This window comes from Canibacter oris (assembly GCF_014197205.1).
GTDB classification, from domain to species: Bacteria; Actinomycetota; Actinomycetes; order Actinomycetales; family Microbacteriaceae; genus Canibacter; species Canibacter oris.
Map to the genome: position 1 here is coordinate 1 of NZ_JACIFD010000013.1, position 52468 is coordinate 52468.

Annotated in this window: 53 protein-coding genes; 20 read left to right on the top strand and 33 right to left on the bottom strand. The window is 57.7% G+C overall.

Annotation, left to right across the window (positions count from 1 at the left end; all coding sequences use genetic code 11):
• The 3 genes from F5897_RS06345 to F5897_RS06355 form a co-directional block, all read right to left on the bottom strand.
• A partial coding sequence (locus F5897_RS06345; protein ID WP_183304902.1) for an AAA family ATPase occupies positions 1-2465 on the bottom strand: 2465 nt, incomplete at its 3' end.
• 117 nt (positions 2466-2582) lie between these two features.
• Complete coding sequence (gene pcp / locus F5897_RS06350) at positions 2583-3224, bottom strand: pyroglutamyl-peptidase I (protein WP_183304903.1); 642 nt, start codon at positions 3222-3224, stop codon at positions 2583-2585.
• Positions 3221-3739: a GNAT family N-acetyltransferase gene (locus tag F5897_RS06355; RefSeq protein WP_158608090.1), complete on the bottom strand. Its 519-nt coding sequence runs from the start codon at positions 3737-3739 to the stop codon at positions 3221-3223. The genes pcp and F5897_RS06355 overlap by 4 nt, the downstream gene beginning before the upstream one ends.
• Before the next feature lie 73 nt (positions 3740-3812).
• Here F5897_RS06355 and F5897_RS06360 point away from each other — a divergent pair, with 73 nt between their 5' ends.
• Entirely contained in the window at positions 3813-4328 is a 516-nt protein-coding gene (locus F5897_RS06360; RefSeq protein ID WP_183304904.1) for a DUF2087 domain-containing protein, read from the top strand.
• 103 nt (positions 4329-4431) lie between these two features.
• Here the strand turns inward: F5897_RS06360 and F5897_RS06365 are convergent, their stop codons facing one another.
• Positions 4432-4641 carry a PLDc N-terminal domain-containing protein gene (locus F5897_RS06365; protein WP_183304906.1) on the bottom strand — a complete coding sequence of 70 codons (210 nt, stop codon included), beginning with the start codon at positions 4639-4641 and terminating at the stop codon, positions 4432-4434.
• Between the two features lie 122 nt (positions 4642-4763).
• Positions 4764-5258 carry a low molecular weight protein-tyrosine-phosphatase gene (locus tag F5897_RS06370; protein ID WP_246332274.1) on the bottom strand — a complete coding sequence of 165 codons (495 nt, stop codon included), beginning with the start codon at positions 5256-5258 and terminating at the stop codon, positions 4764-4766.
• Between the two features lie 364 nt (positions 5259-5622).
• On the opposite strand from F5897_RS06370, the gene F5897_RS06375 reads away from it, so the two are divergent.
• Both F5897_RS06375 and F5897_RS06380 read left to right on the top strand, forming a co-directional pair.
• Complete coding sequence (locus F5897_RS06375; RefSeq protein WP_124825028.1) at positions 5623-6069, top strand: hypothetical protein; 447 nt, start codon at positions 5623-5625, stop codon at positions 6067-6069.
• Between the two features lie 21 nt (positions 6070-6090).
• Entirely contained in the window at positions 6091-6300 is a 210-nt protein-coding gene (locus F5897_RS06380; RefSeq protein WP_425485653.1) for a helix-turn-helix transcriptional regulator, read from the top strand.
• On the opposite strand, the gene F5897_RS06385 is transcribed toward F5897_RS06380, so the two are convergent.
• The 3 genes from F5897_RS06385 to F5897_RS06395 all read right to left on the bottom strand — a co-directional run bounded on the left by F5897_RS06385 (position 6284) and on the right by F5897_RS06395 (position 9553).
• Entirely contained in the window at positions 6284-6712 is a 429-nt protein-coding gene (locus F5897_RS06385; protein WP_183304907.1) for an SdpI family protein, read from the bottom strand. The two genes, F5897_RS06380 and F5897_RS06385, sit on opposite strands and share 17 nt — an antisense overlap.
• A 118-nt stretch (positions 6713-6830) precedes the next feature.
• Positions 6831-7904, bottom strand: a complete 1074-nt coding sequence (ychF, locus tag F5897_RS06390) for a redox-regulated ATPase YchF (protein WP_183304909.1) — start codon at positions 7902-7904, stop codon at positions 6831-6833.
• A 191-nt stretch (positions 7905-8095) separates the two neighbouring features.
• On the bottom strand, positions 8096-9553 hold the full coding sequence (locus F5897_RS06395; protein WP_183304910.1) for an APC family permease: 1458 nt from the start codon (positions 9551-9553) through the stop codon (positions 8096-8098).
• Between the two features lie 197 nt (positions 9554-9750).
• On the opposite strand from F5897_RS06395, the gene F5897_RS06400 reads away from it, so the two are divergent.
• Complete coding sequence (locus tag F5897_RS06400) at positions 9751-11016, top strand: DNA recombination protein RmuC (RefSeq protein ID WP_183304911.1); 1266 nt, start codon at positions 9751-9753, stop codon at positions 11014-11016.
• Here F5897_RS06400 and F5897_RS06405 read toward each other — a convergent pair whose 3' ends face one another.
• Positions 11017-11949 carry a DUF6264 family protein gene (locus tag F5897_RS06405; RefSeq protein ID WP_183304912.1) on the bottom strand — a complete coding sequence of 311 codons (933 nt, stop codon included), beginning with the start codon at positions 11947-11949 and terminating at the stop codon, positions 11017-11019.
• The gene (gene fbaA / locus F5897_RS06410; RefSeq protein WP_124825021.1) at positions 11949-12977 is read right to left on the bottom strand and encodes a class II fructose-bisphosphate aldolase; all 1029 of its coding nucleotides are present in this window, start codon (positions 12975-12977) and stop codon (positions 11949-11951) included. Before fbaA ends, F5897_RS06405 begins: the two co-directional genes overlap by 1 nt.
• 242 nt (positions 12978-13219) lie before the next feature.
• Between fbaA and glpX the strand changes: the two genes are divergently transcribed.
• The gene (gene glpX / locus F5897_RS06415) at positions 13220-14206 is read left to right on the top strand and encodes a class II fructose-bisphosphatase (RefSeq protein WP_124825020.1); all 987 of its coding nucleotides are present in this window, start codon (positions 13220-13222) and stop codon (positions 14204-14206) included.
• A 51-nt stretch (positions 14207-14257) separates the two neighbouring features.
• Here glpX and F5897_RS06420 read toward each other — a convergent pair whose 3' ends face one another.
• A complete protein-coding gene (locus F5897_RS06420) occupies positions 14258-15214 on the bottom strand; it encodes a type I 3-dehydroquinate dehydratase (RefSeq protein WP_183304914.1) in 957 nt (318 codons plus the stop codon).
• A 216-nt stretch (positions 15215-15430) separates the two neighbouring features.
• Here F5897_RS06420 and xseA point away from each other — a divergent pair, with 216 nt between their 5' ends.
• The 4 genes from xseA (at position 15431) to F5897_RS06440 (ending at position 19321) form a co-directional block, all read left to right on the top strand.
• On the top strand, positions 15431-16588 hold the full coding sequence (xseA, locus tag F5897_RS06425; RefSeq protein ID WP_343048843.1) for an exodeoxyribonuclease VII large subunit: 1158 nt from the start codon (positions 15431-15433) through the stop codon (positions 16586-16588).
• Between the two features lie 68 nt (positions 16589-16656).
• Positions 16657-17850, top strand: a complete 1194-nt coding sequence (locus F5897_RS06430) for an ABC transporter permease (RefSeq protein ID WP_183304916.1) — start codon at positions 16657-16659, stop codon at positions 17848-17850.
• Positions 17847-18761, top strand: a complete 915-nt coding sequence (locus tag F5897_RS06435) for an ABC transporter permease (protein WP_124825016.1) — start codon at positions 17847-17849, stop codon at positions 18759-18761. The genes F5897_RS06430 and F5897_RS06435 overlap by 4 nt, the downstream gene beginning before the upstream one ends.
• Positions 18761-19321 carry a cupin domain-containing protein gene (locus tag F5897_RS06440; protein ID WP_183304917.1) on the top strand — a complete coding sequence of 187 codons (561 nt, stop codon included), beginning with the start codon at positions 18761-18763 and terminating at the stop codon, positions 19319-19321. The genes F5897_RS06435 and F5897_RS06440 overlap by 1 nt, the downstream gene beginning before the upstream one ends.
• A gap of 79 nt (positions 19322-19400) precedes the next feature.
• Here the strand turns inward: F5897_RS06440 and F5897_RS06445 are convergent, their stop codons facing one another.
• The 3 genes from F5897_RS06445 to uppS form a co-directional block, all read right to left on the bottom strand.
• Entirely contained in the window at positions 19401-20753 is a 1353-nt protein-coding gene (locus F5897_RS06445) for an amidohydrolase family protein (RefSeq protein ID WP_183304918.1), read from the bottom strand.
• A gap of 115 nt (positions 20754-20868) precedes the next feature.
• A complete protein-coding gene (locus F5897_RS06450) occupies positions 20869-21690 on the bottom strand; it encodes an SDR family NAD(P)-dependent oxidoreductase (protein ID WP_183304919.1) in 822 nt (273 codons plus the stop codon).
• Between the two features lie 92 nt (positions 21691-21782).
• Positions 21783-22571, bottom strand: coding sequence for a polyprenyl diphosphate synthase (gene uppS, locus F5897_RS06455; RefSeq protein ID WP_233574379.1), 789 nt, complete (start codon positions 22569-22571; stop codon positions 21783-21785).
• A gap of 84 nt (positions 22572-22655) precedes the next feature.
• Here uppS and trhA point away from each other — a divergent pair, with 84 nt between their 5' ends.
• Positions 22656-23447 (top strand): PAQR family membrane homeostasis protein TrhA, encoded by a 792-nt coding sequence (gene trhA, locus F5897_RS06460; protein ID WP_183304920.1) that lies wholly within the window; start codon positions 22656-22658, stop codon positions 23445-23447.
• A 47-nt stretch (positions 23448-23494) separates the two neighbouring features.
• Here trhA and F5897_RS06465 read toward each other — a convergent pair whose 3' ends face one another.
• Positions 23495-23848 (bottom strand): hypothetical protein, encoded by a 354-nt coding sequence (locus F5897_RS06465; RefSeq protein WP_183304922.1) that lies wholly within the window; start codon positions 23846-23848, stop codon positions 23495-23497.
• A 27-nt stretch (positions 23849-23875) separates the two neighbouring features.
• Positions 23876-24844 carry a mycothiol conjugate amidase Mca gene (gene mca / locus F5897_RS06470; RefSeq protein ID WP_183304923.1) on the bottom strand — a complete coding sequence of 323 codons (969 nt, stop codon included), beginning with the start codon at positions 24842-24844 and terminating at the stop codon, positions 23876-23878.
• Between the two features lie 86 nt (positions 24845-24930).
• On the opposite strand from mca, the gene F5897_RS06475 reads away from it, so the two are divergent.
• From F5897_RS06475 to F5897_RS06490, 4 genes are all read left to right on the top strand, one after another.
• Complete coding sequence (locus F5897_RS06475) at positions 24931-25401, top strand: DUF4307 domain-containing protein (protein ID WP_124825010.1); 471 nt, start codon at positions 24931-24933, stop codon at positions 25399-25401.
• Positions 25402-25504: 103 nt separating this feature from the next.
• A complete protein-coding gene (greA, locus tag F5897_RS06480) occupies positions 25505-25987 on the top strand; it encodes a transcription elongation factor GreA (RefSeq protein ID WP_124825009.1) in 483 nt (160 codons plus the stop codon).
• A gap of 135 nt (positions 25988-26122) precedes the next feature.
• Positions 26123-27973, top strand: a complete 1851-nt coding sequence (locus tag F5897_RS06485) for an HSP90 family protein (RefSeq protein WP_124825008.1) — start codon at positions 26123-26125, stop codon at positions 27971-27973.
• Between the two features lie 12 nt (positions 27974-27985).
• Positions 27986-29110: a hypothetical protein gene (locus F5897_RS06490; protein WP_183304924.1), complete on the top strand. Its 1125-nt coding sequence runs from the start codon at positions 27986-27988 to the stop codon at positions 29108-29110.
• Between the two features lie 63 nt (positions 29111-29173).
• On the opposite strand, the gene F5897_RS06495 is transcribed toward F5897_RS06490, so the two are convergent.
• From F5897_RS06495 to typA, 6 genes are all read right to left on the bottom strand, one after another.
• Complete coding sequence (locus tag F5897_RS06495; protein WP_124825006.1) at positions 29174-29608, bottom strand: DUF4870 domain-containing protein; 435 nt, start codon at positions 29606-29608, stop codon at positions 29174-29176.
• A gap of 100 nt (positions 29609-29708) precedes the next feature.
• Positions 29709-31178 (bottom strand): sugar porter family MFS transporter, encoded by a 1470-nt coding sequence (locus F5897_RS06500; RefSeq protein WP_183304925.1) that lies wholly within the window; start codon positions 31176-31178, stop codon positions 29709-29711.
• A gap of 225 nt (positions 31179-31403) precedes the next feature.
• Positions 31404-32912 (bottom strand): CoA-acylating methylmalonate-semialdehyde dehydrogenase, encoded by a 1509-nt coding sequence (locus F5897_RS06505; RefSeq protein ID WP_124825004.1) that lies wholly within the window; start codon positions 32910-32912, stop codon positions 31404-31406.
• Positions 32913-33061: 149 nt separating this feature from the next.
• Positions 33062-34495, bottom strand: a complete 1434-nt coding sequence (gene argH, locus F5897_RS06510) for an argininosuccinate lyase (RefSeq protein ID WP_183304926.1) — start codon at positions 34493-34495, stop codon at positions 33062-33064.
• Between the two features lie 13 nt (positions 34496-34508).
• A complete protein-coding gene (gene argF / locus F5897_RS06515; RefSeq protein ID WP_183304927.1) occupies positions 34509-35441 on the bottom strand; it encodes an ornithine carbamoyltransferase in 933 nt (310 codons plus the stop codon).
• A 24-nt stretch (positions 35442-35465) separates the two neighbouring features.
• Positions 35466-37370, bottom strand: coding sequence for a translational GTPase TypA (gene typA / locus F5897_RS06520; protein ID WP_124825001.1), 1905 nt, complete (start codon positions 37368-37370; stop codon positions 35466-35468).
• A gap of 139 nt (positions 37371-37509) precedes the next feature.
• On the opposite strand from typA, the gene F5897_RS06525 reads away from it, so the two are divergent.
• Both F5897_RS06525 and F5897_RS06530 read left to right on the top strand, forming a co-directional pair.
• Positions 37510-38889, top strand: coding sequence for a M20/M25/M40 family metallo-hydrolase (locus F5897_RS06525; RefSeq protein ID WP_183304928.1), 1380 nt, complete (start codon positions 37510-37512; stop codon positions 38887-38889).
• A gap of 19 nt (positions 38890-38908) precedes the next feature.
• Positions 38909-40348 carry an MFS transporter gene (locus F5897_RS06530; RefSeq protein WP_246332275.1) on the top strand — a complete coding sequence of 480 codons (1440 nt, stop codon included), beginning with the start codon at positions 38909-38911 and terminating at the stop codon, positions 40346-40348.
• A gap of 76 nt (positions 40349-40424) precedes the next feature.
• Here F5897_RS06530 and F5897_RS06535 read toward each other — a convergent pair whose 3' ends face one another.
• The 6 genes from F5897_RS06535 to F5897_RS06560 form a co-directional block, all read right to left on the bottom strand.
• A complete protein-coding gene (locus F5897_RS06535) occupies positions 40425-40973 on the bottom strand; it encodes a hypothetical protein (protein WP_183304929.1) in 549 nt (182 codons plus the stop codon).
• 145 nt (positions 40974-41118) lie between these two features.
• Entirely contained in the window at positions 41119-41616 is a 498-nt protein-coding gene (gene tpx, locus F5897_RS06540; protein ID WP_124824998.1) for a thiol peroxidase, read from the bottom strand.
• A 125-nt stretch (positions 41617-41741) separates the two neighbouring features.
• Complete coding sequence (rplA, locus tag F5897_RS06545; RefSeq protein WP_124824997.1) at positions 41742-42431, bottom strand: 50S ribosomal protein L1; 690 nt, start codon at positions 42429-42431, stop codon at positions 41742-41744.
• 15 nt (positions 42432-42446) lie between these two features.
• A complete protein-coding gene (rplK, locus tag F5897_RS06550; RefSeq protein ID WP_124824996.1) occupies positions 42447-42872 on the bottom strand; it encodes a 50S ribosomal protein L11 in 426 nt (141 codons plus the stop codon).
• A gap of 316 nt (positions 42873-43188) precedes the next feature.
• Complete coding sequence (locus F5897_RS06555) at positions 43189-43902, bottom strand: NlpC/P60 family protein (protein ID WP_183304930.1); 714 nt, start codon at positions 43900-43902, stop codon at positions 43189-43191.
• A gap of 95 nt (positions 43903-43997) precedes the next feature.
• Positions 43998-44693 (bottom strand): iron-dependent transcriptional repressor DtxR, encoded by a 696-nt coding sequence (locus F5897_RS06560; protein ID WP_124824994.1) that lies wholly within the window; start codon positions 44691-44693, stop codon positions 43998-44000.
• A 97-nt stretch (positions 44694-44790) separates the two neighbouring features.
• Between F5897_RS06560 and serC the strand changes: the two genes are divergently transcribed.
• Positions 44791-45906, top strand: coding sequence for a phosphoserine transaminase (gene serC / locus F5897_RS06565; protein WP_183304931.1), 1116 nt, complete (start codon positions 44791-44793; stop codon positions 45904-45906).
• Between the two features lie 122 nt (positions 45907-46028).
• Here the strand turns inward: serC and F5897_RS06570 are convergent, their stop codons facing one another.
• The gene (locus tag F5897_RS06570; protein WP_183304932.1) at positions 46029-46637 is read right to left on the bottom strand and encodes a DUF3027 domain-containing protein; all 609 of its coding nucleotides are present in this window, start codon (positions 46635-46637) and stop codon (positions 46029-46031) included.
• Positions 46638-46640: 3 nt separating this feature from the next.
• Complete coding sequence (locus F5897_RS06575) at positions 46641-47018, bottom strand: cold-shock protein (RefSeq protein ID WP_183304933.1); 378 nt, start codon at positions 47016-47018, stop codon at positions 46641-46643.
• A 164-nt stretch (positions 47019-47182) separates the two neighbouring features.
• Here F5897_RS06575 and F5897_RS06580 point away from each other — a divergent pair, with 164 nt between their 5' ends.
• The gene (locus tag F5897_RS06580) at positions 47183-47455 is read left to right on the top strand and encodes a hypothetical protein (RefSeq protein ID WP_183304934.1); all 273 of its coding nucleotides are present in this window, start codon (positions 47183-47185) and stop codon (positions 47453-47455) included.
• 83 nt (positions 47456-47538) lie between these two features.
• Here the strand turns inward: F5897_RS06580 and mtnA are convergent, their stop codons facing one another.
• Complete coding sequence (gene mtnA, locus F5897_RS06585) at positions 47539-48579, bottom strand: S-methyl-5-thioribose-1-phosphate isomerase (protein WP_343048848.1); 1041 nt, start codon at positions 48577-48579, stop codon at positions 47539-47541.
• A 137-nt stretch (positions 48580-48716) separates the two neighbouring features.
• Positions 48717-48851 (bottom strand): hypothetical protein, encoded by a 135-nt coding sequence (locus F5897_RS07950; protein WP_281375801.1) that lies wholly within the window; start codon positions 48849-48851, stop codon positions 48717-48719.
• Between the two features lie 24 nt (positions 48852-48875).
• On the opposite strand from F5897_RS07950, the gene F5897_RS06590 reads away from it, so the two are divergent.
• Both F5897_RS06590 and F5897_RS06595 read left to right on the top strand, forming a co-directional pair.
• The gene (locus F5897_RS06590; RefSeq protein ID WP_124824989.1) at positions 48876-49577 is read left to right on the top strand and encodes a response regulator transcription factor; all 702 of its coding nucleotides are present in this window, start codon (positions 48876-48878) and stop codon (positions 49575-49577) included.
• Positions 49578-49665: 88 nt separating this feature from the next.
• Positions 49666-51303, top strand: a complete 1638-nt coding sequence (locus tag F5897_RS06595; RefSeq protein ID WP_183304935.1) for a sensor histidine kinase — start codon at positions 49666-49668, stop codon at positions 51301-51303.
• A 145-nt stretch (positions 51304-51448) separates the two neighbouring features.
• Here F5897_RS06595 and F5897_RS06600 read toward each other — a convergent pair.
• Positions 51449-52468 (bottom strand): LPXTG cell wall anchor domain-containing protein (locus tag F5897_RS06600; protein WP_221221335.1); only part of this gene is annotated, 1020 nt, incomplete at its 5' end.

The window sequence follows — 52468 nt, forward strand, 5'->3', positions numbered from 1 at the left end:
TCTCGCACCCGACGGTATGCGCCTTCGGCGCTGCGAGCACGTTCCTGGGCGCGCTGCACCGTCATGCGCTGCTCCACTTCCGCGGCCCGTGCTTCTTCGTATGCTGCGGCTAGCTCATCGCGAACGGAATGTTCCACGGTTGGCCGTGGCTGCTTTTCAAACTCCGTCACCGCTGCCGCCGCAGTCGCCACTGCCGCTGCAGCCTCCGCCACTCGATTCTCGCTCTCTGCCACCGCACCCCGAGCGCGCTCCTGCTCGGCTTTCGCAGCTTCCACCTGCGCTGCGGCACGCTGCCATTTCGCAGCGAATTCAGCTCGGGCGCTGTCCGCCTGCCGCAGCTGTCGATACAGTTCCGCGGCACGAGTTTTGGCTTCCTGCACCGCCTGGCGAGCTGCCTCCCAGCGCTGTTTCGCGTCTTGCACCACGGCTGTTGCGGTGTCGAGCTGGGCCGTGACGGTGTCGTATTCCGCCCGCACTTCAAGAAGGGATTTGCTGGTGGCGGATCCACCAACCGCAGTGTGCGGGGTCACAATTTCACCGTGCGACGTGGCAATTGTGAAGTGTTCGAGGTGGCCGGAGAGGGTTGCCGCGAGCCGCTGTGCAGAGGCGAGATCGGGCGCTAAAAACGCGGTGTGCAGCAGCGCCTTGACTCCGGATGCGGCAGTAATCACTGATTCGGCGTGCACCGCGCCAACCGCGACGAGCGCCTCAGCTATCTGCGGTGAAAGCTGCGCTGCGGTCGTGGCGGAGTCTATTTCCGGGGCAGCCGTCGCCAAAACCACTTGCACGCGCCCGAGGTCCGCCTCCGCCGCGTGCTGCAAAACCCGCGTTGCAGCGGCTTCATCTGCAACCAGCAGGGCGTCGCCAAGCAGCAACCCCAGCGCAGCGGTGTGTGTTGCGTCAGCTTCTACCAGCGTCGCGACCTTACCGTGCACGCCCGGGAGCCCCGCGGCGATTACCGCGTCGCCGCCATCGTGCTGCCCCAGCTGCGCCGCAAGCGCGGTGTGTGTTGCCTGTAACGCAACCTGGTCTCGTTCGGCACGGTGCAGGGCTGCCTGCAGCTGGTCCCGCTCTGTTTCGAGCCGGGTTTGCGTCTCGCCGGCAGCGTTATATGCCTGTTCCAGATCGCTCGCTGCTGCGGTGGTGGATCCGCCCGCCTGCTCCGCGGTTTCTAGTTCTTTGAGGGCTGCTTCCGCCTGTTCGAGCCGGCTAGTCGCGGCACTGGCGGCAGTTTCGCGCCGACTGTGTTCGGCCTCGCGCTCTTGCTGTCTACGGATCGCGGCGGCGTGTTCCCCGCCAAGTTTCGTCAGCTGCATTTCGTAGGCGTTAAGCGCTGCGGCGGCAGCGGCGATCTCTTTGTCTACAGCGTCTAACGCTTCGCGTTTGTGCTGCACGGCGATGCTGGCTGCGGCGTGGGCTTCGCGCGCCTCTGGCACTAGCGCTTCGAGACGCTGCAACTCGGCGCTGACGCGATCCACATCGGCCTGCGTCACCCGGTTCGGAATCACGGTTGGTTCGTCTTGCCCCGCCAAGAATTGCAGCCGCTGCTCAGCCTGCGACTGCAAACCCTGCAGACGTGACTGTGCCGCCTCAAACTCAACCACGAGGCGACGGGCGGCGTCGAGCTGCTCAGTGTGTTCTTGCTGTTCAAGACTGGTGATGCGCTGCTGCTGCAGTTCGTATTTGTCTTGCAGAGCACCGCGCGCTGCGGCACGTTCTGCTGCGGCCCCGGCGAGGTCTGCGATTTCTGCTTGCACGGAGGTGATATCGTCAGCCAGCAAGCGGGCTTTGGCGTCACGCAGGGTGGCGGCGATGGTTTGTGCTTCGCGCGCTACTTGCGCCTGTTTGCTCAGGGGTTTAAGCTGCCGCCGCAGCTCAGTTTCGAGATCTTTGAGGCGGGTGAAATTGGTTTCCATCGCCTGCAGCTTGCGCAGGGTGCGTTCGCGCCTGCGGCGATGTTTCAGAATGCCGGCTGCTTCTTCAATAAAGCCGCGGCGTTCTTCGGGGCTGGCACGCAGCACGCTGTCAAGCTGGCCTTGCCCCACTATCACGTGCATTTCTTTGCCAAGGCCGGAGTCGCTGAGCAGCTCTTGCACGTCAAGCAGCCGGCAGGTTTCGCCGTTGATAGCGTATTCACTGGCGCCGCTGCGAAACAGGGTGCGGCTGATGGTGACCTCGGTGTATGCGATTGGCAGCGCACCGTCGCTGTTGTCGATGGTGAGTTTCACCTCGGCGCGGCCGAGCGGGCCGCGGCTGGCGGTGCCGGCGAAAATGACGTCTTCCATTTTGCCGCCGCGCAGGGTTTTTGCGCCCTGTTCGCCCATCACCCAGGCGAGCGCGTCGAGCACGTTTGATTTGCCCGAACCGTTGGGGCCGACGATTGCAGTAACTCCCGGCTCGAAACTAAACGTGGTTGCCTGTGCGAAGGATTTAAATCCTTTCAGGGTGAGGCTTTTGAGGTACACGGTTTAGCTTTCGAGTCGGTAATGGTTTGTAGTGGGTGAGCTGACAAGCGAGCGCCATTCTACGCGATGCAAGGCACAGCGCAACCGCAAGGTGTTGTCTTTAGTTTATAGTGCCAGCTAATTTATAGTGCCCTCAACGCTGCTGATATCTGTCTCGCAGGTGGCGAGCGCCGCCAGCATTGCGGTGAGCGCGGTGACAATGTCAGCAAGCGGCATGCTCGGCTCTCCGGGGTGAGCTGCGGCTTGCTCTGGCAGGTATGGCACGTGGATGAAGCCGGCGCGCACCGGTAGTTTTGTGGTCGCGATGTGGTGCAGCACACTGTACATAATGTCGTTGCACACGAAGGTGCCGGCGGTGTTTGAAAGCGACGCGGGAATACCTGCGTCACGTGCTGCTTTGGTCATGGCTTTAACCGGCAGCGTGGTGAAGTATGCGGCGGGGCCGGCTGCGGCAACAGGGGTGTCTAGGGGCTGTTCACCAGCGTTGTCTGGGATGCGCGCATCTCGCAGGTTAATGGCGACGCGTTCCGGAGTAACCGCGTTGCGGCCACCCGCCTGCCCGACGCACACCACAGCGTCAGGGTTTTCAGCGGCGATAAGCTTTGCGACTTTCTCTCCCGCAATCCCAAACACGGTGGGTACTTCGGCGGTGACGATTGTTGCTCCTGCTATTTCTGCGGGCAGTCGCTGCACGGCTAGCCCTGCAGGGTTTACGGCTTCGCCGCCGAAGGGGTCAAACGCGGTAACCAGAATCTTCATGCTTCAAGATTAGCAAGCTGCTTTTCACGCCATACGGTGTCCCGATTAGTATCACCCGAAGCGTGCGCATCGCGACGCAGCAGCTTAAAACCTTCCCGCTCATAGAAAGCGGCTGCCCGCAGGTTGCCTCCTACATGCTCGGTGAGCAAGGTTTTACTGCCCTCAGGCAAGGCGGCGATAATCTGCTGCAGCAGCTGCGCGCCCAGCCCGCGGCTGCGCAGATCCGGCGCTACATACAGGCGCCACAGCACCGGCTGCCCCTCATGAGTACCCCACTCAGCAACACCCACAATCCGTTCAGCTGTATTCGCTGCGCGGTCTTCCGCAGGGGCAACGGCGACAAACACATTTTTACCGTTAATAGCCTGATTGAAATAATTTTCAGACCACCACTCTAGAAACGCTGCTGCTGCTTTTTCACCGATAATAGGCGCATAAAAACTCGGCACATACGCTGCACCAAATTCCACAAGCGCGGGAACATCCTCGATAGTTGCAGCACGAATTTCATACATATTTAACAGTCTACAACGATAGATTGCTCTACACTAAACATATACTTTTACTTCCCCTGTTAAGGAAAACAACTTGAGCACTGAAACTAATTCACGGCGCATTGTGGCGCTGCTCGCAAACCCGCAAACCCGCAAGGTCTTTGCGCGGCTGCTGCTAGGCGAGAATTTCGCGGTGGCGGCATCTGATTTGAAAGCGAAACAGTTTGTTAAACTACAAGCAGGTTTAACTGATTCCGCAATTATAGACGCCGCAGGAGCTTTAAACGAGAGTGTTTTTGCTGAAATGCTCGCGGCAAACCCCGCTAAGAAACGTGAAGGCATCGATAAGTGGGTGCGGGAAGGGCGGATCCACCGCTATCCGATGAACCCTGCCGAGCGTCGGGAATTATTACAGTGGGTTGCTCGCCAAGTGCTAAAACCCGGCGAGGTGATTAACGAGGCAGAGATTAATCATCGGCTGCGACAGTTTGACGATGATTTTCCGGCACTTCGACGCTACCTGATTGATTTTGAACTGGTTGAACGCACCCGCACCGGCACAGAATATGCACTCGTTACGGATATCTCTGCCGCGCGTGAGTGGCACTAAAACCGCATCGATACGACAAGTGCCGGGTTCACCCAAACTTTTGAAGGGTAAACCCGGCACTTATTCGATATATATGCTGCGCTAGCCAAACGTGTTTACACAGCTAGGTGTTCTCCCCGGTCACAACAAAAGTGTTTTTAAGAGCAAACCAAACGAGGCTGCCCAACAGCGGGAAAACGATGATTACCACTACCCACAGCAGCAGATGCAGTTTATCCATTCTGCTTCTGGAGTTGTAAAGGCTTACCAGAGCAGCAATCATCAGGATGAGCAAGATTGCAATGCTTGCAATCCAAGCAAGGTTGTAATTCATAGGAAAAGTGTCTGACATCTTTGCCTCTCTTTCCGATAATTTTTAACCGGTAAGCACATCATATATCGAAAAAAAAAAGAGATTTCAATACATTTTTCATCAGGCCTTAACGGCTCTACAATTTACGCTGCCGACGCCGCACCCTGGTCTAAGACATGCGAAATAACCCCCGGTACTGCATCGCGAATCATGCGGTAGGTGATCTGGAAATCTTCCCAATCACCGTACCAAGGGTCGTAAATCCCGAAATTTTCGAACGGTTCGGCCGCAACCTGCGGGTCAAATTCTCGCATTAGACGCACTTTGGCGCTGTCATCAGCAGTCTTCGCCATGCGCTTCAGAGCGTGATAGTGCGGCAGATCCATCGCCAAAATCAAATCGTAGTGAGCGAAGTCTGCGGGCTGAAACTGTTTGGCGCGGTGGCTGCCTGAGTCAATGCCGAGCTCATCAAGAATCAACTTAGTGCGGCGATCGATTGGGTTGCCGCGCTCCTCATCAGAAATACCGGAGGATGCGACCTCAAGCTCGGCGCCCCGCTCTAGCGCCGCGACTCGCAACAAGTACTCCCCGAGCGGTGAACGGCAAATATTGCCGGTGCAAACTGTCATAATACGCATTAAGCCGTTCCTCCCTAGTTTGCGCTGCTTTTCTGCTCGCGACTTGACTCACTGACTGCCCGCGCTTTCGTGAGGCACGTAAGCACTAACAGGCTCCGCAGTCTAATTCTAGTCACTGCGCAGGCCAAGTCGCACAGAACTCCGCATTAACAGCCGCACAATCGCAACCGTGCTACCAGCGACGCAAACCGCCACTGCTAGCAACGAGCGCAGCACTGAAGCACAAAATGTAAAACACTTTTGACATTAATGTCAAGCACTCTTGACATCAATGTAAAGGATGCTGTACATTTTAGGTGTGAGTTCGCCCACCCAATGAAGTGAACCAATTACCGCTTAAAGTTTCCGTTTGAAAGGTAAAATCATGAACACTACCCACGGGCCGCAAGAATTGTCGTCGGCACTGCCGCACAGCATAAACGCTACCCAAACTGACCGCATGCACGGGGCAATGCGACGCTACTCGATGCGCCTCGGCAGCGGCATGGCGCTTTACACGGTTTCCCTCCTCGTTGCGATTGTGCTGCGGGGCGCCGGCATCGGCGACTGGCTGCCCGCCCTACTCACACTGCCGAGCGTGGTGATTATCGCGTGGGCAGTTGCCGCGCTTTACCGGGATTCAGACGAGTTCGGGAGGCGCAAACTGGCCGAGTCTTTCGTGCTCGCATTCGCGATCGGAGTGCCAATTCTGTTGACGGTTGGGCTGCTGGAGGCTTTCGGGGGCCCACATCTGAGCTGGCTGTTTGCCTTTGCAGTGATGATGGGCAGTTGGGTGGTTGGATCCACCGTCGCAATCATCCGCTACCGGTAAAGAGGGAAAATACGTAACAATATCAGAGAGCGCCGCACCGAGCTGCGCTGGTCGCAGGCAGAGCTCGGCGCCAAAGTAGACGTGTCGCGGCAAACAATTATCGCCATCGAAAGTGGCAAGTACGACCCGTCGCTGCCGCTGGCTTTTAAACTCGCTGCGGTATTCGGGGTGCAGATAGAAGACCTGTTCATCCCCGATACGTCGGCTGGCATTATCAAGCCTGAGAATTAATCGAGGCGGCGCTCCGCGCACGCTCATTAACCTCGCGCGCGGCACGGTTTGCTTTGGCGGTCGCAACCAAAACCCAAATAATCATCCAACCGCAAGACACTACGACGGCACAAGCGATGAGGTTTTCGGCCGCCACTTGCGTAACCGTGCCGAGCATAAACAACACCCCGAAGACGATTCCCGCTACCGCTCCCACAGCACCGCCAGCACCGCCAACAATCATCGATTTTGCACCTGCCCGGTGGCCGGCAATCCAAGCCTCATCAGACGCGAGCGTCTGCCGAGTGCGCAGCCCCGCGAGGTAATTGCGCGCGAGCGTGCCCCGCTCGCTCAAACGCCCCAACCACACGATCAGCAGACTGCCAGCCAGCAACACCGCCGCACCGATAAGCACTACCACAGCTTCTGTCATAGGAATATTTTACGCTTTTCTGCCCAACACCGAATTGTCACTTTTGCGAAGTTACGCGCAGAACAAAACCCGCCCAGTTACCCGGGCGGGTCTGCCATCACACTTATCTTGCCGCGAACTAGACGTTAAACCGCCACTCGCACACGTCGCCGTCTTGCATCACGTAATCTTTGCCTTCCAGCCTCGCCTTGCCGGCAGCGCGCGCAGCCGCCACTGAGCCGCACTCCACCAGGTCGTCGAAGGAGATAATCTCGCCCTTAATGAAACCCTTTTCAAAATCGGTGTGGATCACGCCGGCCGCCTGCGGCGCGGTGCAGCCCTTGCGGATAGTCCAGGCGCGCGCCTCTTTTGGCCCGGCCGTCAGATAGGTCTGCAGCCCAAGCGTGTCAAAACCGATGCGCGCCAGCTGATCCAGCCCGCTTTCTTCCTGCCCGACTGATGCGAGCAGCTCCGCTGCGTCAGCGTCGTCAAGGTCAATCAGCTCGCTCTCCAGCTTCGCGTCCAAGAAAATCGCTTTCGCCGGAGCCACCAGTGCCGCCAACTCATCATGCCGCGCCTTATCGGTGAGCACCGCCTCATCAACGTTAAACACGTACAGGAACGGTTTCGCGGTGAGCAGCCCGAGTTCTTTAATCGGCTCCAGATCAATATCGGTGGCGCTCAGCAGCTTACCCTCGTTCAGCGCTTCCTCCGCGGCTTTCGCAGCAGCCATTTTCGCCGGGTCAAGCTTGCGCGCCTTCAGCTCTTTCTCAAAACGCGCCATCGCTTTTTCCAGGGTTTGCAGGTCTGCGAGAATCAGCTCAGTGTTGATGGTTTCCATATCGCTTGCTGGATCCACCTTGCCGTCAACGTGCACCACGTCGTCGTCACTAAAGCCGCGCACCACCTGCGCAATCGCGTCTGCCTCGCGAATGTTTGCCAGGAACTGGTTGCCGAGCCCCTCGCCCTCGCTGGCGCCACGCACAATGCCCGCAATATCGACGAAGGATACCGGCGCCGGCAGGATCCGCTCACTCCCAAAAATTTCAGCGAGCTTCTCAAGCCGCTTATCAGGCAGATTCACCACCCCAATGTTTGGCTCGATGGTCGCAAACGGGTAGTTTGCGGCGAGCACCTCGTTGCGGGTGAGCGCGTTAAACAGGGTTGATTTTCCGACGTTCGGGAGACCGACGATTCCAATAGTTAAAGCCACAGAGCTATTCTACTGGGTTTGGTGGATCCGATTCCACCGGCTCCGAGTTTCCCGCGGCTGCATATTTCCCGCGGGCACCCCAGCCGTAGCTCAGCCGAACGGATAACAGCTCCACGGATAACAGCTCCACAAAAAACAGCGGCGGGGCACACAGCTTAACTGCGCACCCCGCCCGGTTCGGTTTGATCGCGTTACTTCCGCTGGCGCTGCTGCAACACGGCGAGCACCTTTTCTTCGGCGTCAACGCCAGGCTTAATACCGCCCGGAACTCGGAACATGAAGAACAGACCCGCTGCCCACCACAGCCCGAATACCAGCCATGATTGCCAGCCGATTTGGCTGCCCGCTGGCATGCCCGGGATGTAAAGCGCAACCAGGAAAACAGCCACAGCGATTGCTGCGTAGCCGATGATCAGACCAAAGTTGCCGCTGCCGCCGACGCGTAGCGGGCGTGGCATTTCTGGTTCTCGTTTGCGCAGCACGACGAAAGAAATCATCACCAGCAGGTAGGCGATAACAATCATCGGCGACCCCGCGTCCACAACCCAAATCAGCGCTGGACGCCCAAAGAATGGTGCCAGGGTGGCGAATGCACCCAGGAGCAGCAGCGCATTAACCGGGGTTTTGTACTTCGGGTGTACTTTACCCAGCCATGCTGGCAGCATCCCGCCACGAGCCAGGGAGTAGAGCAGTCGCGAGGCGCCCATTTGCAGGGAGTTCCAAGAGGTGATGATACCTGCGATACCAGCGGCGACCATAATGGTTGGCATCAGGGTGTTGCCGTTAAAGAGTGCACCCAGAGCGTCAGCTGCTGGGAGGTTTGCCTCTGCCAGTTCTGAGTCGTCAAGCGCAACAGACACGGCAAGCACAATCATGACGTACCAAGCCGCAGCAATCAACACGGAGATAACAGAGATTTTGCCGATTTTACGCGGGTTCATGTTTGCTTCTTCGGCGGTCTGCGGAATCACGTCAAAGCCCACAAACATGAACGGCACGATAACCATTACCGCAAAGAAGCCAGCTGTTGCCGAGCCGGGGTCGGTGGTGGTAAACAGCGGCTCCATTTTTGCTGGCTCCCCACCAACGAAGGTGCCAACGAGCAAAATTGCACCGATTGCGAAAATAAAGATGACAACGAAAGTCTGCACGAAGCCCGCGATTTTAGCGCCGAGAATGTTGATAATGGTGATAACGATAGCCGCGATCGCCCCCACCAGCGCCCACACCAGGTAGACATCGAAGCCCGCGATGTTGTAAAGCTTGATGTGCTCCAGGTTAATCACGTAGCCGAGGGCTCGCGGCAGCGCGACCGCCTCAAAGGCGACAACTGTCGCATACCCGCCAGCGATTGCCCAAGAAGCAATCAACGACCAGCGCGGGCCGAGGGCTCGAATCACGTAATTGTGCTCGCCACCAGCCTGTGGCATCGCAGCCACCAACTCTGAGTAAACTAGCGCCATCAGCGCCATCATGATACCGCCCACGGCAAACGCCAGGGCTGCTCCCATAGAGCCGGCGGAGGTGATCCACTCACCAACCAAAACTACCCAGCCGAAACCGACCATCGCGCCGACGCCAAGCGCCAACACCGTGCCGGGACCCATCGTCTTTTTTAGTTCAGAATGACCGTGCAAATTTTCATTCATATCTTCCCCACGCTTCTTTGCCTGGCTCCTTACAGAGCACCTTTACGCTGTGCATTTAACACATTACAGAAAACCGCGACGTAATTTTCAGTCTCTCCTAAAAAGAAATAAACCTGTAATTTTTAGCCAGAATCTATTTTTCTACGCTGTGAGCAGTCTTGAGCAAAGTTGTCATGGTTATCGGGCAAACTTAAAGCATGACTCTTTCGGTTTTTTCTGCTGTTATTTTCGCACTGCTTGGCGGCGCTGTGCTCGGGGCAGGTGCCGCTTGGCTGCTGCTGCAGCGACAAACTCACAATAAACTCGCGGCCGCGCAGACAGCGGCGCAGCGAGAGCTAGAGCTGGCGGTGTCGGGCGCGCAGCTTGCTGAACGCACCGCCACCGCAAATATGCGTGAAGAGCTAGCAGCGCGAAACGCAGAGATAACCCAGCTTGAGGGTCTCGTTGCTGCCCTCCGTGATGCCAACGCCAAGCAGGATGCCCACAACGCGGCGGATAATCAAGTGTTGCAACAGCTAGCTCCGGTGGCGCAACAGCTGCAGGTACTAAGGGAGCGTGTGGAAGGGCTAGAGCAGCAGCGCGCAGCACAGCACGGCGAACTTGTGGGGCAGCTGCAGCAAAGCGCGCAGGCGGAGCAACATCTGCTCAGCACTTCACAGCAGTTGGCGCGGGCTCTGGCCGCCACCAACACGCGCGGGCAGTGGGGTGAAAGCACACTGCAACGACTCTTTGAAGCAACCGGAATGCAGGAGCATATCGACTTCACCACCCAGAGCACGCTGCAGAATAATTCGGGCTCTAGTTTACGCCCTGATTTTCTGGTGCATTTACCGGGAGAGCGTGTTATCGCTATTGACGCTAAGGCACCGCTCGCGGCGCTGCTTAATCTCCCTGCATCAGCGACCCCCGCAGAGCTCAAACAAGCACAACAAGCGCACGTTGCGGCACTGAAAAAGCACGTAAAAGAGCTGGGTGGGCGTGAGTATCAGAGCAGTTTGCCAGACAGTCTCGACATGGTGCTCGCATTTATTCCCAGTGATGATTTGCTCGGGCATGCTTTTGCGGCCGATCCGCAATTGCACGATTACGCTTTCAGCCACAAGGTAATGCTGGTCTCTCCGGCTACCCTCTACGCCACCCTCAAAGCTGTGGAGCACAGCTGGCGCAAGCATCAAATCAGCACCGAAGCGCAGGAGCTGCACGCGCTAAGCACTGAACTTTACAAGCGGCTAAGCTCTATCGCTGAGCATCTGACCCGACTTGGCAGCTCGCTAAGTAAAGCCACCGCAGATTACAACGCACTGCTGGGCTCCATCGAAAGTAGGTTTTTGCCAACTGCCCGCCGTATCGAAGCGATTGATGCGGCACTGCTCAGCGACACCACAAAAAATTTGCCGGGGCAAAAAATAGTTCAGGCACCACGGTTGCCCGCAGCGCCTGAACTAAACACAGAAACAAACTAGCTACCGATTAGCGTTAATAGCATCTAACAAGGTCTGCATCTGCGCAGGGTCATTTAACACCGCAAGCGGAATAGTTGCGGTCATCGCGACCACAATAAACCCGGTTGTCACCAACACCGCAAGCAGCCCGGCACTCAGCGGCGCCCAAAACGCCAACTTCCGAGCCCGTAAACGGGAAATAGTGAACAGCAACGTCACCGCGTATAGCGACAAAATCACCAAAGCTCCAACCTGGCCAGCGGTCGTCACCCAGCTTGGCACGGTTAGATTATGCTGCGGTAGCGCCGCCACCATTTGATGCATTTGCTGCGGCAAAAACAGCAGACTCTGCCCCAGCGTCAAAGCACCAAAAGTAGCGACAGCAAGCAGCAACACCGTTACCGTAAAGTCTTTACGATACGGTTTGCGGTTACCTGCCTGCGCAGCCGCAGGCCGTGTTTCGACTTCTGCGGCACGCTCCTCCAGCCGGGCCGCAAACCGGTCAGCAAAACCCTTTCGCTCCGACTGCCGCCGCGAGTTCCCGATTGCCACCGGCAGCGCAGCTTTCGTTGTTTCCTCAGGTTGCGCAAGTTTCACAGGCGGCACAGGAGCCACTGGTACACCAGGCAAGTCATCCGACTCGGCAGCAGGGGCAGATGACTCTGGTGCCGCTGGCCCTGATTCCGTAGGCGCCTCCGGGACCTCGGAAGGTGCTGGATTCGCTGGGGAGGTTGTGGCAAAATCAGCCGGCGCGGGCTGCGCAGGCACGGTGTCCGGCGCGGCGGCCGGCGCAGGCTCCCCGGTCGGCGCCGCGGCCGGAGCAACTACCGGCTCAGGCGCTTCACCGCGCAGCAACTCCTGCGCGGCGCGGCGATCCACACCCAAATTATGCGGCACCCCAGGCAAACGCTGCGGCACTTCGCTGCCCTGTGTGAACTGAGTCTCTGCAGTCATTAAGCGCTGATTGACTTCCCAGCTGAACCCAGCTGCTCAGCAGCCTCAACTACACGACGCGCCATTGAAGCCTCAGCGGCGCGACCCCAGGCACGTGGATCGTACTGCTTCTTGTTGCCAACCTCGCCGTCAATCTTCAGCACCCCAGCATAGTTGGTGAACAGCGAATCAACCGCGCCGCGGGTAAAAGCGTACTGGGTGTCGGTGTCGATGTTCATCTTGATAACACCGTTACGCACCGCCTCCGCAATCTCCTCCGGAGTAGAGCCAGAGCCGCCGTGGAACACCAAATCAAGGGGTTTTTCGCCGGTGCCGTACTTCGCTGCCAGGCCATCCTGAATTTCCTTCAGCAGCTCAGGGCGCAGCTTCACGTTGCCCGGCTTGTAAACACCGTGCACGTTACCAAAGGTCAAAGCGGTCAGGTAGCGACCCTTCTCGCCCAGACCAAGCGCTTCAACAGTTTCGATAGCGTCTTCCAGCGTGGTGTACAGCTGGTCGTTAATCTCGTGGGTCACGCCATCTTCCTCGCCGCCCACAACGCCGATCTCAACCTCCAGCACAACACCCAACTCGTTGCACAACGGCAGCAGCTCTTTGGCGAGCTCCAGGTTTTCAGCCAGCGGCACAGCTGAGCCATCCCACATGTGTGACTGGTACAGCGGACCCTCGCCGCGTGCCACGCGCTCCCGGCTGACCTCAAGCAGCGGCTTCACCCAGGTCTCAATAAGTTCTTTCTGGCAGTGGTCGGTGTGCAGCGCAACGGTTACCGGGTAGTTCTTAGCAACCTCCTCCGCGAACTTCGCGAACGCAATCGCGCCGGTCACCTTGTCTTTAATGGTGTGGCCGGAGAGGTATTCGCAGCCGCCAAAGCTGACCTGGATAATGCCGTCTGAGCCAGCTTCGGTGAGACCCTGCAACACCGCGTGCAGAGTCTGGGTGCTGGAGACGTTAATCGCCGGATACGCATAGCTGCCAGCCTTCGCTGCGTCGAGCATCTTGCGGTACTGTTCTGGTGTTGCTAGTGGCACTGTGGCTCCTTCGCTGTCGGCACTGCCGGGAAGCAGCGCGGTGAGGCGGATCCGCTGCCAATAAAACAGCAGATACCCAAGCCCACGCCGTCGCGGGGCTATTTTTAATTACATATTTTATCTGTTGCAGCTGCTTTTCGGCTGCAAAACTGTGCATTTTGGAGTTTTGCTGCGGGCCGCAACAGTTTTCCTGGATAGGCTTGTTACAACATCACTTTTACAGGAGGAAAGCAGGAGGAAAAATGCTTGAAACCCCTGAACTAAGCGACTGGCAGCCAGACCGTAACCTGGGCCTAGAGCTGGTACGCGCAACAGAAGCAGCAGCGATTAAGGCCACCCCATTTGTGGGGCGCGGCGATAAGAATGCCGCTGATGGAGCTGCGGTTGATGCGATGCGCCGTTTCCTCTCGTCTGTGACCATGAACGGCACCGTGGTGATTGGCGAGGGCGAAAAAGATGATGCTCCTTGGCTCTACAACGGCGAACAGGTCGGTAACGGCCTTGGCGCTGAATGCGATGTGGCGGTGGATCCTATCGACGGCACCCGCCTCACAGCGGAGGGGCGCCCGGGCGCCCTCAGTGTAATCGCGGTAGCTGATCGCGGCAGTATGTATGACCCCTCAGCGGTGTTCTATATGGATAAACTAGTGTGCGGCCCCGAGGGTGTGGGCATTGTAGACATTCGCAACCCGATTGGTGAAAACATTCGGGCTCTGGCACGCGCTAAGGGCGTAGATGTCTCAGACATTCGTGTTGCAGTATTGGATCGGCCCCGCCACCACCAGCTCATCGCCGACATCCGGGCGGCCGGCGCCGGCACAGAGTTAATCATGGACGGCGACGTGGCTGCGGGCGTAAACGCAGCCCGGTTCGACTCCCGGGTGGATCTCGCGGTCGGCATTGGCGGCACCCCCGAGGGCATCATCACCGCCTGCGCGGTGAAAGCGCTCGGCGGCGTAATTCAGGGACGACTGTGGCCAAAAGATGACGAGGAGCGACAGAAGGCGCTTGACGCGGGTCACGACCTCGACGCGGTGCTTGACCAGAACACCCTGGTGCGCAGTGACAATGCTTACTTTGTGGCAACCGGTATCACCTCCTCCGGCTTTATCGAGGGCGTGAAGCGTCACGGCCCATACCTACGGGCAGAGAGCATCGTGCTGCGATCACACTCCGGCACCATTCGCCACGTGGTTTCAGACATGCGCGAGGATCGCTGGGGCGTCTAACCGCGCAACAGGGTCGCTGGTAGCCGCGCAAATGGGGCGCTGTGTTGGTTGTTACAACTGACGCAGCGCCTTTTCGCGCTGTGCACTCAGCTCAGCAACGGTGAGTTGCCCCGGGGCACTCGTCTTAGTTAGTGCCGCAAAAGTAGCGGCCGAACCGTAATCATTATGCAGCCCCCGGGTAACCTGCCCCAGCTTCCCCATCGCAATCGCGATGAGCGATCCGTCAAACTCTGGGGCCACCTCTCGAGCAGCGGCAGCAAGCACAGCGACATCGGCTGCAGTGTGCGGTGTCACAGCCACTTTCACTACGGCGGACTGCTTCCCACATGCTGCAGCTGTGAGCCGACGCAGCAACGCCACAAGCTCCTCCTGCCTCGCGGTGCCCGCCCAGTCGTGGTGCGACAGCACAACCGTAATTCCGCGGGTGGCCGCCAGAGCTGCAAGCTCTGGGACGCCGTCACGCCGGTGCTCTAAATCAATTGCGGCAAGCGGTAACTCAGCCAACTCGGTAACCAGTCGCTGATAGCGGCTTGCAACAGCGTCAAACTCACCCCCGCCCTCCTGCCGGGTGCGGACAGTCGCCAAAATCGGCACCTGTAAGCGCTGCAACTGCTGCCACACAGCGCCGCACCGCGCCACGAGCGCAGTGTCAGCACTGTCATCTAAGCCCGGTTGCTCTAAATAATCCACCCGCCACTCTACGGCCTGAAATGCGTGCGGGTCGGCGGCGAGCGCAGCTTCTCCCGCGGCTACGAACTCGGCGGCTGCGGCGACGCTTGTGGGCATTGCGGGCACTATCACCGCGGCGAGGCGGGCGGCGCGATCCGCCAAAAATTCATGTTGCAGAAACGGCAGGGGTTTAAACGCCACAGCCTGCGCAGCAGGCTGAGTCGCGGGCATACCAGCAGGCTGAAACGCATGCGGAGGCTGCGGCGCGGACTGCGTGTCTGCCGCTATCGGTTGAGAAAGCCCGGTTTGCGGCTCCGGGGCGGTGGGTTCTGATGGCACATTTCAAGTGTACGAGGTATGGCAGCGTCCGGCCACGCACCGCAGCAACAGCAAGTAGAATTGAGAACAGTCGCCACTGCTTTTTGCCGCTACTACTTTTCAGGAGTTATTTTGTGCGCAGCGCCGAGCTTCCAAGATTCTGCCAAGCCTAGTCCCCGGGAGCAAGCGGCTGCGCAACACCCTGTTGCCGCGCCAAGCCGGGAAAATCCACTCTCTGTGGCGCAGATTAACACCCACCTGCAGCGGCACATTGAAACACTGGGGGCGGTGTGGGCGGAGGGAGAACTGACGGAATGGAACCTGCGGCGAATGCACTACTACGGCAAACTCCGCGACCCTGAAACACAGGCAACGTTACAACTGGCCCTGTGGCGTAATCCCAAACTCGGGGGTAAATTCACTGCCGGCGACAAGGTAGTGCTGCAAATTGCCCCAAATTACTGGGTTCCGGGAGGCACCCTGAGCTTCGTGGTGCAGCAGATGGAACACCGCGGGCTGGGCAAACTGTTGCAAGAGCTTAACGAACTGCGCGAAAAACTCACCGCCGAGGGCTTGTTTGCGGCGGAACGCAAAAAACCGCTGCCTTTCTTACCGCACTGCATCGGGCTGATTACCGGCAAAGATTCTGACGCCGAGCGCGATGTGCTGGTAAACGCTAAGCGCCGTTGGCCGAACGTTAATTTCCGTGTTGTGCACACTGCAGTGCAGGGCGAACGCACTGTGGCTGAGGTGATTGCTGCGTTACAACAGTTAGACGCAGATTCAGCCGTTGACGTGATTGTGATTGCGCGTGGTGGCGGCGACTTTCAGCATCTGTTGCCGTTCAGCGATGAATCGCTGCTGCGGGCGGTTGCGGCGACAGCGACCCCGGTGGTTTCGGCTATTGGCCACGAACCTGATCACCCCCTGCTTGATGAGGTTGCGGATCTGCGAGCCTCCACCCCAACCGACGCGGCAAAGCGCATTGTGCCGGATGTTGCCGAAGAGTTTGCAAATCTCACGGCGGCTCGCTCACGCCTTTACAATCATGTGCTACAGCGGCTCAACACCGAAATGTTACACCTTGCCAGCTACCGCTCACGCCCGGTGCTCAGCAATCCGGAGCTGCTCATCTCGCAGCAGCAGGTTGAGATTGAACGGTGGGCTAGCCGCGCCCTGGAGCTCACCGAGCGCCGACTGCACGATGCCACCCGTGAGCTGCAAGCCAATCGCAGCAATCTGCGGGCGCTTTCCCCGCTCGCAACGCTGCAGCGCGGCTATGCTGTGGCACAGTTATTAGACGGCACGGTGGTTCAAAATCCCCAAACAGCGCCCGCTGGCACCCCTCTGCAGTTACATCTTGCGGGCGGTAAGCTGCGGGTTGTCGCAGAATAATTTTTACAGCGCTGCTGAGATATGGTTCACTAGTAGTTATCGGGTTTTTATAACCGTGGCTATAACTTATGGGGAGCTCACAAGTGACCACCGTTGATGCTTCGCAGCGCGCTGCGAAACAACCAGCTGTTAGCCTGCTGTCTAAACTGCGGCAAGCGCTAACCAGCTCCGTTTTTGTTTCGATTGTCGCTGCTTTTGTGGTTGGCGCGATTCTCATCGCTGCCACTGGCCAAAACCCTATCGCCGGCTATGCCGCTATGTTAAACGGGGCTTTCGGCACCGGGTTGGGCCTCGCTAACACTATCAGCCGCGCCGTTTTGATTATTTCTTTCGGTATCGCGACTGCGGTTGCTTTTCGCGCCGGTATTTTCAACCTCGGCGTGCAGGGGCAGGCGGTTGCCGGTGCGCTCGCGGGTGGCCTCGTGGCGCTGTTCATGCCAGGCCCAGGGCCGCTGGTATTCGCCATGGCGCTTGTGGTCGCGGTGCTAGCCGGCGCACTGTGGGCCCTGATTGCAGCGGTTTTACAAAACGGCATGGGAGTCCCAATCCTCATCTCCAGTCTGCTGCTCAACTACCCGATTCAGTTTTTCTCCAGCTGGTATATTCGCACCCAGCTGCAAGACCCCACAACCGATATCGCCGGCAGTAAAGAGCTGCGCAGTGATGTGCTTTTGAATTATTTTGTGCCGCGGGATTCAGATCTAGCAGCCACTCTGCGGGAGCAGTTTGGCAGCCGCAGCATGATTACAATGGTGCTCACAAGCGTTAACTGGTCACTGTTGCTGGTAACGCTGCTGGTGCTCTTCGTGGTCTTCTTAAACAGTCGCACCAAATACGGCTTTGAGTCTGGCCTTGCCGGCCAAAACGCTGAGTTTACCCGCTACGGCGGGGTGAAGCCAAGCATGATGGTGGTAAAAACTATGGCTCTCTCAGGCGGCATGGCGGGCTTTTCTGGGGCGCTTTTGGTGCTTGGGCTGCCTAATATCCGCCTGCTTGACGGCCACGTGGTCAGCACCGGCTATGCTTTCACGGCGCTGCTCGTCACCCTGCTGGCAGTTTACAAGCCGATCGGCACCGTGGTTTCCGGCATTTTCTTCTCCGCGATTATCGTGGGCAGCACCGCGATGGGTAACGAGCTGGGGCTGTCACCGCAGATTTCCGCTATTATTCAAGCGCTGGTAATTATTTTTATCGCTTTCAAAGTGGCACTGCCACAGTTTAAGAAAACTAAAAAAGCTCAGGTTAAAGGGGCAGCGGCATGAACTTCTTAAGTGTGATTGATGCGGATCTGCTCGCCAGCGTGCTGCGCTCCCTGATTCCTATCCTGCTGGCGGCTCTCGGCGGTATGATTTGCGAACGCGCCGGAGTTTTCAACATCGGTCTTGAGGGCATGATTCTAATTGGCTGCTTTGGTGCGGTCGCCGGGTCCTTCTTCTCCGGCAGCTGGCTGGTCGGGGCTCTGGTCGGGGCGCTTGCCGGTGCCGTGTTCTCACTGATTTTGGGTTACGGGGCGATTTACCGCGGCGGCGACCCGATTGTTTTGGCGATTGCCATGAACCTGCTGGCTATCGGCATCACCGCGTTCTTGATTATGAGCGTGTTTGGCGTGACCGGGGTTTTCAAAGATCCGGGCATTGCTCCGATTCCGGTGTGGGAGATTCCGGTGCTTTCCGGCATCCCTTATCTCGGGGAACTGTTCAAACTCACTCCGGTCGGCTATTTTGCGCTGCTCTTGGCGCCGGCGCTGTGGTTCATGCTGTTCCGCACCCCACTGGGGCTGCGTCTGCGCGGCGTGGGCGAGCGGCCGCTCGCAGCTGCCACCCTCGGCGTTAATCCCCGCTCTTACCAGCTCTGGACGGTAGTTTTCTCTGGTGCCCTGGCCGGTCTCGGTGGCGCACAGCTGGCAATCGGCAACGTGCAGGAATTTACCGAGGGCATGAGCGCTGGGCGCGGCTGGATCGCGGTCGTAGCTGTAATGCTGGCGCGAGCACACCCACTGGGCGTGCTGGGCGCGGCGCTGCTGTTCGGCTTTACCGACGCTTACGGTTTCCGCATGCAGGGTCTGGGCTGGCCACAGCAGCTCACCGACGCGCTGCCTTACGTGGTAACGCTGGTAGCGCTGCTGCTAATGTCCCATCGCCTACGCAAGGCTAAGAAAACCGAGCTCGCTTAATGCCGGAACAGCCTCCATCGCAATCGGCGACAGCGGACACCGCGGCCGCGGCTCAGCTGCTACCCGCAGAGAGCACATCTACTCCGGCAGTCCAGACACCAACAGCAATTTTGCCAGCAGCTGCGGCAGAGCTCGCTAAGCGGCTCCGGCTTGAACCGCTGCCTCACGAGGGCGGAATGTTTCGCAACACCCTCGCAAGCGATGTCTCCAGCGCGATTTACTATCTCCTGACTGCGGGTGATTTTTCGGCGCTGCATTCCCTCACCGCCGCCGAGGTTTACCACTGGTATGCCGGTGATCCTTTGGAACTGCTGGTGCTGTTGCCTGATGGCAACGGGTACACCACGGTTGTGGGCGATCCGCTTGCCGGATTCGAGCCGCAAACAGTGATTCCCGCTGACGCGATTCACGGTTCCCGCAGCCGCGGCTCCTGGACCCTAGTAGGAACCACTATGGCACCCGCGTTCTCCTGGGAAGGTTTTGCGCTGATTGATCGCGCCACCGCACTCACCCAATACCCCGAGTTTGCGGAGCTCATTACCGCGCTCACCCGTCACTAAAACGCGGCAGCCTCCCCAGAGCTATCACAACCCGGAGTTACCAGCCCCTGCATTTTCCCCGCGCAGCCGCCACCGCGCCCTAGACCGTCTCCGCCGCAGCACTCCCCGCAGTACCACCAGCCGCAGCAGCAGCCTGTCGCAACCGCTTAGCGCTAGCGGCTGCACGCTGTTTAATATCTGCCGCGTCAAGCGTCAGGTACTCGCCCTCACTAAACACATGGCGGCCACCGATCCACACCTCAGCGACATCACGTCCACTGGCCGCAAACACAATGTGCGACAGCAGCGACTCGTGCGGAATCGCGTTAACCCCGGTAACATCAAGTGCCACAATGTCAGCGTTCTTGCCAACTTCAAGCTGCCCGCTCTCCGGGAAGCCAATCGCGGCCGCGCCGCGTTTTGTCGCAACCTCAAAAACCTGTGCCGCGGTCACCGCGGTAGGGTCAGTGCGCACACCGCGATGCAAAATCGCGGCGAGCTTCATCTCTTCAAACAGATCCAGCGAGTTGTTGCTCGCCACGGAGTCAGTGCCGAGGCTCACCGCCGCATCCGCAGCCAACCACTCCGGCAGCCGCGCCACACCGTTTCCCAGCTTCAGGTTTGACACCGGGTTGTGCGACAATGCCACCCCTTGCTTCGCAAACATCGTAATCTCTGCATCCTGCAGATACACACAGTGCGCTGCCAGCACTTTCGTCTCAAACAAGCCCAGACTCTCCAGGTAACTCGCGGGATGCTGCCCGGAACGCTCCAACATGGTCTCTGTCTCCGCTGGCGATTCCGCAATATGGGTGTGGATCGGCACTCCCGTGCGCTTCGATCGCTCAATGACCTCCACAAAAAAGTCGCGCGGCACCGAGTACGGGGCATGAGGCCCGTAATTAACCAGAATCTGCCCTTTACTGTTGTGCTCAGCTGCCAGCTGGTCAGCGAGATCCATCTCTTCGCGTGCGCTTAAAGCGGTAGCACCCGGGAACATAATCACCTCCGGTGCCACCGACGCGAAAGCTGCGGCGACCCGCATTCCGGAATCGGCTACTACCTCAAGCAGTGCCGCGTCCCAGTAGTACATGTCGGCGAACGCCACAGTGCCGCTGCCGATCATCTCCAACAGCGCCAGCTCCAGCCCAGCACGGATATCGTCGTGGGTGAGATGCTGTTCCAGGGCTTGCACCTCTGACAACCACGGCATAAAACCGTAATCGTCACTCACCCCGCGCAACAAGGTCATTGCAGAGTGGGTGTGCCCATTCGTGAGTCCGGGAATGAGGATCCGCCCAGCCAGGTCATGCACCTCGCTGGTGGCAGCGACCGGCCCCAGCTCGCCGCGCTTTCCGACAGCGGTGATTTTGCCGTCAGCAAAGCGAATTTCCGCATTTTTTACAATTTTTCCGGCCGTTACCAGGGCATCAGCGTAGAGCACAGTTTCCATACGTCTACCCTACCGCAGAGCCCCGCACAGTCACCATAACTCAGAGCGTTAGCTACCATTCAGGACGCACACCTCTGCCAGAGCGTAGCTCGCCGCATCTCTCACGGCGCCGCCACTACCAACCAGGGGTTGTCAACATTCCCGCATCAACCGCCAGCACCTGCCCGGTGATTGATCGTGCCGCCGGGCTCGCTAAAAAGGCGCATGCCGCGGCAACCTCTGCCGCTGTGACCAGCTCTCCGAGCGGCGCGTGCTGCTTCCAGCTGGTAACCCCAGCAGGCCACTGCGCAGCGATTCCCGGGCGCAGAATTAGTCCCGGGGCGACCGCATTAACGCGGATTCGCTGAGCCCCGAGCTCCAGCGCCGCGGCCCGGGCGTGCATATTGAGAGCGGCTTTACTCACCGCGTAATGGGCGTGCCCAGTGGCGGGGCGTTCACCCTCGATTGAAGAAATGTGTGTCACCCACCCTCCTCCGGCGAGAAAACCCGCCGCGGCCTGGGTGGTGAGATGGGCTGCCTGCAGATTAACTGTAAGCAGGTGCTGCCATTCAGTAGCGGTAATTGCGGCAAAGTCTTGCACTGGCTGCACCGCGGCGCAGTTAATCACACCGGTTAGCCCCCCGAGCGCCGCAGCTGCGGCATTCACCGCCGTGTTCGCTGCAGTTGCCGTACCCAAATCAGCAGCAAGCGGATACAGTTCACCGGATGCAACTCCTACATCGGACTTGGCACTCTCCAGTTGCAGCAGCTGCTCGACACGCTGCCGTACCTGCGTTACTGTATTCTCAGCCTGCGTCAGCTTGCGGGCGTGCACCGCCACCGCTGCCCCACGCGCCGCAAAAATCGCCGTTATTTCTTGCCCCAGATGCCCGGCTGCCCCGGTTATCAGTACTTTTTGCCCGGCAAGGGAGGGCAGATCCGCCAATTTAAAATCCATACTGAAATCTTAGCTGGGCAGTACGTGTCAACCGCGGAACGCAGCGGTTATACAGCGAGCTGCAGCCGTCGGCGTCGGCGAGCTGGTAAATTTCACTCGCCAAAGCGGCGCTCTCGGCGCGAATAATCTCGCAGTGCGCGCAGTAAATCAACCTCGCGTAAATCTGGGTACAGCGCCTCCACGAAATAAAATTCCGAGTGTGCCGACTGCCAAATCATAAAGTCACTCAGTCTCTGTTCGCCAGAGGTGCGGATAATCAGGTCAGGATCCACCTGCCCACTGGTCCAGAGGTGCTCACCAATCAGCTCCGGTGTCAACCAAGAAGCGATATCCTCCAGCTTCGACCCCGCATCCAACTGGGTTTCAATTGCGGCATGAACCGCGGCAGTAATTTCGCTACGTCCGCCGTACCCCACCGCCAAATTCACCTGCAGTCCGGTCGCCATCGTGCTCTTTTCGGTAACTCGCTGCAGCGTTTCAGCCAGCGGCTGCGGCAGTTTCGCGGCATCACCAATATGTTTGATGCGCCAGTCACCCCGCGCCGCCAAACCGTTAGCTAGCTGCGCGATAATGTCAAACAACGCCTGCAGCTCAGCGCTGTCGCGGCCCTTCAGGTTGTCTGTGGAGAGCAGGTAAAGCGTCACGGTTTTCACTCCGGCTTCCTCGCACCACCCCAAAAACTCCGGGATCTTTGCAGCTCCGGCACGGTGACCCACGGCTGCAGCTTCCTCCTGACGCAGCCTCGCCCAGCGCCGGTTGCCATCTACAATCACCGCAATGTGCTGTGGCACCCGTGCCGGATCCAAACTACGCCGCAGGCGGTTCTGGTAAATCCGATACAGGATACCGATAGTCTGCAACTTTGCCGAAAATTTAGTCACATCTCTATTCTAGTTGTGTCATTACCCGCCGCTACCTGGACGACACATACCAACGCCACAACTAACACCGAGTACAATGGCAGGATGGCTTCTCAGCAAAACCCGAAATCTGCGGATGCGGCAGCGGATCCACAAGAGCTCACTCTCACCAGCATTCCGCTGCGACACACCACCTCTGCTATCAGCGCAGCCCAACTTGGCGCCGCGGAAACCAGGGTGCAAGCTGCCCCGGCAGTCATTAAGCCGCTGCTGCGCGGCTGGCTTCATGCTGGCACTACCCCGCTCGCGATTGCAGCCGGCATCGTGCTCATTGTGCTGGCACAGGGAGGAATCGCCAAAGCCGGGGCCGCAGTCTATTTGGCCTGCTCGGTGTTGCTATTCGGTAACAGCGCCGTGTACCACATTATTAACTGGTCGCCTCGGGTGAAGCAGGCGCTGCGCCGCGTCGACCATGCAAACATCTTCCTGCTCATTGCCGGCACCTACACTCCCGTTGCGCTCGGAGCATTGCCGCTACCGCGGGCGGCACTGCTGCTCACAATCGTGTGGAGTGGAGCGCTGCTGGGAATTATCTTCCGAGTTTTTTGGCTCAGCGCACCACGCTGGCTCTATGTCTCACTGTATGTCGGGCTAGGCTGGGCTGCGCTGTTCTTCTTCAGCGAGATGCTGCAGGCAAACGTCCCAGCGATGATTCTGGTTGCCGTCGGTGGCCTACTCTACACCATCGGAGCGATATGCTACGGTTTCAAATGGCCTCTGCGCAACAACAAATACTTCGGTTTCCATGAGCTGTTTCACGCCTGCACTGTCGCGGCTTTCTTCTGCCATTGGACAGCCGCGCTATTGGCACTTTTAGATCCGCTTTACCTGCGCTAACTTAAACTCAGCTATGGTCGGCTCAAGCGCCCCCAGCGGCGAGTAGCCTATGCTGCGGGACGCTCCGGGTTTTGCGGCTCAGCGTTTGCTCCATCTGTAGCCGCTGCCCCGCTTACCGTACCGGTCCCGTCGGTGGCGTCCGTGCCCGTGTTTCGCGCCGCCAGCTCCTCCGCAATCTCCGCCCGTATCTGCTCCCGATAGCTGATTCGTCGCAGGGTACGCACCAATGGGAAACTCAAACCAATTACTGCGAGCGCACTCAGCGCAATAATTGCAAAACCAAGCGGGCCGCTGGTGACAGTGTCCGGATCAAGCTCCGGCACTCCAGGGTTGGGCTGCAACCGTAAAACACCGTTTAGTACCAGCTCAGCCTGCAGGGCGGTGTGCAATAAAACAGTCATCATATTCCTTATATTTTAGGCGGTAATTCAGGTTTGCGCCGGCGCGGCACCGGGTGCAGCCACAGCGGTCTCCGCCGCCACTGCGGCAGCGGCGGGAGGTGCGGCAGCAGCAGGAGTCGCGGCAGCGGCGATTTGCTGCGCCGTAATCCCCGCAAACAAATCAGTCTCCGGAGTGGTGGTTGGCACTCTGCTCGCCGCCAAGCGGAAATCTTCGGTGGGCCAGGCGGCGCGCACAATGTGGTTCGGCAAAAAGAAGAACTGGTGCTCAGGCTCCACCTGGCTAGCGTGCGCCCGTAGCGCCGCATCACGAATCTCCAAGTGTTTCGCGACGTTAATGCGGGTTGTGGCGTGGTTGGGACGATCCGCCATCCGTTCATGCATCTGCGCCAAATACGCTGCGTGTGCGCTCTCCGGCTCATACTGTTGCACCCAGTCACTCAGCGCAGCAACTCGCGCGGGGTTAAAAATCTCATCGTAATACAGTTTTGAAATCTTCCACGGAGCCCCAGTTTCTGGGTATGCATTAGGGTCGCCGGCGAGCTCCCAAGCACGATAGCTGATTTCGTGACAGCGAATATGATCCGGGTGTGGGTATCCGCCATTCTCGTTGTAGGTCACCAGCACATGCGGCTTAAAATCGCGCACAATGCGCAGCAGTGCCGCAACCTGTGGTCCAGTCGGCAGCCCCGCGAATGACAGCGGATCAACCGGGGTGCCTTCAGGCGGCAATCCCGAGTCCGGGTACCCCAGCCAGCGATGCTGAAAACCAATCAGTTGCTGGGCCAGCGCCATTTCACCGCGGCGATACCCGCCAATATCGCGCTGGGCGGCCGGATCCGCAGCCACCTGCTGATTTAAAATCTCGCCCTGTTCACCTCCGGTGCAGGTAACCACCATTACCTCATAGCCGCGCTCTAAATAGTAAGCATAGGTGCCGGCGCCTTTGCTTGACTCGTCGTCGGGGTGGGCGTGCACGGCCAATAATCTGAGGCTCATGTGAAGCTCTGCCATCCTTTCAGGCGGAAACAATTTTTCCAGGGTAATCTAGCAATAGTAGTTTAATCTTTTTTGTAGAGAGTCTGATGAGAAAAGCTACCCACGCCTCAGATGAAGCATTTGAAGACGGTCCGCAACAGTCCCGTGCTGTGGTGCGCAATGACGAGCTGTTGCAGACCCGCTACGGGGCCGGCAAAAAACAGCGCGGAGACCGTTTAGCGTTGCTGCTCGGTGGTGGGGTACTCGCCGCGCTGGTGCTTTCCTTTATCGGCACAATGCTGTTCAACCAGAGCGTCACTAGTATCTCTTACAGTGACCTCAGCTACCAGGTAACCTCCAACAGCGCCACGGTGACCTTCGAGGTGACGCGGGTTGATCCATCTCTCCAGGTGGCCTGCGCCGTCGAGGCTTTAAGCGAGAGCCACGCCCCGGTGGGGTACAAAATCGTGAAAATCCTGCCAAGCACCGCCACTCGGGAGGTGCTCACGGTAGCGCTTCGCACCACGTTGCCGCCAACAGCTGCAGCTGTGTCAAAGTGCTGGGTTGTGGCTTCCTAAAGGCGCAGCTGCTAGAATTGCGGTAACCAACTCCGCACCCAGCGCGGAGTTTTTTACTACACACAACATCATTAAACGTCAATATACGTACGAACGGAGCCCCATGTCTGAAAACGCTACCTGGCTGACACAAGGCGCATACGACCGACTGCGCGCCGAGCTTGAGCAGCTCAGCACCGAGGGCCGCAAAGAAATCGCGGCACGCATCGAGGCGGCACGCGAAGAGGGAGATCTAAAAGAAAACGGTGGCTACCACGCCGCTAAAGATGAGCAGGGCAAAATGGAAGCCCGCATTCGCGACCTCGAAGAACTGCTAAAACACGCTGTTGTGACTGAAGCGCCGGAAAGCACCGGAGTTGTTGAGGTTGGCACTGTTATCACCGCCGAGATTTTTGGCGATGCAGAAAAGTTCCTGCTCGGCAGTCGCGAAATCGGCGAGGGCACCGAGCTTGAGGTTTACAGCCCGGAAAGCCCACTGGGCACAGCTATTTTGGGGCTGCGCATCGGAGAGGAAACCACCTATGAGGCGCCGAACGGGAAACAGATTCCGGTAAAGGTGCTGCAGGTTGAAACCTTCAACGACTAGTCGCTACCGCTGCTAGTCCCATAGCGCATGCCGCCCACAGGTGTGCGCTAGTGCGGGTTGCTGCTTGCCGTGCGGCGGCGCGACCGCAGCGATCCACCCCAGTCCTAAATTGAAAAGCGCAACGGAAGTACCGCAGTGACTGCAAACGAAAAATTTCAAGTTGATTTATCTGGTCTCGTTAATTTGCTTTCACGGCACCTATATTCGGGGCCGCAGGTCTATATTCGAGAGCTGCTGCAAAACGGGATTGACGCGATTACCGCGGCGCATCAGGTTGACCCGCTAACGCCCGCGGAGATTCGCATTATGGTGGATCCCGCGACCGGCACGATTGAAGTCACCGACACCGGAGTGGGGCTCAGCTCCTCGCAGGCGCGGGAGCTGCTGGCGACGATTGGCAAGTCATCAAAGCGCGATACCGAACTGGGTTTTGGTCGCGCAGAATTTTTGGGGCAATTCGGCATCGGACTGCTGGCGACATTTATGATTGCTGACTCGGTGACCGTGATTTCGCAGGCGCGGGTCACTGCCGGGCAGCCGCAGCCCGCACCGATTGTGTGGGTTGGCAACGCCCAGGGCACCTTCACAGTGACCGAAACCACCAGCGCCGAGATTCCGGAGGCAATTCGGGAGGGCGGTTCAATGGTGCGGCTCACTGCCCGTGTTGACGCACAAAACTGGGTCAGCCCGGAAACAGTCTTGAACCTGGCACAAAACTATGGTGAGCTGCTGCCGTTACCGGTTTTATTCGCGGTTAAAGACGGCGCACATCCGCTGCTCTGGGAGCGTCTCACCCGCAATAACGTACCCTGGCAGACTGCCTATGCTACGGCAGCTGAACGCAACTTAGCATTGCAGGACTACGCGGTTGAGATGTTTGGTTTTGCCCCGCTCGGAACGATTGACATTTCAGTGCCGACGCTCGGCATCAGCGGTGTTGCGTTTGTGTTGCCGCAGGCAGTGTCGCCGGGGTCTGGGCAGCATACGGTGTACCTAAAGCGGATGCTGCTCGGCACCAACATCGACAACCTGCTCCCGGAATGGGCTTTCTTTGTGCGGGCGATCCTCGACACCGACAGCCTCAGCCCAACCGCGAGCCGTGAACAGCTGCACGACGACAATCGGCTAGCGCTGGCGCGAGAAGCGATTGGCACAATCATTAAAAACTGGATGCGCGAACAACTGCAGCACATCACCCCGGAAGTGATGGAGTTTCTAGAGATTCACAATCTCGCAATGCGTGCGGTCGCGGCGCAGGATGACGAGATGCTGGAGCTAATCGTAGACACGCTCCCCTACGAGACCACCGCAGGCGCCCTGACCCTGCGCGAAGCGGAGCGCCTCAGCGGCGGACAGCTGCTTTACACCTCTCGCATTAAAGACTTTAAGCGCAGTGCAACGGTGGCACGGGCAGCCGATTTGATTGTGCTTAATGCTGGCTACGCCTACGACAATCTGCTCATCGGAAAACTACAGACGGAGCTCGGTTGGCAGCTTCGGGAACTGGCAGCCGAGGATCTTACGGCCGCACTGACAACCCCGCCGGTAGAGCGAGAAATGGCTACCGCGGCGCAGTTGACGCAGGCCCGTTTCCTGTTGGAGTCCCAGGATTGTGATGTGCTGCTGCGCGCCTTTGAGCCGCCGACGCTGCCGGCAATTCTGCTGCAGGATCGGGAACGTGACTTTCATGCCCTGTGGGACCAGGATGAGGGAACTGATACCGCCGCGGATATGTGGGAAGGTTTACTCAATTCTTTCGACACACACGAGAGCAAAACCCGCACGCTGGTGTTGAACGATAACGCCGCGGTTGTGCAGCAGTTGCTTGGCAGTGACGACTCAGAAATTTTTGCTGCTGGCCTCACCACGCTTTATATTTCTGCGATTGCGCTGACCGGGGAGGGTCTGCATCACGCCGAAACCGCGGCTCTCAGCGCAGCCCTACACCAGCTGCTGCAAGCAGCTCTCGATGATCGCGCCAGCTAAGGGAGGCACCGTATGAGCCCATTTGAGTTCATCACTAAGTTTCGCGAGATTCAGGACACTCCCTACGGCCCGGCTCGCATTGCGCTATGCGAAGCGCTACTGCAGGATGTGCTGACGAGCAATGAGAGACAGAATCTGCCACTGGTTTATGCGGAGTTAACCGAGGCATACACCTTTGGCGGAGAGGCCCACAAGGCGTTCACGGTTTTTGCGCGGCAGCTGCAACTATGGGAAAAATCTCCAGAGCTGTTTGACAGCAACGACGAAAAAACCATGTTTTGGCAGTTCAAATGGATTGCCGGCGAAATTAGCAACTATGTCAATATTTCGATGCGTCAAATCGAAGCGTTTCTCGACGACATGGAGCGGCGCTTCCGGCTTGCAGGCTACGGCCTGATGGCGCCGCGAGTAGCACGCTTTGAGTGCGCGTTCAAAACCGGGCAGCCAAACGCTGAGGAGCTTCGCAAGCAGTGGCTGGCGACCCCGGAAGATGAGTTTAACGAGTGTCCAGCTTGCGTTATAGGCACGCAATTAAGCTTCTTCTTGTCGCAGCAGCGGTGGGAAGATGCGGTGACCCTCGGGAGCACACAAACTTTCAGCTGCAACATTGAGCCCAGTAACACTCACTTCCAGCTGATGTTGGCTGAACTCATGCTGGGCCATCCAGAGCAGGCAGCGCAACACATGCTGCTCGGGGAGGCCACCGCAAACTCTGCACACGGCAGCAACGATCGTCCACAGGCTCACGGCTGCCTCATCGAGGCATTGGGCCGCGGCGGCGCATTACCAGAGGTGTTGGAGTGTCTACGCCTGGCTGGCTTTAACAAAACCCCGCGGCGGCAACAGGAGCTGAGCACTATCGATGCGTTCCGCTCCCGGATCCACATTATTGCCGCTATTTCCGCGCTTCTAGCAGGTGGTGTGGATCCCGCCACAGCAACTTCATATCGTGAACCGGAGCTCGCTACTTTGGGGGCGCTGCGTGACTGGGCTGCCGCGACAGCGCAGGAGTTAGCAAGTGTTTTCGATGCCCGTAACGGCAACACTTTCTTCGCGGAGCAACTAGCATGTGCCCTGAATGCACAGCCGGCTTCAGCGCTACTACCTGATATGACTGAGTTTAGAAACCAGGTCTAGTGTGTTAAAACCGTAAACCGGGGGTTGCAGTGCCTGCACTGCAACCCCCGGTTTACGAGCTAACTACTTGATCAGGTTAAGAGTTAGCGGATACTTGTACGGTTTACCATTGTTAGCAGCAATCGCGGCCATCACCGGGAAAATAATTGACATCAGGTAGCTGGCAAGCAGTATCAGACCGCCTACGATTAAGAACACCAACGGCACAACCAAGACTAGAAAAATTATACCAAGCACCACTAGGAGCCCGCCAATGAGCTGCCATACCAGCATATTTAGGGCAAAATTCAAAGAGCCTGAGCTATGCTCCCGCACAAACCAGCTCTCGTCTTTCTTCATCAGATAGATGACCAAAGCCGGAATCCACATCAAGAGGCCGGCTGACAGAAGCAACCCCACCAGAATGCTCAAGTGCGAAGCTAATGACCAAGTGCGCTCTTCAGCAGTAACCTCAGGCTGGGCGTACTGTGGCGCAGCGTATTGGGCGTTGGCAGACATTTTTTCCTTTCGACACTGCTCATTTTATAACCTTTTAACAGGAAATTTCTGTGTGTATAGACTGCTGACCACTGCTCAAACTAGCGGCTAGATAGTTTACCTAATGCGCAGCCACCTGTTCTAACTGCTCCAAGCTCTTGCCCCTGGTCTCACGCACGAACCGCGTCACGAAAAGCCACGACGCGATGTTAATGACCGCAAAAATGGCGAAGATTCCCATCCCCACTGCCGCCACCAGAGTTGGTACCAAAAGACCGAGAGTGGCGTTTGCCAACCAGAGCACCAGCACCGCTAACCCCATACCAAGGCCGCGCCACTGCAGCGGGAAAATCTCAGAGAGATAAACCCATGTTGCAAGATTCAAAAACAGCTGAATCGATCCGATCATCAGCAGCACAAGGGTCAGGAAAACCCATCCGCGAGTTAGGCTCGGCTCCGGGAACAGCAGCAGCATCGCAACCGCGATGAAGATGTGCGCCACCGCGGTAAGCCCGTAGCCATACATAAAGTTGGTGCGACGCCCGATGCGATCCATAATTAACAGCGCAACAATGCCGGTGACGACCGAAATTACACCAGGAGCGATATTAACCCAACCGAGCATCTCCTCGCTAAAACCGGATTCCTTCAGCAGCCGCTGCCCATAATACATGATGGCGTTCACTCCGGTGAACTGCTGCGCCACCCCAAGCACCGCAGCCAAACCTAAAATTCCCAGCAGCTGGGGATTGCGTAGCACCACGGCCACACCTGGACGCTGCCGCGTAGTTTGGGCTAACCGTTGACTTTCTACCGCAGTTTTTATTTCCGCAAGCTCCGCAACAGCGCGTTCACGAGAACGCACGGTGCGCAAAACCTGCAGCGCGATTTTATCGTCACCACGCTCCACTAGCCACCGCGGGGACTCGGGCATACGCAGCATCCCGACAAACAGTGCCGCAGCGGGCACCGCGGAGACCAGGAACATAAGACGCCACAGCCCCGGAGTATTAAGCCCCACAACCTCAGCAATAATCGCGTTAATAATGAAGGCGAGCATCTGCCCTACCACGATCATCAACTCATTTCGCCCAGAAAGCGAACCCCGAATCTCGTAGGGAGACAACTCCGCCAGATAGATTGGCACCACCACAGAAACTCCGCCGACCGCAAATCCCAACAGGGCCCGACCGACGACAATTGTCGCCAAACCAGCTTGGCTGAAAGCGCCGTAGGTTTCACCTCCCGGTGAGAAAACCACCAGCATCGTGCCTGCGAAAAACAGGAGCGACAACAGAATGATGGTGTATTTCCGGCCGAAGCGATCGGCAAGCTTGCCACACACCAGAGCCCCGATGGCGGCAGCAAAAGCCAGAGAGCTAATCACCAGACCGACTTGCAAATCACTCAGCGCCAGCTCTGCCTGCAGCGGCCTCTCGGCACCGTTAATCACGCCGGTGTCATAGCCAAAGAGCAAGCCGCCGATGGTGGCAACTCCTGCGACAACGCCGAGGCGACGGTGTTGCGACCCTTTAGTGAGCGGCGGCAATGCCGCCACGGTGGAAGCTCCAGCTGCAGCCTTCACAGTCATATTTTCTCCCTGGTTGTAAATATGCTGCTAGCTGCAACAAAATCCTGCTCTTTTTTATTCCCAGATTTTCTGCCTTCAAAACACCCGGCGTTAAAAGCATGAGCTAACCTGAACACCCGCACTTACAAAACACTCACGGTAAAGTAACGGGCCGGAACACCGCGCCACCCGCAGCATCCCGGCCCGCAGCCGACAGCTAGCACTGCCGCTTACCAATCACATAACTTAGTCGTTCTGTGGAAAGCCTAGGTTGATCCCCCCGTGTAGCGCAGGGTCAAGCCAACGGCTGGTGATTGCTTTCTCTCTAGTAAAGAAATCAAAGCCCTGCACCCCATACGCCTTGGCATCACCGAAAAGCGAGTTCTTCCACCCACCGAAGGAGTGATAGGCAACCGGGACAGGAATCGGAACGTTAATGCCGATCATGCCCACTTCAATCTCATGCTGGAAGCGTCGTGCAGCGCCACCATCATTGGTGAAGATAGCGGTGCCATTACCGAACATTCCAGAGTTGATAAGGCTAACACCCTCGTCGAAACTGGAAACCCGCACCACGCTTAGCACCGGACCGAAAATCTCCTCGGTGTAAGCGCGGCTGGTGGTTGGCACGTTGTCGAGCAAGGTTGGGCCGAGGAAGAAACCGCCCTCACAACCTGGCACTTGCAGGTTACGACCGTCAACAACCACATCAGCGCCATCAGCCTCCGCAATTTCCACGTAGCTGGCTACCTTATCACGGTGCGCCGCAGTGATCAGCGGCCCCATATCTGGCTCCACCTCCGCTGCTCCGTCACCAATCTTCAGCGAGCCGATGCGCTCCTTAATTTTTGCAACCAGCTCATCGGCGATGGTGTCAAGTGCCAAAACCACTGAAATCGCCATACAACGTTCACCGGCCGCACCGTAGCCGGCGTTAATCGCTGCATCAGCTGCGAGGTCAAGATCGGCATCCGGCAGCACCAACATGTGGTTTTTGGCACCGCCCAGTGCCTGCACTCGCTTGCCGTGCCGCGCGGCAGTTTCGTAAATGTACTGCGCGATAGGCGTGGAACCCACAAATGAGATAGAGGCCACATCAGGGTTAGTTAGCAGTTCATCAACCGCGATTTTGTCGCCGTTTACCACGGTGAAAACCCCGTCAGGCAGCCCGGCTTCTTGCAGCAGGCGCGCAATCCAGATAGAAGCAGAAGGGTTTTTTTCCGAAGGCTTCACAATCACCGCATTGCCGGCAGCGAGCGCAATCGGGAAGAACCACATCGGCACCATCACTGGGAAGTTAAATGGGCTGATAATGCCTGCTACACCAAGCGGCTGTTTCAAGCTGTAAACGTCAATCCCGGTTGAAGCATTCTCTGAATAGGCGCCTTTCACCAGATGCGGAAACCCGCAGGCGAGCTCCACAACCTCTTGCCCACGCAGAATCTCACCCATAGCATCAGACAGCACTTTGCCGTGCTCGCGAGTAATAATCGCGGCCAGCTCTGCCTTGCGCGCGTTGAGCAGTTCACGGAAGTTAAACAGCACTGCCTGTCGCCGCGCGATGCTGAGTTTGCTCCAGGTTTTAAACCCGGCACGAGCTGAAGCAATCGCCGCTACCAGCTCCTCCTGGGTGGCAAGCTGCACCCGTGCAATTTCATCGCCAGTGGCAGGGTTGTATACAGGTGCAAAGTTACCGCTAGTGCCCTGCTTCTCACGGCCGTCAATCCAGTGCGGAATAACCGGAACAGCACTCATTGTTTCTCCTTCGATGTTCTGTGCCGAATAAATCTTTAGTTACTACTATGGCACAATTCAGCGCCCAAAACATCACAGTTTGGAGAACAATTTAGAAACGCACCATCATCTTCCTGGCCCAATCAATACTCTGCATCCAAGGTCAAGGCTTACCGTTGCCGTGCAGCAGCAATTTGCGTGTGCAGGAGCTGCAACTGCTCTGCAACCCGGGTACTCGAGGTGCCACCTAGTCCGGTACGGCTGTTAACCGAGCCTTGAATTGTGAGCACTTCACGCACTGCTGGGGTGAGATGCGGGCTAATCTCTGCCAGCTCTGCGTCACTCGCCTCGTGCAGCTCCAACCCACGCGATTCGCAGTAGGCAACCAGCTCTCCGGAAATCTCATGTGCATCACGGAACACAACAGACTGCTTCACCAACCACTCCGCCACATCGGTTGCGAGTGAGAAACCACGTGGCGCGGCAGCAGCCATCTTTGCAGTGTCAAAACTCGCCGTGGCGACCATCCCAGTAAACGCAGGCAGCAGCACCTGCAGCTGTTTCACAGAGTCAAACACCGGCTCTTTATCCTCTTGCAAATCTCGGTTGTACGCCAGTGCCAGCGCCTTAAAGGTAGCTAGCAACCCACTCAGATTGCCGATGAGCCGCCCTGCCTTCCCTCGCGCCAACTCAGCAATATCGGGGTTCTTTTTCTGCGGCATAATCGAGGATCCGGTGGAGTAACCATCGTGCAGCTTAATAAAACCAAACTCCGCGGTGTTCCAAATAATAATTTCCTCGGCAAAACGTGACAAATCCACCGCAATCTGCGCCGCAATATAGGCAAACTCGCTGACCACATCCCTTGCAGCAGTGCCATCAATTGAATTTTCCAGTGGCTTACCGAGGCCAAGTTCAGCCGCTACCAGCTGCGGATCCAACCCCAGTGAAGACCCTGCCAGTGCCCCGCCACCGTATGGCGAACGCCAAGCGCGTTTGCGCCAATCCTGTAACCGCTCCACATCGCGCAGCAGCGGCCACGCGTGAGCTGCAAGCTGGTGCGCCAGCAACACCGGCTGTGCAGACTGCAAGTGGGTGCGACCCGGCAAAATCGCGTCTGGATATGCCTCCGCCTGCGCCGCAATCGCGGTTGCAAGATCGAGCAGCATCTCCTGCAGGATATCGCTGTTGTCGAGCAAATACATCCTAATAAAGGTGGCAATCTGATCATTGCGGCTGCGTCCGGCACGTAGTTTGCCGCCGAGCTGTGCGCCGGCAATCTCGGTCAGCCCGCGCTCCAGCGCCGAGTGCACATCTTCGTCGCTGGGCTGCGGCACGAAAGTACCGTTTATCACTCGCTCCAAAAGCTCTCCCAGCGCCTGTTGCATCTGGATCAGCTCAGCGTCACTGAGGTATCCTGCCGCGTGCAGAGCTTTTGCGTGTGCCTGTGACCCACGAATGTCGTACGGCGCCAACTCCCAGTCGAAATGAGTGGAGCGGCTGAGCGCCACCAATTCGGGCGCGGGGCCGCTGGCAAAACGCCCGCCCCACAGCGCTCCAGCTTCTCCGGCACGGTTACCCTGCTGTGTTTTTTGCTCTTGCATGTGCGCACCTCGTCTAGTTTTCTGTGTGTTCCAGCAACCAAGTCATTAACGCTTTTTGGGCGTGCAAACGGTTTTCAGCTTCGTCCCAAATCACTGATTGGGGGCCGTCAATCACATCCGCGGCAACCTCATATCCGCGGTACGCGGGGAGGCAATGCATAAAAATCGCGTCCGGCTGCGCTTGCCGCATCAGCTCCGCGGTGACCTGATAGGGGGTAAAAGCTTTGACTCGGGCTGCTTTTTCTGCCTCCTGACCCATCGAAACCCAGGTATCAGTGATGACCACGTCTGCTCCCGAAATTGCGGCGGCTGGATCCACCCCCACAGCGATGCTGCCGCCCGCGCCACGGGCGATTTCCGTGGCGCGCTGCAGCACTGCCGGCGCTGGCTGGTACGCTGCCGGGCCGGCGAGCCGCACGTGCATTCCCGCCGTCGCCAACCCCAGCAGATATGAGTTAGCCATGTTGTTGGCAGTGTCGCCGAGATAAGCGGCGGTTAGCCCCGCCAGCTGCCCCTTGTGTTCCATAATAGTGAGCAGGTCAGCGAGAATCTGGCAAGGATGAAAATCATCCGTGAGGGCGTTAATAACCGGGATGCTGCTGTGTTCTGCCATCTCCACAACTGCCTGCTGTGAGTCAGTGCGCCACACCACCAGGCTTGCCATCCGCGAGAACACCCGGGCGGTGTCGGCGATGCTCTCTTTCGCGCCGAGCTGCGCCTCACCCGGGTTGATAATGAGTGGTTCGCCGCCCAACTCGGCGATGCCCGCGGCAAAGCTAAGCCGGGTCCGCGTGGAGGTTTTATCAAACATCACAATCGCGGTGCGCGGCCCGGCAAGGGGTTTTGAGCCGCCGTAACGGTCTGCTTTCAGGGCAGCCGCAAGCTTAAGCACTTGCTGCTGTTCCGCGGTTGTAAGATCGTCGTCTCGCAGAAAGTGTCTTACCATGGCTGCCCTCCTGAGGGGATCAGGCTAACTCTGCTGTTTCAGCTTATTAGCTAGTTTTTTGCGCTCGTTTGCATCCAGCTCTACTTTCCGGATGCGCACGGTTTCGGGAGTTACCTCCACGCACTCATCCTCCCGCGCGAACTCTAGACACTCTTCTAGGGTGAGGGTGCGCGGCGGAGTCATGCTTTCGAATACATCGGCGGTTGCCGAACGCATGTTGGTGAGCTTCTTCTCCTTGGTGATATTCACTTCCATATCATCCTGGCGAGAGTTTTCACCAACAACCATACCCTCGTAAACCTCTTCGCCTGGCTGCACAAAGAATGTCATGCGCTCCTGCAGGTTCATAATCGCAAACGGGGTTGCGACGCCGGCACGGTCTGCCACGATTGAGCCGTTCTGGCGAGTAGTAATCTGCCCAGCCCATTCACCGTAGCCGTGTGAGATCGCGTTCGCGATACCGGTGCCGCGGGTGGTTGTCATAAACTCTGAGCGGAAACCGATGAGACCGCGGGATGGCACCACGAACTCCATCCGCACCCAACCGGTGCCGTGATTTGCCATACCTTCCATGCGTCCCTTGCGCGCCGCCAGCAGCTGGGTGATGGCGCCGAGATGCTCTTCCGGGGTGTCAATGGTGAGGTGCTCGAATGGCTCATGCAGCACCCCGTCAATCATTTTGGTCACAACCTGTGGTTTACCCACGGTCAGCTCAAAACCTTCACGGCGCATGTTTTCAACCAGAATCGCCAGTGCCAGCTCCCCGCGGCCCTGCACCTCCCAGGCGTCAGGGCGGCCAGAATCAAGCACCTTAATAGACACGTTACCGATAAGCTCGCGGTCTAAGCGGTCTTTAATCATACGCGCGGTGAGTTTGTGACCCTTAACTTTACCTACAAGCGGCGAAGTGTTGGCACCGATGGTCATCGAGATTGCTGGATCATCAACCGTGATTACCGGCAGCGGGCGCACATCTTCGCTGTCGGCAATAGTTTCACCGATGGTGATGTCTTCAATGCCGGCGATTGCGACAATATCACCCGGACCGGCCTGCTCAGCCGGGTACCGGGTCAGCGCTTTGGTCAGCAAAAGCTCTGTGATCCGCACATTCTGTACGGCCCCGTCGTGCTTCACCCACGCCACGGTTTCACCTTTGCGGATAGTGCCGTGATGCACACGCAGCAGCGCGATTCGGCCCAGGAACGGTGACGAGTCAAGGTTGGTGACATGCGCCTGCAGCGGGTGCTCATCGTCGTAACTCGGCGCTGGCACGTGCTTCAAAATCGCCTCGAAAAGCGGCTCCAGGTTGTCATTGTTTGGCAGCTCACCGTCAACCGGACGGTCGTGGCTGGCAGCGCCGGCACGGCCGGAGAGGTACACTGTTGGCACGTCCAGCACCGCGTCTACGTCAATGTCGGGGTTGTCTTCGTGCAGGTCACTCGCGAGCCCCAGCAGCAAGTCCTGAGCTTCGCTCTCAACTGCGGCAATGCGGGCGTCTGGACGGTCAGTTTTGTTAACCGCGAGAATCACCGGCAGCCGCGCCTCCAGTGCTTTGCGCAGCACGAAGCGGGTCTGCGGCAGCGGCCCCTCTGAGGCATCAACTAGCAGCACCACGCCGTCAACCATGCTCAGCGCCCGCTCCACTTCGCCACCAAAGTCAGCGTGTCCGGGGGTGTCTACCACGTTAATGGTAACGGCACCCCCTGCCGCGTGTGCTCCAGAGTAGGCAATCGCCGTATTTTTCGCCAGAATGGTAATGCCTTTTTCGCGCTCCAGGTCGTTGGAATCCATCACCCGATCATCGACCTCGGTGTGCGCGTCAAAGCTGCCTGTCTGTTTCAGCATCGCGTCTACCAGAGTGGTTTTACCGTGGTCTACGTGAGCTACGATAGCTACGTTGCGTAAATCTTCGCGGGTGGCGAGCGCCATAATTTCCTCATATTCTGCTGCTTTTGCAATTAAACTTAGGTATCTATTTTAGCAGCGCTCAGACCTCCTGAAAACGCCGGAAACAAAAGAAATTCCAGCATTACTTTGGCGGTTTCGTGATTATCGCTATAGTTTTGCTATGGATACAGCACAGAAGCTCAGCAGTTTGATTCAGCTGCAAACCGTTTCGGCGCCTGCAGCTGATGCCGCCCAGCAAAAGCTCCACGACGCTGCTTTTGCGGCTTTCGATACTGCACTGGCGCAGCTTTTTCCACGACTGCATGAGGTTTGTGAGGTGTCGCACGACACCGCAGCGCAGCTACCGCTACAACTGCTGTGGCGCGGCGCTGATGCCGAGCTTGCTCCAGTGGTTTTAATGGCGCACTATGATGTGGTACCAGCTCCGTCGAGCGACGCTGACCCAGAGCCTTTTAGCGGCGCTATCAGGGATGGTTTTGTGCATGGCCGTGGCGCGCTCGACGACAAGGGCCCGCTGGTAGTGCTGTTGGAGGCTGCAGAGCAACTTGCCGCGGCGGGGTTTCAACCACCGCGCGATATTCTGTTTGCGCTTGGCAGTGACGAAGAGGTGCAGGGTATCACCGCGAAAAACCTTGCCACTGCGTGGCGCGAGACGGGTCAGGTGCCGTACCTGGTGATTGATGAGGGCGGTGCGGTGGTGGATCAGCCCTTGCCGGGGTTACCCGTGCCGGCTGCCATGATTGGCGTTGGTGAAAAAGGCATCGCCACTTTCAAGCTGCGGCTGCGCGGCAAGGGCGGACATGCTTCGGCACCGACCACTCCTTCGACCCTAGGGCGGATGGCGCGTGCTGTGACCAGGCTGGAGAAGCAGCATTTCCCGGCACGGGCACCGCACACGCTAATGCAGATGCTGCGGCTGTTCGCCGCCCAAGCACCAAGGCAGCAACGCCACCTGTTGCAGGCGCTCACCACCCATCCGAAAGTTACTGCGGCAGCGCTGGCGACGCGCGGCGGGGAGAGCGCGGCTCTGGTGCGCACCACGGTTGCGGTTACTGGTTTTCAGGCGGGCGTTGCAGATAACGTGATTGCCCCGAGCGCAGAGGTTACTGTCAATTGCCGAATTGCTCCGGGTAGCAGTGTTGCCGCAACTGCGCGGTATTTAAAACGCGTGGTGGCTGATCCACAAATTACAATTACAACGGTTTATGGTGAAGAGCCAACCGAGCTTGCCAGCACCGCAAGCCCGCAGTGGCAGTTAGTGGCCGAAACGGTTGCTAAGGTGTGGCCGGGCACGCTGGCGGCGCCTTATATTATGCTCGCCAATACCGATAGCCGGCACTGGCATCGCTTCACTCCCGCGGTGTATCGTTTCGCACCACTGCAGATGTCGGTGGCTCAGCGTGAGAGCATTCACGGTGTGGGTGAGAAGGTTGCAGTGAGCGCTCTGCAGGAGGGCGTTGCTTTCTGGAAGCTATTGCTCAGGGCACTGCCGGGAGCACAATCCGCGCTTAGCGAGCACATTGATAACGCCCAGAAGTGACCGGAGAGAGACTGAGAGCATGGCGCAGAACATGAAAAAGAGCATGGCAGGCATTATTGGCGCGCTGGCCGTAGTGGAGTTTGTGAGCGGGATCTTGCAGGGGTACTATATTCCGCTGCTGACAGATGTGGCGCAGCATTTTGGTGTGCATGACGCTGACGTGAACTGGTTGGAGGGCTCACAGCTGATGTTTTCGGCACTGATGGTGCCCCTGTTTGCGAAGCTCGGTGACAGAGTCGGCCACGCCAAAATGCTGTTGTTAAGCACGGCTCTGACCGCTGCGGCTTCGCTGGCGCTGGTGTTTGCCGGTAACTGGTGGCTGTTTCTTGCCGCGTGGACACTGCAGGGTGTCTACACCGTGTGGTTGCCGCTGGAGATTGCGCTGGTGTGGGCGCGGGCCGCTGATAGCCCGACGAGTAAGGCGCAAACTGCGAAGGCTGCCGGGATTCTGGTGTGTTTCCTTGAGGTCGGGGCGATTTGCGGGGCGCTTGCCGGAGGTGCGCTGATTGACGCTTTCCCGCTGCAGCTGGTTTTGGTGATTCCGGCGGTTGCGGTGGTTTTGTGCACACTGGCGGTGTTGTTCTTCGTGCGCGACCGGACGCAGCTCGGGGCTTGGTACACAGCCGAGCACGCAACCGCACACGCAACCACGCAGCGCGCGGCGTTTGATTCCCGCGGACTGGTGCTGCTGTCGCTCGCGCTCTTGTGTCTCACAGGCGGGCTGAGCATGTTCCGAGTTCCGGCGCTGGTGGGTTACGCGGCGCTGGCGGTGGTTGCTGGCCTGGTTGTGCTGGTTCCTTTTGTGCGCCACGCGCTGCGGCACGCAGATCCACTAATCGACGTCAGAATGTTTCGCAATCCGGCGCTGTGGCCGCTGTTTTTAACCGCCGGCCTATTCGGCATGAGCGTTTTGGGCGCGCAGGCACCGCTGTCTACTTTTGCACGCACTGACCCTGCGGTCTACGGTTATGGGCTCGGCGCGAAGGGTTTTACGGTATCGCTGCTGATTGGTGTTTACGTTTTGATGATGGCGGTGGGGGCGCTGCTGTTCCCGTTAATTCGGAGGTGGTGGGGCGCTAAAAACGCTTTGACGCTGGCCGCCTTTATTGTCGGCTGTGCCTATTTGCTGTTTTTGCCTTTCCACGATACTTACACGCAAACTTTGCTGAACATGATGCTTGCAGGGGTTGGATCCGGCATGCTGGTTGCAGCGCTGCCGGCGGCTGCCGCTGCGGCGGCCCCGCAAACGCAGACAGGGGTGGCAACCGGTCTCACGAACTCGGTTAAAACCGTGGGCGGCGCAGTTGCCTCCTGTGTTTTTGGGATTGCGCTGCTGCAGGGAGCTGCTGGCTCTGCAGGGTCGCTCTCCGGCTATCTCACAGTGTGGACAATCTGCGGCCTCTCAGCGCTGGTTGCGGCGCTGTGTCTGCTGTTGATTGTGCCAAAGCGGGCGCTGTAAGCGGCTTAACCGCCGCAAACACTGTGCGTGGGGCAAAGCCCCTTCCTGCTGCATGCTTCAAGCAGCCGCACCGGCATCAGTGCGCGGTTTTTACCGCGGCTTCCAGCAGCCCCCAGATTTCATTGTAAAGCTCTGGAGCTGCGGCACACACAGTGGCCGGCTTAAACACCTCAAACTTGTCACCGTCACGTTTAAACCCGAACTGCTCCCGCATTGCGGCGCAGCTCTCTGGTAGCTCTTCAACCAGCGCGATGCTCAGCACGGCTTTAGTGTCGCCCTCAACCAGTTCGTAACGCAGCCCGCGCAGCTTATTAGAAACCTCAAATTTTTTCTCCCACTGGGTGATGTCGAGGGTGTAGGTCTCGCCAACACTAACCTGCGGCACAGCGGCGCTAATCTGCTGCTCGGCGCTGCTCTGGTTCGGAGTCGTGGTGGTTGTCTGACCGTTGCTAGGCTCGCTGTTCTCGGCGGCTGTTGTCACAGTTTCGGGGCTGTTTTGCGCGGCTTTGAACTGGTTCACGAAAACCGTTGCTCCCACCAGCGCTATAATCGCAATCACTCCGACCACAATCCACGGTAGGAAATGTGCTTTGCCGTAGTTCGTTTCGCTATTTGTTCCAGTCATTCTCGCACCACCTCTTGCTCTCTGCTGTGCTGTCGCTGCCCGGCTATTGCTGTTGCCGTGCCGTTTGCCGCCTGTGACCGCAGTTAGCACCGTGGCTGTGGCGCTGACCGCGATAATTTATGTGTGGATCGCCCCGCGGCGGTTCTTACTGCAACGCGGCAAGCGCTGCGGCATAGTCTGGCTCTTGACCGATTTCTGGCACCTGCTCAGTGTAAATAACGGTGCCGTTTTCGTCTACTACCACAATCGCGCGGCTAAGCAGCTCGCTCAGGCCGCCGTCAATCATATCGACGCCGTATGCGGCACCGAAGCCGCGGCGGAAATCTGACAACGTGATGACGTTTTCGATGCCCTCTGCGCCGCAGAAACGTGCCAGCGCAAATGGCAGGTCACGTGAGACGCAGACCACCACGGTGTTCTCTAGCGCGGCTGCCTCCTGATTAAAGTGGCGCACGCTGGCCGCGCAGATACCGGTGTCGATGCTCGGGAAAATGTTGTAGATTACGCGTTTGCCAGCGAAACTTGCGGTGCTCACCTCTGCCAGTGAGGTATCAACCAGAGTTGCTGCTGGCGCGGTTTCTCCCACCGCAGGCAATGCGGCGCTGGTGTGGACAGTGGTGCCTCGAAGGGTAATCTCAGTCATATTTATATCCTATCCTGCGGTCATTAAAAGTTGGTGGGGAGTTTATGACCGCTGTTGCGACGGGTGCCGCTAAAAAGCACAGCCGCCGACCAAATGCTGGCCGGCGGCTGTGGCTAAACCGTGGTTTAGAAGGAGTTTACATCCAGTGGGATGCCCGGACCGAAGGTGGTTGAAACCGCACCCTTCAGCACGTACTTACCCTTTGCTGAAGCAGGCTTCAAACGTACGATCTCTTCCAGCGCTGCGCTGATGTTGTCAGTCAGCTGCTCCGCGGTAAATGATGCTTTACCAACGATGAAGTGTACGTTTGCGTGCTTGTCTACACGGAACTCAATCTTACCACCCTTAATGTCGGTTACAGCTTTTGCTGCATCCGGGGTAACGGTGCCGGTCTTTGGGTTTGGCATCAGACCACGTGGGCCTAGCACCTTACCGAGACGACCAACTTTACCCATCATGTCTGGGGTTGCAACTGCTGAGTCGAAGTCGGTGTAGCCGGCAGCTACCTTCTCGATCAGCTCGTCGCCGCCAACCTCGTCAGCGCCCGCAGCCAGAGCTGCTTCTGCTGCTGGGCCGATTGCGAAAACAATCACGCGAGCGGTTTTACCAGTGCCGTGCGGCAGGCTAACGGTGCCGCGCACCATCTGGTCTGCTTTACGTGGATCAACACCGAGCTTTACAGCCACCTCAACGGTGCTGTCAGTTTTAGCTGAGCCGGTCTCACGTGCGAGAGCTACAGCCTCAGCTGGGGTGTAGAGTTTGCCAGCCTCGATCTTAGCGGCGGCGGCGCGGTATGCCTTAGACTTCTGAGCCATAATTTACGCCCCTCCTTATTCGACCGTGAGGCCCATTGAGCGGGCGGTGCCCGCGATGATCAATTCTGCTGCGTCGAGATCGTTTGCGTTAAGATCTGGCATCTTAGTCTCTGCGATCTGACGGATCTGGTCACGAGTCACCTTGCCAACCTTTACGGTGTGCGGGGTGCTTGAGCCCTTCTGTACACCAGCTGCCTTCTTCAGCATTTCAGCTGCTGGTGGAGTCTTCAGTACGAAGGTGAATGAACGGTCTTCGTAAACGCTGATTTCTACAGGAATCACGTTGCCGCGCTGAGCTTCAGTCGCTGCGTTGTAAGCCTTGCAGAATTCCATGATGTTGACGCCGTGCTGACCCAGTGCTGGACCTACCGGAGGTGCTGGGTTAGCAGCGCCTGCAGGGATCTGAAGCTTAATCAGACCCACAACCTTCTTGGCTGCCATTTTTGTTCCTTTCGATCGAAACCTGACGGTCTCTCCCACCGGCTAGGATTTCCAGCCGTGGTAATTTGTCACGGGCACAGCTGCAAAGCGCACCACAGACAACTCTCTAACTTTACATGATTTTCTGGCCGCAGGCAAGGCGCTGCCCAGGGGCCCGAAAACAGTTTGTGCCGGGATGTCGCTAAGGCGACAAACCCGGCACAAATCTTAAATTTGCTTTTAAACGCAACAGCTGATTTAGTGGCTGCACGAGCTAATTAAGCTCAGCTACCCGCCGCTCGGACTAGTCTCACTAGCATCAGCGACCTGCGCTAAATTAACCGATGCGCACTGCCGCGGTCAGCGGAATACCAACGCCGTCGTGGCTAGCAATCACGGTGTTGTTGCTGTAACCGCCGTGCACTGCCTGACCGTTGCCGATGTAAATTGCAACGTGAGTACCCGAAGAAGCGTTACCGTAAATCAACACATCGCCTGGAGCAAGTGCGTCAAGTGAAACCTGCTGCCCAAAACCGGTGTAATCCCATACGCCCGTGCCAAGGTCATAACCGCCCTGATCACGACGCTTGGTAACACCCACAGCTGCAAGGCTGTTCTGCACTAGGTCGGTGCAGTCCTGCGCAACGCCGAGCTGCGCGAGAGCAGCTGCCATCACGCCTGAACCGCCAACGCCGGCTGGGATATCAACAGCGTTCGCGCTGCGGCCAGCGGTTGCAGCGGTCTGCCCACCCGCAGCAGTTTCAGTTACCGGGGTGGTGGCCGCAGGAGCGATGTATTCCAGCTCCAGTGAAGCCAGTGGCTGCTCGGTGAAGTAATCAGCAGCGTCGATAGCCTGCACTTTCCCGGTGCGTGCGGCATATGAAATTGGATCAAGTTCACCCTCAGCCGGCACTGCGTATGCAGGAAGTGCAACGGTGGAGGTCAGGCCCGCTGCGAGCGCCGCTGAGGCGAAAACACGCAGGGTCTTGGCACGACGAGGCGCGGCAACTGTATTTACAACTGTGATTTCAGTGCTTGGAGTGAATTTCATGCTCAGCTTTCTGCAGGCTCGGTCACAATTATTAAAACTACTCTAGACCAATGTAACGGAAATGTCACGTTGAGGCTTGAAGCAGCACTTGAAGGTTACGGCTCTATTACAAAAATGTGCGAGGCTGTTTCCTTAGAAATCTCTAGCTTCTCACCGCTCGCGGTGGTCACAAAAAATTTTCCTGGGAGTTTACTAAACTTCGCTTTTTTGCCGGGGAGCAACCCCACCTCACTGAACAGCTTCAGCTGTTCGGCATCAACCTGGGCAGGCTCCGCCAGCTGTGCAATCTCAGCCTCAAACTCCGGCACCGCTGTTTCTGTAAAGACGGCTGCGACCGACACCACCGGCATTGTGAAAGAACCGCGCAGCTTCACCCCGAGCTCCCCCAGCCCCGGAATCGGGTTGCCGTAAGGCGACTTGGTTGGCTGCTCCAGCAGCTCCAAGATTCGCTTCTCGACTCGCTCACTCATAACGTGCTCCCAGCGGCATGCCTCATCGTGCACATACTCCCACTCAAGCCCGATAACGTCGTGCAGCAAGCGCTCCGCGAGCCGATGCTTACGCATCACCTGCACGGCTTTTTCGCGACCCTCAGGCGTGAGCTCCAAATGCCGATCATCCGACACCACAACCAGGCCGTCACGCTCCATCCTCGCCACAGTCTGCGACACAGTCGGGCCGGAATGCCCGAGGCGCTCCGAAATTCGTGCGCGCAACGGAGTAACCGCCTCTTCTTCGAGCTCCAGAATAGTGCGCAAATACATTTCAGTGGTATCGATGAGATCAGTCACGTTTACCCTCGTTTCGCTATCGTCAGCTTTAAACACTAATCCTAGCCTAGCCTGAAATGCCAACCGCAATATCTGAAAATACCGGTAAACTTGTGCCATGGAGCAAATTTCTATCCCGCAAGACCTGCTACCCGCTGATGGCCGCTTTGGGTGTGGCCCCTCAAAAGTTCGCACCGCACAGCTTAACTTCTTAAACTCCCTGCAGCCGCAGGTGCTCGGCACCTCACACCGTCAAGCACCGGTAAAAAACCTGGTGCAGAGTGTGCAACAGCAGCTCCTGGAGCTGTTCAAGGCACCTTCCGGGTACGAAATTCTGCTCGCTAACGGCGGCGCCACCACTTTCTGGGACAGCGCGGTGCACTCACTGATCCGCACCCAGAGCCAGCATGCCAGCTTCGGTGAGTTCGGCGCAAAATTTGCGACCGCGGCGAAGCAGGCACCGTTCTTGGCTGATCCACAAATTATGGCTGCTCAGCCGGGTGGTTTTGCCGCGTGCGAAGCGGTCGACGGCATCGACGTTTACGCCTATCCGCACAACGAAACTTCTACCGGTGTGATGAGTCCGGTGCGGCGGATCGGCTCGGCCGACACCGCGCTCACCGTGGTCGACGCGACAAGCGCGGCTGGCGGCATCGATTTTGACGCGGCAGCAACAGACGTTTACTATTTCTCGCCGCAAAAAAACTTTGCCAGCGACGGCGGCATTTGGTTTGCGCTGGTTTCTCCAGCAGCCCTGGAGCGTATCACCGAGGTCACCGGCTCTGGGCGTTACATTCCGGAGACCCTCAACCTCGCGGGCGCGGTTGATAACTCCGCCAAGCATCAAACCCTCAACACCCCGGCGCTAGCAACTCTGGCGTTGATGGATGAGCAGCTACGGTGGATGCTGCAAAACGGCGGCCTGCAGTGGGCTGACGCGCGCACCAAAGAGTCCTCCGGGCTGCTGTATGACTGGGCAGAGCGGCAAAGCTTCGCGACCCCGTTTGTGAGCGCGACCGAGCACCGCTCGCAGGTGGTTGTCACCATTGATTTTGCTGATGACATTGACGCCACGAAAATTTCGCAGGCGCTGCGCGCAAACGGCATCGTTGACACTGAGCCGTACCGGAAACTCGGGCGGAATCAGTTGCGGATCGCGACTTTCACCGCGATTGACCCGCAGGATGTGGCGCAGCTGACGCGGGCGCTAGACTACGTTATCTCCAAACTGTAGTTTTGGAAACGGAGGCGGGTTGGTGAGACTTGCTCCGCCTGCGCCGCCACCAACCTGAGAAGCCGGCCGCAGCAGCTATAGAGACCGCCGGCTCGTCGCGAAGCAAGTCTCACGCCGCGCGGTCAAAGGCTCGCTGCAGCGTTGGATGTGTCAGCAGGGGCGTCCTCAGAGCTAGCGGATTCCGTGGTGATGTCCACGTCTGCAGGAGCGGGCTGATCTACCGGACCCAAATTATCAAACAACACATCTGCGAGTGTATCCAAATCGACGCTATCAATATCTACGCCATTTATCTCGTCATCAAAATCGCTGAAGTCGTTCTCTAGCAAATCGTCTTCAGCATCAATATCTTCGGCGGCGAGCTCCTGCGCCGCCTGCGCCGCTGCCAAGGCCTCATCAGACGCTGCAGCCGCCTGCGACTTGCGATAGTCGGCCAGACGCTGTGACCACGGCACCCATTCCGGTGCCAAAAGTGCATCTGGCCCCGGCAGCAGCCCCAGCTCAGTCACGGTTACCGCAGCTTTCGGGCTCAACCGGGTTACAGTAACTACCCAACGCCACCCCACATATGAGGGTTTCAGGCAGTCAAACACCAGGTTGCAGCTGCCACCATCAGACAGCTGCGCAATTTCCAGCATGTCACCTATGGTGTCTGCGGCGGTCACCGTCACCAGTTCACCACGCGCTAAACGCTCCGCCTCACGCAGCGCTTTTCCTTTTAACTCAGTCATTAGTTATCCCTCAAAATCTGTTGCAACCTGCCGCAGCATCACCGCGAGCTTTCGGGCTTTGGCGCGCTCAGGGTAATTACCCTGCTTTAATTTTTCACCAACGCCGTCAAGCAACTTCACCAAGTCTTCCACGATTACCGCCATCTCATCAGCGGGAATCCGCGGCTTGTGGGTTTGCCGTTGCGGCGCGTTCAACACCCGCACCGACAGCGCCTGTGGGCCACGCCTGCCCTCACCCACAGCGTATTCGACACGCGCTCCTTGCGGCAGCTGAGTATCTCCAACGATTGATGCGTGCACGTAAACCTGTTGGCCGTCCTCACCCGCGATGAATCCGAAACCCTTTGCCTCATCGAAGAAACGCACTTTTCCAGTTGGCATTTTTATGTCACCTCAGTCATACCTAAAACTTTTGCGATCACGCACTTATTTGTGCAAAACTTCGCCTGTTTCAAGCATAGCGGAGCACGGCGCAAACACCACCAAAGCTAGCCGCGCTTTCCTCAGCCAAGTGCACCAAGCGTCACATAAGCTAGGCTAGAGACGTGAGAAAAAATAACAGCAACAACCAGACGGTCCAGAACAGCAAACTAGAGTCTGTGCTGGCCTGGGGGGCCGTGATTTGCATCGGCGCCTCAGTTTTAGCTTTCCTAGTGGTGCTGATTATAGGCGCGATTCAGTCAACTCGCGAAGTTCCTGGTGGCTCATATCAAGCAATTGCATGGATCGCATACGTCGGTATGCCACTCGGCTTCCTGATGCTTTTCACACTACTTTTTATGAACCTGTCAAAGCGCAAGCGAGAGCAGCGCCGGTAGCGCAGCCGGATTAATCACGCTGTGCCGCCGCTAACGGCTAGCGCCAACCAAAACCGCGCACTGCAACAAAACCGGTATAGCCGCTACAGCGTCGCCAGCCGCGCCATCACCGTTGCGGATTCTTCCCGCTTCGGCTCGAACACCGCTTTTTCGGTGACAATCGCGTCGATTAAGTCTGCCGGGGTCACGTCAAAAGCCGGGTTATAGCCGGCGACGCCTTCCGGTGTCAGCCGCTGGCCACCCAGGAAGTTCACCTCGTCGTCACTACGCAGCTCAATCTCGATGTCTGCGCCGCTCGCGGTCTGCAAATCAACCGTTGACGCCGGTGCCGCCACCAGAAATGGCACTCCCGCGCGGTGGCAAGCCAGAGCAACCGCAACCGAACCGATTTTATTTGCGGTGTCACCGTTCAGGGCGATTCGATCCGCCCCAATAATCGCAAAATCAACCAACCCCCGCAAAATTGTGGAGCTCGCAGCCCCATCAACCTGCACCCGATGTGCGATGCCGAGCTTCTTCAGCTCCCAGCTGGTCAGCCGCGACCCCTGCAGCAGCGGGCGGGTCTCATCAGCATAAACCTCTTCCACCAGGCCGCGCTCGTGCAGTTCGCGGATCACGCCAAGCGCGGTACCCCAAGCGGTGGTTGCCAGTGCACCGGTGTTGCAGTGCGTCAGCACCCGGTATTTCTCCCGTGGATAGTTCGCGATTAACCAGTCTGCGCCGCGACGAGCAAGTTCCCTATTGGCAGCTTCGTCAGCGGCTGCGACCGCATGTGCCGCCGCTAACACTGCTGCAAAACCCTGGGGAATCAGCGGTGCGACCTGATCAACCCCCCATGCCAAATTCACCGCGGTCGGGCGTGCCTCACGCACCGCCGCCACAGCGGCCGCAATCGCTGCGTCATCCCAGCCTTTTGCAGCACCCTCGGCGAGCACCAGGGCCACCCCGTATGCACCCGCAGCGCCCAATGCCGGGGCTCCGCGCACTACCAGCCGCGCGATCGCATCAACCAACTGCTCGGTGCTCACAACATCAATAAATTCCTCAGTATGCGGCAGCTTGGTTTGATCAATCAGGCGGATCGCGTGCCGCGGCTCAGTAACCCAGGTAATCGCTCTAATCACGGTAACTCCTCAAATCTGCTGCTCAGTCCAGTGTCACAGCGCTGCAGCAACAAGCGTGCAGCGCCCCTCACTGAGGTTTTTAAGTCTTCTAAAGTCTAACCCATTCGCACAAGCGTTGTCGCTGCCGCCAGCAACCGCTATCGTTGTCCGCCCCAAAATACTGCCCCACTGCCTGCCCCGCCCGCAAGCACACCTGCGCCAAACACGGCGAGCATGGCAGTGCCAAGCACGAGCACACCAGCTCCAAGCATGAAGATTTTCAGCCCAGTCATAGAAAACTACGGAACACTAGAAGCATGGGAACACAAAATAAAGGACCTCGTATCCTCATCGTAGATGACGAACCAAACATCCGCGAGATGCTGCTTACCAGCCTGCGCTTCGCAGGCTTCGGGGTGCGCGCCGTCAGCAACGGGGCGCAAACGATCTCTGCCGTGCTTGAGGAAGAACCTGACATGATCCTGCTAGATGTGATGCTGCCAGACATGAGCGGTTTTAGCGTAACCGAGCGGCTGCGCGCTGCTGGCTACACTGCACCGATTCTGTTCCTCACCGCGAAAGACGATGTGGAAGATAAAATTAAAGGGTTGTCTGTGGGCGGCGACGACTACGTCACCAAGCCCTTTAGCCTTGACGAGATTATCGCCCGCATCAAAGCAATTTTGCGCCGCACCACTCCTGAGGAAGAAACCACGGCGCTGTCTATCGGCCCTATCACAATGGATCAAGACACCCACGAGGTGCAGGTTGGCGAAAACAGTGTTGAGCTCAGCCCGACTGAGTACAAGCTGCTGCGCTACCTGATGCAGAACCCTAACCGGGTGCTCTCAAAATCACAGATTCTTGACCACGTCTGGGAGTATGACTTCAACGGTGACGCTGGAATCGTAGAATCATACATTTCTTACCTGCGTCGTAAGCTCGACCCGCTGACTCCAGAACCACTAATTCACACTAAACGTGGTTTCGGCTATATGCTGAAAGTCGAAGGCATCTAAGCAGCTTTTACGCTGCGCGCCGGGCGGTTACAGAGTGCTGTGGCCGCCCGCTGTGCTTTGCCGCAGAGGCCAAATTCAAGGAGCAACAATGGCGAAACCAACGCTGCTGAAGCGATGGGCAAACGTGACCCTGCGCAATAAGATAACCAGTGTTACTGTACTAATTTTGCTGTTCGGCCTGTCAATCACTGGCACTGGCACTATCTCGCTGCTGAAGCCAAGTCTTTACAACGCTCAAGACGCGGAATTGCAACAGCTGCTGAGCGATCCGGTTTTGGCACTGCAGCCGGGAGCGACGCAGGGTCAAATAACTCGCGCTGATGTCGTTTACGCTCCTAACAACTATTACGTTGCGCTCTTCGACAACACTGGCGCTTTCCTCTACGACAATATCGAATCTGAATCACAGCCCACCCCAGAAGTGCACAGCATTGATCCGCAGTGGCTAGCCACCCCTAGCAACCTCCGCCGCGTATTTGATTTTGGCGACCCTTCTGGCGTGCACTGGCGCGGTGTCCTGGCTCCGGTTTACAGTGATATCGGAACTGCGCCGACTCAGGTTTCAGGGTATCTGCTAATCGCTTCCTCGACCGCTATCATAGACCGCATTGCGGCACAATATATGACTATTTTTATCGGCTTTGGGCTTGCCGTAGTGCTGCTCGGAGCGGCTCTCACTCGGATTCTAGTAACCGCCACTTTCGAGCCGCTCAGCGAGGTGGAGCGCACCGCACGGGATATTGCTAGGGGTGATTTCTCTAAACGTATCCATGTTGAGACCCCAAACACAGAAGTTGGTCACGTAGGCACTTCGCTCAACGTAATGCTTGATCGTATTAACAGCGCCTTTAATGACCGTGCGGCAACAATCGAAAAAATGCAACGTTTCGTAGGTGATGCGGGCCATGAGTTGCGCACACCCTTGGCATCAGTACGGGGGTATGCCGAGCTTTATCGCATGGGGGTTTTCCAGAGCGAGGAAGAAGTTGCGCAGGCGATGGGTCGCATCGAAAAAGAGGCAATCAGAATGACCAGCCTGGTGGAAGATCTATTGTCTCTCGCACGTCTTGACGCCAGCCGCAAATTGGAAATGACCCCGCTTGATTTGAACGCCCTAGCACGGGATGCGGTGCTTGACGCACTGGCACAAGACCCGGATCGGGATATTACTGTGCTGCAGGATCCAACCACCCCGATGGCACTGGGCGATGAGCATAAAGTGCGGCAAATCATGACAAACCTGTTGGCTAACGCGATTCGACACACCGATACTGGCACCCCAATCGAGATTGCGGTGTCGCAGCAGCCACACTGTGCCCGTTTTGAGGTGCGAGATCACGGCGAAGGCGTGCCCGAGCAGCATCGGGAGAAAATTTTTGACCGTTTCTGGCGTGCGGACACCAGCCGCAACCGGGAAACAGGGGGCAGTGGTCTCGGCCTGTCGATTGTGTCATCTATTGTGGCAGCTCACAAGGGACGCGTTAGCTGTCACGAAACAGCTGGTGGCGGCGCAACCTTCCGCGTTGATTTGCCGCTCGCTGAACCACAGCTGGCTGATAACCAAGCACCTGATGCAGCAGCGGTTTTTGAGCGGGGTTTGGCAGATACCGCAGCAGGCTCAAAGCCTAAACCGCAGAACATAAAGCCTGCAAAGCAGCAACTGGCTAAAACTGCTTCCCGAGCCACCCGAAAGCTTCGTGGGAAAAACAGTAACAAAGCTGAGTAGCACACAGCAGCGCAGGGACTACTGATTGCAGCAGCGAACAGCAATGTACGTGAGAATTGCACAGCTCACCAACGCAGCAGAGGGCATAAGAGGGGCGGTGTTCATAAGGAACACCGCCCCTCTTCATTTTCTCAGCTGTTGCCAGTTACTTCTTACGTCGCAGTACCAGCATACTCGCGCCAGCGATTACCCCGAGGCCGCTCAGCAGCACAGCGCCGGAGAGTGAAGTACCGGTCTTTGCGAGAGTTTTCGCTGCGCCAGGAGCAGCTGTTGAAGCAGCTGGTTTCTCCGGTACAACCGGAACTACGTTCTGGTCGTTTTCAGACGCGCAATCTGGCTTTGCGATAGGACCAAAAACCGCTGTCTTTGCTTCGCCGAGCGCGATAAAACGGTCAAGCTTGGTGCCAGCTACCAACGGCTCCAGATTCGCATACAAGGCTGGATCGTAAGCTTTCTCCTTATCAAAGAAGTAGCTCTGCACCATAACTGTCTTACCATGGTAGGTTGTGCTGTCAAAAGCAGGGTAAGCTGCTTTAAAATCAGCAAGCGTCAACTGCTTTTCAGCGTTCAGCTTATCGCGCAGCGCAGCATTCAGTGAGATTGACTTACCGTCAACAGTAGCAACAAGACGGTGGTTAGCTTCCAGCACCGCATTGTCACCGAGCTTAATCAAGAACTCATCAACCTGTGGCTGCCCAGCAACACAAGCTGCTGACCCAAGCACAAAATCCACAGTCGCAGCAGGAGCCTGCGTAATTAGCTGGCTACCACCGCACTGCAAGCTATCTGCGGTATTAAAAACAACTGTCTTTGCTTCGCCGAGCGCGATAAAACGGTCAAGTTTGGTGCCAGCTACCAACGGCTCCAGATTCGCATACAAGGCTGGATCGTAAGCTTTCTCCTTATCAAAGAAGTAGCTCTGCACCATAACTGTCTTACCATGGTAGGTTGCGCTGTCAAAAGCAGGGTAAGCTGCTTTAAAATCAGCAAGCGTCAACTGCTTTTCAGCGTTCAGCTTATCGCGCAGCGCAGCATTCAGTGAGATTGACTTACCGTCAACAGTAGCAACAAAGCGGTGGTTAGCTTCCAGCACCGCATTGTCACCGAGCTTAATCAAGAACTCATCAACCTGTGGCTGCCCAGCAACACAAGCCATCGTACCGAG

Excerpts from the sequence above, each read along its gene's own strand:
- F5897_RS06475 (WP_124825010.1), top strand. The coding sequence starts at position 24,931 with ATGAGAAAAGCTACCCACGCCTCAGATGAAGCATTTGAAGACGGTCCG.
- F5897_RS06355 (WP_158608090.1), bottom strand. The coding sequence starts at position 3,739 with ATGTATGAAATTCGTGCTGCAACTATCGAGGATGTTCCCGCGCTTGTG.
- F5897_RS06575 (WP_183304933.1), bottom strand. The coding sequence starts at position 47,018 with ATGCCAACTGGAAAAGTGCGTTTCTTCGATGAGGCAAAGGGTTTCGGA.
- argF (WP_183304927.1), bottom strand. The coding sequence starts at position 35,441 with ATGGTAAGACACTTTCTGCGAGACGACGATCTTACAACCGCGGAACAG.
- F5897_RS06400 (WP_183304911.1), top strand. The coding sequence starts at position 9,751 with ATGACTCTTTCGGTTTTTTCTGCTGTTATTTTCGCACTGCTTGGCGGC.
- pcp (WP_183304903.1), bottom strand. The coding sequence starts at position 3,224 with ATGAAGATTCTGGTTACCGCGTTTGACCCCTTCGGCGGCGAAGCCGTA.
- F5897_RS06445 (WP_183304918.1), bottom strand. The coding sequence starts at position 20,753 with ATGGAAACTGTGCTCTACGCTGATGCCCTGGTAACGGCCGGAAAAATT.
- F5897_RS06370 (WP_246332274.1), bottom strand. The coding sequence starts at position 5,258 with ATGCGTATTATGACAGTTTGCACCGGCAATATTTGCCGTTCACCGCTC.
- F5897_RS07950 (WP_281375801.1), bottom strand. The coding sequence starts at position 48,851 with ATGACTGGGCTGAAAATCTTCATGCTTGGAGCTGGTGTGCTCGTGCTT.
- F5897_RS06495 (WP_124825006.1), bottom strand. The coding sequence starts at position 29,608 with ATGTCTGCCAACGCCCAATACGCTGCGCCACAGTACGCCCAGCCTGAG.
- trhA (WP_183304920.1), top strand. The coding sequence starts at position 22,656 with ATGGCTTCTCAGCAAAACCCGAAATCTGCGGATGCGGCAGCGGATCCA.
- F5897_RS06450 (WP_183304919.1), bottom strand. The coding sequence starts at position 21,690 with ATGGATTTTAAATTGGCGGATCTGCCCTCCCTTGCCGGGCAAAAAGTA.
- typA (WP_124825001.1), bottom strand. The coding sequence starts at position 37,370 with ATGGCGCTCGCCACCCGCGAAGATTTACGCAACGTAGCTATCGTAGCT.
- mca (WP_183304923.1), bottom strand. The coding sequence starts at position 24,844 with ATGAGCCTCAGATTATTGGCCGTGCACGCCCACCCCGACGACGAGTCA.
- F5897_RS06395 (WP_183304910.1), bottom strand. The coding sequence starts at position 9,553 with ATGAATGAAAATTTGCACGGTCATTCTGAACTAAAAAAGACGATGGGT.
- F5897_RS06375 (WP_124825028.1), top strand. The coding sequence starts at position 5,623 with ATGAACACTACCCACGGGCCGCAAGAATTGTCGTCGGCACTGCCGCAC.
- F5897_RS06365 (WP_183304906.1), bottom strand. The coding sequence starts at position 4,641 with ATGAATTACAACCTTGCTTGGATTGCAAGCATTGCAATCTTGCTCATC.
- argH (WP_183304926.1), bottom strand. The coding sequence starts at position 34,495 with ATGCAAGAGCAAAAAACACAGCAGGGTAACCGTGCCGGAGAAGCTGGA.
- F5897_RS06590 (WP_124824989.1), top strand. The coding sequence starts at position 48,876 with ATGGGAACACAAAATAAAGGACCTCGTATCCTCATCGTAGATGACGAA.
- F5897_RS06490 (WP_183304924.1), top strand. The coding sequence starts at position 27,986 with ATGAGCCCATTTGAGTTCATCACTAAGTTTCGCGAGATTCAGGACACT.
- F5897_RS06530 (WP_246332275.1), top strand. The coding sequence starts at position 38,909 with ATGGCGCAGAACATGAAAAAGAGCATGGCAGGCATTATTGGCGCGCTG.
- F5897_RS06595 (WP_183304935.1), top strand. The coding sequence starts at position 49,666 with ATGGCGAAACCAACGCTGCTGAAGCGATGGGCAAACGTGACCCTGCGC.
- F5897_RS06500 (WP_183304925.1), bottom strand. The coding sequence starts at position 31,178 with ATGACTGTGAAGGCTGCAGCTGGAGCTTCCACCGTGGCGGCATTGCCG.
- tpx (WP_124824998.1), bottom strand. The coding sequence starts at position 41,616 with ATGACTGAGATTACCCTTCGAGGCACCACTGTCCACACCAGCGCCGCA.
- F5897_RS06570 (WP_183304932.1), bottom strand. The coding sequence starts at position 46,637 with ATGACTGAGTTAAAAGGAAAAGCGCTGCGTGAGGCGGAGCGTTTAGCG.
- rplA (WP_124824997.1), bottom strand. The coding sequence starts at position 42,431 with ATGGCTCAGAAGTCTAAGGCATACCGCGCCGCCGCCGCTAAGATCGAG.
- serC (WP_183304931.1), top strand. The coding sequence starts at position 44,791 with ATGGAGCAAATTTCTATCCCGCAAGACCTGCTACCCGCTGATGGCCGC.
- F5897_RS06405 (WP_183304912.1), bottom strand. The coding sequence starts at position 11,949 with ATGACTGCAGAGACTCAGTTCACACAGGGCAGCGAAGTGCCGCAGCGT.
- F5897_RS06385 (WP_183304907.1), bottom strand. The coding sequence starts at position 6,712 with ATGACAGAAGCTGTGGTAGTGCTTATCGGTGCGGCGGTGTTGCTGGCT.
- F5897_RS06555 (WP_183304930.1), bottom strand. The coding sequence starts at position 43,902 with ATGAAATTCACTCCAAGCACTGAAATCACAGTTGTAAATACAGTTGCC.
- F5897_RS06430 (WP_183304916.1), top strand. The coding sequence starts at position 16,657 with ATGGGGAGCTCACAAGTGACCACCGTTGATGCTTCGCAGCGCGCTGCG.
- greA (WP_124825009.1), top strand. The coding sequence starts at position 25,505 with ATGTCTGAAAACGCTACCTGGCTGACACAAGGCGCATACGACCGACTG.
- F5897_RS06465 (WP_183304922.1), bottom strand. The coding sequence starts at position 23,848 with ATGACTGTTTTATTGCACACCGCCCTGCAGGCTGAGCTGGTACTAAAC.
- F5897_RS06535 (WP_183304929.1), bottom strand. The coding sequence starts at position 40,973 with ATGACTGGAACAAATAGCGAAACGAACTACGGCAAAGCACATTTCCTA.
- rplK (WP_124824996.1), bottom strand. The coding sequence starts at position 42,872 with ATGGCAGCCAAGAAGGTTGTGGGTCTGATTAAGCTTCAGATCCCTGCA.
- F5897_RS06505 (WP_124825004.1), bottom strand. The coding sequence starts at position 32,912 with ATGAGTGCTGTTCCGGTTATTCCGCACTGGATTGACGGCCGTGAGAAG.
- F5897_RS06440 (WP_183304917.1), top strand. The coding sequence starts at position 18,761 with ATGCCGGAACAGCCTCCATCGCAATCGGCGACAGCGGACACCGCGGCC.
- F5897_RS06525 (WP_183304928.1), top strand. The coding sequence starts at position 37,510 with ATGGATACAGCACAGAAGCTCAGCAGTTTGATTCAGCTGCAAACCGTT.
- F5897_RS06435 (WP_124825016.1), top strand. The coding sequence starts at position 17,847 with ATGAACTTCTTAAGTGTGATTGATGCGGATCTGCTCGCCAGCGTGCTG.
- glpX (WP_124825020.1), top strand. The coding sequence starts at position 13,220 with ATGCTTGAAACCCCTGAACTAAGCGACTGGCAGCCAGACCGTAACCTG.